Genomic DNA, 57,671 nt, shown 5'->3' with positions numbered 1-57,671 from the left:
ATTTCAGACAAAACCGATCTCTTCAAACCCAACCTTTGAATCTGGTCCTTTCGCAACAACAATTGGATGTGATGGAGATCAAGGAACATCAGAATCTCGTATTTTTAAAATCAGTGGGAGAAGGCATTTTTATCTTCGACAACCAAGGGAATTTTATCCAGCAGATTCCTACTAAGGTCGAACAAAAGATCGTACTTCATGGAGATCACCTTTTTTGGATAGCGGATGGCAGCATCGTAAAAACCAATTTCAAGACCAAGGCCACAGAATTTGCCCCATTACCGGATCCCAAATACAGAAACTTGGCCATCAATCAAAAACACCTCTTCTTGTACCATCCTCAAGGTGTGGATTTTTATCCCATTCCTGATTTTTCCAGCTCCAATTGAATGGTCATCAATAAGTCTTTTACTAAGACGGAAGATTGAAAATCAGGTGATGGAATATGGTTCTGGCCATTTATTGGTAAAACAAGGCTTCATTCATGCCATTAAGCAGCCTTCTTTAGATGATCTTTTTTTTAACTTAAAATAACTTTTTTTATGAAAGGAATAGTTTAAAATTTGCATCTTAATCGTGACTATGAAGAAATTTTTACTAAAATCTTTGATAAAATTAAAATCACCTGGCTTGGGGTTGTTTTTGTCGTGCTTGTTTTTGGCCAATGTTTGGGGACAAACGAGCATTCAAAAACCCGGGGAAAAGCCCTTTGTATTTCCCAAAACCGAAAATTCCCAACAGGTCGAATTTAGGTTGATGTCAAAAGGCGTTGGTAAGTTTGACATTGAGCTGAAGGAACCTAGAAAAATGCCTACTCGGATAAAAATCTACAATATTTTGGGTGATTTGATCATTGAAGATGTACTTACCAGTCACGATGGAATGTTGAAATCCTATGATTTTTCGGGTTCAAATTACAAATTGTTTGTCGTTGAAGTAGGCAATTCAAAATACAACAATACCAGGAGTATTTACCACAGTCCCCCAGGGCAGAAAAAAGTGAACAGATTATAAAAAAACCCGGGTGCTCCGGGTTTTTTTTGAACTTCCTTTAGTTTCTTCTAGCCTACATCCACCAATTTGATGTCAAAGACCAAGTCCTCACCGGCCAAAGGATGGTTGGCATCGAGGGTTATTTTTTCTTCATCAACGTGGACGACTTTGACAGGCATCGGCTGCCCATTTTGATTTTGAATCGATAGATCCATGCCTACCTGGGGTTTGATATCTGCTGGTACCTGAGTAATTGGCACATCAACCATCATATCCTCTCTTTTATCTCCATAAGCTTCTTTCGAAGGGATGGTGACACTTTTATCTTCTCCTACTGCCATACCTTGAACAGCGGCATCAAAACCTTTTATCATATTGCCATCTCCCACTGTAAACTGAAGCGGTTCTCTGTTTTCTGAGGAATCAAATACGGTCCCATCTTTTAATTTTCCAGTGTAATGGACCTTTACGGTACTTCCTTTACTTGCTACAGACATGAATTTGTTGTTTTTGTGAATAATCCCAAATTTAACACTTTTTGAAAGGGATTAAAAATTTAAAGGACATAGATATCCCTGAGAACCTGATCTGCTTTCTGACGCAATCCTACAAATCAAAAAATTATGTTTTGAAAAATATCCAATTCTTTTGAATCTATTTTAATTTTAGGTTAAATCCATTGAGAGGATTGGGAAATTAGCAGCAATTGAGGCAGAATCTGTTGCAGAAAAATCATTAATGAATTAATTGTCAATGATTTAGCAATTTGATTTGTAACTGTTTCAACAAATCGAGGACCGTTCCCTGTTTTAGTTTGGCTTCAAAAAACCCACTTTTGATCTGATCATTCCTCACGATCAGGGTCAGTAATTTACAAATCTTTATGGCATTGAGTCTTGGAAATGATCTGATTCCGGAAAGGATTTCATGCCCTTCCACCCAATGTTCCCATTCGAAGTCGACCAAAAGACCTGATTGGCAAAGTGCTTTAAAAAGCTCTTGTTTTGTATCTTCGAAATCCAGGAACTTCATGGCGGCTTCTTTAGTCAGCGGAGTTTTTAATATTTTGTTCACGCGAGCAAATTCTTTTTCCATCAGGGGAATAAAATCAAAAAGGGATGTAAAAGTTTCTTTTTCCTGCTGCTCTAAAAATTCTGGCAATTGGGTAATCGGGGTATACACTGGCTTCATAGGGCAAGTGATGGACTATGGCGGCTGAAAATTCTTAACATATCTCAATCTAAGGTAATTTATCCTAATTTTTGACACAATTTTCAAGTATCTTCTGGAGGAGGTCCACGGTGTCCGTGCATAAACTATTTTTGTTCATAAATGAACACATCTGTTTTCCAATTGTGCCTCAGATTGCCTAATTTAATGAAAAATTAAAATGGCATCATTTCGGCATCTGATGTAGAAACAGGAAAGTTATGGAAGATAAAACCTTAGGTAAAATATTGATTGTGGATGACAACGAGGATTTGCTTTTTGCTGCCAAAATGTTGTTGAAAAAGCATGCCAAAGAAGTGAGCATAGAAAAAGATCCAAGAAGGATTCCTTTTTTGGTCAACAACAACAGCTATGATGTCATCCTTTTGGATATGAATTTCACGGAAGATACTACTTCCGGAAAAGAGGGCTTTCATTGGCTAAAGCAAATCAAAGAAATAGATCCAAAGGCAGTGGTTATACTTATTACCGCCTTTGGAGATGTGGAGATGGCGGTGCAGGCCCTTAAGGAAGGGGCGACAGATTTTATATTGAAGCCCTGGCAAAATGAAAAGTTATTGGCGACCTTATCCGCGGCAGTGAAACTAAAGGAAAGCTACAATGAAGTAGACCGACTATCCAAAAAATCCAGACAGCTACAGTCAGACCTGAAAAAACCTTTTACCGATATCATCGGGCAAAGTGCCTCCATGAAAAATATTTTTTCCATCATCGATAAAGTGGCTCAGACAGATGCCAATATCCTGATCTTGGGAGAAAACGGAACTGGTAAAGAGCTGATTGCAAGAGCCATCCATGACCGGTCCCACCGCAAAGATGAAATTTTTGTAGGAGTAGACATGGGCGCCATCACAGAGAGTCTTTTTGAAAGCGAGCTTTTTGGACACAAAAAAGGGTCCTACACGGATGCAAAAGAAGACCGTGCAGGCCGCTTTGAAGTTGCCGACAAAGGCACCTTGTTTTTGGATGAGATCGGCAACCTAAGCATGCCGCTTCAATCCAAACTTTTGACCGTGCTGCAAAAAAGAGAAGTCACCAGGATCGGTACCAATAAATCCATACCGGTAGACATCCGACTGATTTGCGCTACCAACATGAGTGTCCATGACATGGTTATGGACAACACTTTCAGGCAGGATTTGCTTTATCGGATCAATACAGTTGAGATTTTTCTTCCACCCTTAAGGGAAAGGCAAGATGACATCACCTTACTGGCCAACCATTTCCTTAAAGTTTATTCCCAAAAATACCGTAAGGAAATAAAGGCATTTAAGCCTGCAGCCATTCAACTATTGCAGCATTATGCTTGGCCGGGCAATATCCGGGAACTGCAGCATGCCATCGAACGGGCCATCATTATGTCAGAGGGAAATGAACTGGACAGCAGAGACTTCTTCTTTTTGTCTGCCAAACCTGCCCAGGATAAGATCAGCAACAATGCCACCCTCAACCTGGATGAAGTGGAAAAAAATGTCATTCAAAAAGCCATTGATAAAAATGGAGGCAACATCTCAAAAGCAGCCAAGGAACTGGGTTTGACCAGGGCTTCGCTGTACAGAAGATTGGAAAAATATGGATTATAAAATTGGATTACTTGGGAGAGTGGCGCTTTTGGCCTGCTCTCTTTTTATCTTGGCTTATTTAATCTGGAAGGACACCACGGTGTTCGCCATTTCACTTTTTATCATTTTGGTGATTGCACAGATTGTATTTTTGGTGAGGTATGCCGAAAGTAGCTTCAAGAAAGTTCGCCAATTTCTCGACAACATCAAAAAAGACGATTATACCACGGTGTACCCAGTCAAGTTTGACGGTACCGAAACGGATGACTTGCACATAGAATTCAATGCAATTTTGGCCAAACTTAAGGAAGATCAAGCTGAAAAAGAGGCCAATTATCAGTACTTCAGAACCGTCTTTCAACACCTGAGTATAGGGCTGATTACTTTTGAGGAAGATGGCAAGATTCAAATCCTCAACACCGCTGCCAAACGCATGCTGAACATCCATCAGCTCCACAACATTTCGGAAATAGAAAAGGTCAACAAGGAGTTGCACCATGCCATCCACAACCTCCGGACCGGGGGAAGTGAATTGATTAAAATAGCCCATCCGGATGGGATCATGCAGCTGTCTGTCTATGTGATTGAGCTGGTTTTGAGGGATGTCAAGTTTAAGCTAGTTTCTCTTCAGAACATACAATCAGAGCTCGAAGAGAAAGAAATGGAGGCATGGCAAAACCTTGTCAGGGTCCTGACCCACGAAATCATGAATTCCATTGCCCCCATATCCTCTCTGGCCGGTACGATCAAAGATGATATCCAAGGACAAGTGGATACCCATCAGCCAGTTACACCGGAGTCCTTGGAAGATTATTTGATGGGAATCAATACCATAGAAAAGAGAAGTGAAGGTTTGATCAAATTCGTCAGTGATTTCCGAAGCCTTGCCCATATCCCTACTCCAAAATTTGTAGCCATCAAAATAGCCTCACTATTTGACCAAGTCGAAACTTTACTTAACCATCAGATAGACCGCGAAAAAATTGTTTGGAAAAATGAAATTGAACCCATTGATCTGTTGTTGTTTGCCGATTGTACACTCATCGAACAAGTATTGATCAACCTTTGCCAGAATGCCATTCAGGCGGTGGAAGATGCAGAAATCAAACAAATCATTCTGAAGGCTTACATAGATGAAAACGGCAAAATAATCATTGAGGTACAGGATACAGGAAGGGGAATAGAAGAAGAGGCCTTGGGAAAAATCTTTATTCCGTTTTTTACTACCAAAAAGAAGGGTTCTGGCATAGGGTTGAGCCTTTCCAAGCAGATCATGAGAAGGCACAAAGGCAACATTCAGGTAAGTTCTGTTCTGGGTGAAGGGACTACTTTTAAACTAATTTTCAACGCTTAAAAGTTTTTTCCAACGGAGAGTTTGAGGATGCGGTTCCTGAAATCCACCCCATCCATTTCCCAACGGCTCATGCCAAAATCATAGCTTCCCTGTACATTCAGACCAAACGGCAGGCTTACTCCCACCCCTACGACGCCCCCTTTTGCCCATTCATTTCTTTGAACAATGGGTTGGGGCAATTCAGGTGTCACCATTTTGGAGGACATGACATAAGAGAGCTGAGGGCCTGCGAAAACATTGACAAAGGGCAGTAATGAAAATCTGACCAAAACAGGAATATCCAATTGGTTGAAGCGGTTTTCCAATTCGTATGGGCCAAGGTCATCCTCGGCCATTTCAAACAGTGACTTTTTGGTGTATTGCAATCCTGGCTCGATGGCCAAGATACCCCCTAAGCTGAGCTTGTAATAAAACCCGGCATGAAATCCATTGCTGGCCCTCCAATCCCAATCTGACAATCCGGGGTAATTCATCCCCAACCGAATTCCTGCCTGACCGAAAGCGGAACCAATCATGATCAAGCCACAAAACGAAAGCATTATTAGACTTTTCAGCATCGGAGATAAATGATTAGATTTAAGAAAATGTTTTTTAGACAACGATTTATGAATCTGATAATTACATTATTTTAAACAAAATCATGCCAATTCTGGATTTAGTTGATCAAATTTATCCACTTCCCAAATCTGCAAAAGCTGCCTTTGCTGAAATCATCCATTACAGGGTATTGGAAAAAGGCGATTTTGTCTTGAAACAGGGACAGGTCTGTCATAATTTGGTGTTTGTGGAAAAGGGAACCTTGAGAAGTTTTTATTTCAAGGAAGCAAAGGACGTCACCGTCAGCTTCTCCATGATGGGGGAATTTTCCACATCCATGTACAGTTTTGTATCCCGTAAACCTTCCTATGAAAGCATAGAAGCCATAGAAAATTGCTACTTGGCTTACATTTCCCACCATGATCTTTTCAATAAAATCGAACAGCACCCATCTCTTGAACGATTGTACAGGATGATATTGGAGCAGTATTACATTTTATTGGAAGAACAAATGATATTTTCCAAATTCAAATCCGCAAAAGAGCGGTATGTGGAGCTTTTGGCTGGCAAACCTAAACTGATTCAAGTAGCTACAGTGGGTCAGATTGCTTCGTACTTGGATATGTCCATCGAAACCTTGAGCCGGGTGAGGCATGGTTTGCTGTGAGTTTTTTTGATTTTTATCAAATTTATTTTCCAGACAAAAAGGTAAATTTGATACAAACATTTCTTTTTCAATGATGAAGCAATCCTTTTCTATGATCCTTTTGGTCCTATTCCTATGCTGCTCCTGTGGGAATAGCAACCATGACCAAACCTTCGATTCTAATAACCTCTTACGGGCTTCTGAAGCCGCCGTGGAAAAACTCATCGAAGACTTTATATTAGTGGAGGATGGCGGTACCATATCCATACCTGAGGGATTCTATGCCCTTAAGACCCAGTTGATATTGGACAACAAAAAAACAATCACCATCCAAGGAGCCGGAATGGACAAAACTGTCCTTTCATTTAGGGATCTGAAGTCTGGAGGTGAGGGGGTCAAACTTTCAGGACAAAACATTAAAATTGAAAATCTGACCATAGAGGATGCACCTGGTGACGGGGTCAAAGCGCAGCATTGTGATGGCATCACCTTCAGAAAAATCAATGTGACCTGGACCAATGGAGACAAATCCAAAAACGGGACTTATGCCATCTACCCGGTTCAGTGCAGAAATGTGATGATCGATGAATGCATCGCCTCTCATTCCAAAGACGCCGGGATCTATGTAGGGCAATCAGAAAACATCATCGTCAAAAACTCACTGGCATTCGGAAATGTAGCAGGCATCGAAATAGAAAATTCAGACAATGCCGAGGTATTTGGCAATGTGGTCAAGGACAACTCCGGTGGAATTTTGGTTTTCAACCTACCTGGTTTGCCAAAGTCGGACGGAAAAGGCACCAAAATCTATGACAATGAAATCATAGAAAACAACCATACCAATTTTGCTACGGCACTCAATGAATCTCCAAATGGAAATACCGTCACCATGATTCCTCCAGGTTCCGGGGTAATACTTTTGGCTGCCAAGGAAGTTGAGGTATACAACAATAAAATCCATAAAAACAAAACGGTAGGTTTGGCCATTGCCAATTACCACATCACAGGTTTTCCTACCGACGCACCGGATTGGTCACCTTTTTCATCGGACATCTACATCCATGACAATCAATACGAAAGAACGCTGGCCTTACCGGACCTTAGCAAGGAAATGGGTCAGCTGATCAGCGTTTACAATGCCCATGGGAAAGGGAAAACCCAGGATATCATATATGATGGCTTTTGGGATACCAGGATAAGCGATGACATCAATACCAATCCCATGAAGATCTGCATTCAGGAGCCGCAGATGGAAAGTCTTCATTTCACCCGCTTTTACTTATTGGAAGGAGAAGACAATATCAAGAGTTTTAAAGCCTATTCCCCATTTGACTGCAGCCTGAAAGTCCAGACAAACGTCAGCGCCATCAGTAACCTTTGATCCAATGAGACACCTATTCGCTTCATGCCTCATCTTTTTGTTTATGGGATGCGCATTTTTGCACAGTTGTCAGCAACCTGCCAATGAAAAGTCATTGGCTCAATTGGATTTTAAACAGCTCCCTTTAAAAAAATTATCCGAATATGGTTTTTTTGCAGGTGAATTGTCCGATTTGCTTCCTAATAACCGGGTGCTTTTCTACGAGCCAGCTTCCTCCCTTTTTACCGATTATGCCTTTAAATCCCGGTTTATTTATTTGGCAGAGGGAAAATCTGTGAAAATCCTGGACAATGCAGAAGGTGAAATTGATTTTCCGGACGAGACCATCTTGATCAAAAACTTCTATTACCCCCTTGATTTTAGGGTACCGGAAGGAAAAAAACAGATCATAGAAACAAGGCTTATGATCAAAATGAACGGCAGCTGGGAAGCCTATCCTTACATTTGGGATGAAGACCAGAAAGATGCCACCTATAAAATCACAGGAGGGGAAAAGGAGGTCAAATGGATGGATTTGGAAGGTGAAGACCAGCTGATCGAGTACATCATTCCCAACAAGAACCAATGCAAAAGTTGTCACAACCAGAACAATGAAATGGTCCCTATCGGTGTCAAAGCCAAACACCTCAATCATGAAATATCCTATGGGGACCGAAGTAATCACCAATTGGTGGAATGGAATGAAAAAGGCTTTGTTTCTCAGCTTCAAGATTTGGAAAATCTTCCCAAAATGATCAATTATCAGGACAAAGACCAAGCTTTACATGATAGGGCCATGGCTTACCTGGATATCAATTGTGCGCATTGCCATAGGGAAGACGGCCCAGCAAGTACTTCAGGGTTGTTTTTGAATTATGAAGAGAAGGATTGGAGAAAACTGGGCGTATTCAAGACTCCTGTGGCAGCAGGATTTGGTGCAGGCTCTTTCAAATACGCCATATTTCCCGGAAAAGCTGATGAATCCATCATGACCCACAGGATGGCCTCGACCGAAATCGGTGCCGCCATGCCGGAAATAGGCAGGGTGATGGTGCATGATGAGGGTCTGGAATTGATCAAAAACTGGATAAGCAGCCTTTCTGAAAGTGAAATGAGAGCACATTTTTCATCAGACTTTGAACCATAAAAAAACCTCCCCTAAGGAAGGCTTTTATGGTAGTCAAATAAATTGGTTTAATGCAATGATTTAGAAAGTATAACCAAGGGAGACCTTGAAACCTCTGTTGTAAATTTCAGCTTCACTGTTTTTAAATACAGGGGTCATCCCGAAATCATAGCTACCTTGAAGGTTGAGCCCTGCGGGTAAGTTATAGCCCACCCCTACGACCAATCCGAAATCGGTTTCTCTTATGGCCTCTGTATCATAACTAAACGTAGAGCCGAAGAAATCTCCTTCAAATTGCGATGACATCAGAAATGAAGCTTGTGGACCCCCGAAAATATTAAAACCTTCGCCTAAATAAAGCCTTAGCAGCACCGGCACATCCACGTAATTCAATACCGCCCTGGAATTGGCAAAATCATCATTGGTGGTTCCTTTGACAGAATAAAATACACCAGGTTCCAAAGCAAGTCTCTCTCCCAAGAACAAAGTAGAATAAAGACCAGCATGAAAGCCGGCACGGTTCGTATACTCATTGGAAGAAGCATCAGCACCTCCGAAGTTGAAGAAATTTGCTCCCCCTCTTATGCCTATCCCTGGCCCTTGCTGGGCCATACTTTCTACTGAAAACATGGCCAAAGCCATGCATACAAAAACTAATTTTTTCATGTTGTTAAATAGTTGGTTCGGGAATAAATAGGCCAAGATGATGCCAAAAAAAAGGCCTGAATGTAAATTCAGGCCGAAATAAAACCTTAAGAACTGTGCCTCAGGAGCCTATCAGGTCCTATTTTTTTTTAAAACATACTTTCTGAAAGCTGCTGAGATCTTGGTTCAGATAATAGCTTTTCATTGAGCAGTCTAATGATTTCCTTTTCTTGCTCAAGGGATTTTTTGGAATTCTCGTGAATACTCAGCAGTTCCGGGTGGTCAGACAATAAATCAGCCATATTTGCTTTGTTTAAAAAAGTGATCATGCCATTTTGCATGTTGAGTACGATATGGATGGTTTTGGTGGAAGCCAAAGCACCAATTGCACCAAAGGCCACCGCCATAGTGGGATCTGATATCTGGTCTTTGAAAAGTAGATATGGGCCAATTAGGTCCGATTTTACAAAATAATTCCCTCCTGTGAGGTAATTACTGGCTTGTAGATAAAAAGATGCACCATCTGAAAATCCATAGATGAATTTGATTTTCTTCTTTCTTTCATCAAGTACTTGATACCGTGGGATTTTCCCGTTTTCATTGATAGGTTTTATTGAAAATCCATCCGTTTCATGGGGAGTTTGGTTTAGCCAGTTGTCAAAATGAAGGTAAAGCCCTTTGGCGGGAGGTGAGTTGAAATCAAAAACAAGTTGGGATTGTGGGTGATCTAGCAGCTTGGGATCTTCCAAATGTAATTTTTTGTCAGCTAACTGCCAATCGGATTGATTGAACTCCAAAAGACAAGTCTCCAATGCTTGCATGATCCTGTTTCCGTGCCTTTTGGTCACATCCACGGAACTTTCTTCAATCAGGCTTTTAAACTTCCCGAGGGAGTAAAGTTTCCCGTCGATTTCTTCGAAAAATTCCAAAGAAACATCGCATGTCCCTATTTCTTTGGTAGCCATGGTCCTCTCAGAGATATGGAGTCTGTCTACTTTGATGATAAGAGGCCTTTTCTCTGTTTTAGAAGGCAAAGCTGCTTCCAAAGTGTTAGTCAGGTAGCTTTCAAAATCTTCGGGAAAAACAGCCGCCACTTTTTTATTGGACATGCCCTTTTGGGCAATGCCCAAATTTTCCCTTTGGGTCCGGTTATCTATGACTTTAATGATGTTGAATTCCCGATCATTCAGGGGCATCAATTCGGGATTTAAAACGACAACATGATTTTGTTGTGCAAAGCCAATTTGACAAACAAAACCAACAAGCAACAATAATTTGAATTTCATAAGCTGGATAAAAATGGGTGAAACTAATAAAAACGGAGAAAAACTATCTTTTAATTTTCACATTTGCAAAAAAAATAATGGGATATTTTAGTTAAAAAAATTAATTAATTGACTATCAATATAATACTTTTAAAAAACCCGAGAATTAACCAATAAATTCCCCTTCATTTAACCCGTTTTTCAATGTAATCAGAATTGAGAACCGCCAAAGCGCCCATGTACTTAAGGTTGAACTTCATCAGGTCTCCCACTTTGTATTGGTTGGGGTTTTCGCCCAAGTTGAGGATCAGCATATCAGAACTGGCTCCCAGAATTTCAAAATCTTCATCTGCAGGGATCAAATATTTTGGGTCCACATCCAAAAGACCAATGTCAAGGATAGCTCTGAAAGAGGATTTTCCATAAAGTTTTTCATCAATTTTTACGATGTCTCCTTGGGGATTTGCCGCTAAGGAGCCAATGGGAAGCAATGGTTTCTCCTGCATTTCGATGATTTCAGCATTGAGTTCAAACACGTCCCCATGCATTCCTTCTATCACTTTTTCTTCAAAAAGATCCACCCCAAAAAACAAGGTCTCTCCCACCCTGAAATGATTGACCCCTTCTGGAAGCTGTTTGGTCAGCATCAGTGGAATCGTTACAGAAGTCCCGGCAGAAACCCAAGGTATGACTTTGTTGAACTTAAGCTCTATGATCTGCTTATAGAGACAAAGTTGGATGAGTTTGTCAGTGGAAGGCATTACTCCATTGAGACAATTTAGATTTGTCCCAAGACCTATCACATTGATGTTAGGTAATTCAAATACCCCGGCATAAAAATCCACAAGGTGGTCGCCCATTACTCCTTCACGGAGGTCACCTGTCTCCACCATGATGATGATTTTATGGGTTTTATTCTGACGAACCGCTTCCTTGCTGATCCATTGGATCGTAGTCAATTCAGAATTGAGGCTAACATCAGCATAGGTCACCATGTCCGGGATGTTTCTTTTGGAAACCGGTTTGATGTAGACGGTCTGCACCTCGGGATTGATCGATTTTATTTTAGCCAGGTTACTGATCCTGGAATCATGTACCTCATCTACGCCCAAATCAATAAGTTCTCTAAGATAAAGCTCATTGCCACAAAGTAATTTGGAGACCACACCCCAGGCAATCTCACTTTCATTGAACATCTTTTTAAGATGTTCAAAGTTTGATTTGAATTTTGAGCGGTCTAAATTGATAAATGCCATGTTTATTTTTTAAGTCTCATTTCCAGATACTTGTTGGTGAAGCCTAGCTTCTCATACAATATTTTCGCTGGATTGTCAGCTTCTACGTGCAGGGCAATGTCACCATTGGCCATTTCAATGGCTGTTTTCATCAATTTCTTTCCGACTCCTTTACCCCTCTGACTGGCATGAACGGCTATATAAACCAGGATATTTTCGGGTATGTACCCAGACATGCCTGTTTTATTCATGATCACGGCACCTACGATTTTATCATCTTCTCTGGCTAAGACAACAAACCCTCCCTTGTCTACTGCCTGATCCAAAGCATAGTCCAAACATTTCATGATGTGGTGATGAGGATCGCCATACTCATCCAGGTTTTCAAAGAGAAAATCTGCAATTTCCTTTTTCTGCAAGTAGGTGGCATGATCTATGGCGGTCAGGGTTTCTATTTTGAACATATCGAAGCTATTTATGATTTAATTTCGTTTGTTATATAAATACAACCAGTTAACTGTCAGAAACGTTGCTAAAGAGGCAAAAACTCCGAAAAAATTTGGATCCAAATCTAAGGGCAAAGGCAAATTCAGTAGCGTGAGCGTTGCGGTCACCCCACCACCGGCCACCATGGACAAAAGTGCTGCCTTAGGGTTTCTTTGGTTCCAGAAAAGGCCTGCAATTATGGGAACCAAAAGTCCGGAAACCATAAAGGCATAAGAATAAAGCATCAGTTCCAGCACATTGGTCATATGGAGGGCAATCAACAAAGCAACACTTCCTATCAGTAAAGTCAGCAGTTGACTCCAGCGCATGCCTATGGCGTCAGATTTACCTTTCAACCATTTTCCCATCAGGTCTGTGGTAAGGTTTCCTGATGCAGCCATCAGGCATGAATCTGCCGTGGACAATACAGCAGAAAAGTAGGCTGACATCATCAATCCCATGATTCCTGCGGGTAAAATATTGCTTAACAATATGGGCAGCCCCATTTCAGGATCCAGCACGCCCTGCGTTTCGGCAATCAGCCCCTGTTCGAAGGCGACTTTGGCCAGCAAGCCCAGGGAAACCCCCATAAATGCCATGATGGGCCATTCAAAAACCCCAGCGATGTACCAGGCCGTTTGGGCGGATTTCACATCTCTGGAGGCATAAATCCGCTGATAAAGTGTCATTCCTACAAACCAAATTGGTAGGATGGTAATTCCCCAATTGGCCAAGTCCTGCCATCTTAGGTTGGAGAGGGAAAAATATTCAGGGGGCAGCGTTTCTTTAATGGACTCCCAGCCTCCTACATGAAAATAAGCCATAGGTAGTCCTATGAAAATAAATCCCAGCATAAGGATGATCCACTGAACCGTATCAGTATAAATGACCGCTTTTAATCCGCCCAATACCGTGTAGATCACCGCAATGATGCCCATGATCAGAAGGGCTGTGTTCAAAGGCAAAGCCTCAAAGGTGCCAGAGGCCAATTTGGCACCGGCAAGCAATTGGGAAGAAGTAAAACCAAGGTAGCCCACAAAACAGATGATGGCTGCAGCTATGGCCACCTTAGGGCCGAAGAGGTATTTGAAGATTTGGGGAAGGGTGTAGAAACTTTCGAAAGCCGGTTGAGCTTTCACCTTGGGAATCAAAAATACCGCAGCCAACCATGCTCCCAGTAATCCGGTGAACAACATCCAGCTGCCTGAAAGTCCCATAACAAATCCGAGACCTCCGAGACCTACTGAAAATCCCCCTCCTACATCGGTGGCTACCACAGAAAGACCGATATGCCAGCTACCTATATTTCTGCCTCCGACATAGTAATCATCCTGCCCGGCATTTTTTTTCATGAAGTAGTATCCTACTCCCAACATGACCAACATGTACCCGACAAAAATGCCCAGGTCAATGTAATGCATTCCTTACCTTTCTTTTTGTAAAATTTATTTCATAAGCGCGTCAAAATTACCATGAAATAGACGCAAATGCCAAGCAAACCGAGATTACTTGGTTTATTCCTTGAATTCGTTATAAAAAACCTTTAACATCTTAAAGTTTTTTGGATGCCCTCAATTCTGATTGGCTTTTATACCGTAGAATGAAAAAAGCCGGAACAATCCGGCTTCCCATTCATTTGCATTATTTAGGCGTCCTTCTTAGACATTGTTGCTGCTGACCACAGCGGAGAAATATTCTCTATTCATCCTTGCAATATTGGTGAGACTGATTCCTTTGGGGCATTCTGCTGAACAGGCACCCGTATTGGTACAGGCTCCAAAACCTTCTGCATCCATCTGGGCTACCATTTTTTCTGCCCGGTCTTTTCTTTCTACCTGTCCCTGGGGCAACATGGCCAATTGAGAGATTTTAGCTGAGGTGAAGAGCATAGCAGAAGCATTCTTACATGCTGCCACGCAGGCACCACAACCTATGCAGGTGGCTGCATCGAAAGCTTCATCTGCCATTACCTTTGGAATAGGTATTTCATTGGCATCTGGAACACCGCCTGTATTCACAGAAACATATCCACCAGCCTGAATGATGCGGTCAAAAGCCGAACGATCCACCACCAAATCCTTTAAAATTGGAAAAGCAGAAGCCCTCCAAGGTTCGATAGAAATGGTATCTCCGTCTTTAAATGACCTCATGTGCAATTGACAGGTTGTTGTTTGCTGAGGTCCATGAGGTTTTCCGTTGATATGTAAGGAACACATGCCACAGATTCCTTCCCTGCAATCATGGTCAAAGTGCACAGGATCCTCTCCTTTTTCTGAAAGGTCCTCATTGAGAACATCCAGCATTTCCAAAAATGACATGTCCGCTGAAATGCCTCCGATTTTATATTCTTTAAAACCGCCCTTATCAGCGCGATTTTTCTGTCTCCAGATTTTTAATGTTAAATCCATTTTAATCTTTACTTAAAATTTTTAAAGTTTACTTGTAACTTCTCTGAGTCAATTTCACATTTTCAAACTCTAGCGGTTCTTTGTTCAATTCTTCCTCTTTTCCTTCCCCCAAATATTTCCATGCAGCTACATAAGCAAAATTCTCGTCATCCCTTAAAGCTTCTCCTTCTTCGGTTTGGTACTCTTCCCGGAAATGGCCTCCACAGGATTCCTCCCTGGCTAGGGCGTCATCGATCATCAACTCTCCAAGCTCAATAAAATCTGCTACACGATTCGCTTTTTCCAAAGACAAGTTCAATTCTTCGGCTGATCCCAGCACCCTTACATTAGTCCAGAATTCTTCTTTTAATTCCTTGATCATGGTTTTGGCTTTGCTCAGGCCATCTGAATTTCTGGCCATACCACAGTAATTCCACATGATCTTTCCCAATCTTTTATGAAAATGATCCACGGACTTCTCTCCTTTGATGCGGATAAGTTTTTCTACCCTTTCTTTGATCTCCGCCTCTGCTCTTTGAAATTCTGGATGGTCCTCCGAAATCCTTTCAATGGTATTCTGTGCCAGATAATCTCCAACTGTGTAAGGAATCACAAAATAACCATCTGCCAGTCCCTGCATCAAAGCAGATGCCCCAAGTCGATTCGCACCATGATCAGAGAAGTTGGCCTCTCCTAGAGCGTAAAGTCCAGGAACGGTGGTCATAAGGTTATAATCCACCCAAAGTCCTCCCATCGTATAGTGAACAGCAGGATAAATCATCATGGGTCCTTGGTAAGGATTATCTCCGGTGATTTGTTGGTACATATCAAAGAGGTTGCCGTATTTGGAACGTATGGTATCTTCTCCGTCTCTTTGAATAGCATCTCTAAAATCTAAAAACACTGCCTCTCCGGTTTCATTCACTCCTCTTCCCTCATCACATACGTATTTGGCATTCCTGGATGCCACATCCCTTGGAACAAGATTACCAAAAGAAGGATATTTTCTTTCCAGAAAATAGTCTCTGTCATCTTCCTTGATGTCATTGGCTTTGATTTCTCCCTTTCTTAGTTTCTCGGATAATTCCACTGTAGCTGGTACCCACACTCTTCCATCATTTCGGAGAGATTCTGACATCAGGGTCAATTTAGACTGATGATCCCCGGAAACAGGAATACAGGTGGGGTGAATTTGTGTAAAACAAGGATTGGCAAAATACGCTCCTTTTTTGTGAGCTCGCCAAGCAGCGGTCACATTGGACCCCATGGCATTGGTGGATAAGAAAAAGACATTGCCATATCCTCCAGTGCAAAGCAGCACTGCATGAGCGCTATGGGATTCTATTGCCCCTGTCACCAAATTCCTGGTGATGATACCTCTTGCCTTTCCATCAATCTTTACCACATCCATCATTTCTGTCCTTGGATACAGCTTAACTTTTCCGTTGGCCACTTGTCTGCTTAGGGCTGAATATGCTCCAAGTAAAAGTTGCTGTCCCGTTTGGCCTCTAGCATAAAACGTCCTTGAAACCTGGGCCCCACCAAAGGACCTGTTGGCCAACAGTCCCCCATATTCTCTGGCAAAAGGAACACCTTGGGCCACGCATTGATCAATGATATTCACTGAAACCTCAGCAAGCCGGTATACATTGGCTTCCCTAGCGCGGTAGTCTCCCCCTTTTACTGTATCGTAAAACAAGCGGTAGATTGAATCTCCGTCATTTTGGTAATTTTTTGCAGCATTGATTCCTCCTTGAGCGGCAATGGAGTGTGCCCTTCTCGGGCTGTCCTGAAAACAGAAAGCCTTGACATTGTAACCAAGTTCCGCTAAAGAAGCCGCTGCTGAAGCACCAGCCAGTCCGGTACCAACCACGATGATGTCATATTTTCGCTTATTGGCCGGATTGACCAACTTCATGTTAAATTTATGTTTGGTCCATTTCTCGGCCAATGGACCTGCGGGTATTTTGGAATCCAGTATCATATAAGAACCTGTTATTTCAAAGATGTAAAGTATAAGTAAACCGGCATACTAGCGAAGATAATAGGAACGCCAATGGCATAAATTTTCCCAATCATTTCAATGGCCGGTGAATATTTCCTGTGGTTGAGCCCCAATGTTTGAAAAGCACTGGCAAAACCATGCGACAGGTGAAAGGCAAGAAAACCCATGGCTATGACATACAATGCGACCAACCATTCTTGCCTGAAAGCAAAAACTACCACGCTGTAGAGATCTTTGTATTCCTGTCCGTCATAGGTAACATAAGGAATGTCTCCCCAATGCATCTTTGCCCAAAAACCTTGAAGGTGAACCACCAAAAAAACCAAAATGATGGTGCCGAGAATCCCCATGTTTCTGGAGGACCAAGAGCTGTTGGTTTCAGGTCTGTTCACTGCATAGTTTATCGGCCTTGCTTTTTTATTGTAAGAAGTTAGAAGGATGGAGTAAACCACGTGGCCTAAGATAGATATGTAAGTCAGATAGGACAAAATCAGGATTGCAGGATTGGTGGTCATGAACTTGGCATATTCATTGAATGCCCGACCCCCATCTCCTTTAAACAGCAGTAAATTACCTGACACATGCCCAGTCAAGAACAGGATGAGAAAAAGACCTGTCAGTGCCATCACAAGCTTACGACCTAAGGTACTGTTTAAGGTTTTGGTTACCCAACTCATAAATGTTTTATCTTTTTAGTGTGGATTGTTTATTTTGTTTCTTGAAAGCCAAATTTACATGTGGAAACAATAGCAAACAATCAATACCCAAGTGATTCACCTTATTTTAAATAGTTCTAAATAGTATTGAAATTTGCGGTTTTTAAGCCTTAATGGGATAATTTTTTAACCATCTGTTTAATTTTTTTGTTTGATTTTAATAATAAAATCTACTTAATTGACATTCTTTCGTATATAGTCTAATGGTAAAAAAGAACTATTTGAATGCTATTTGAACGTATTTGCAGAACACCAAAAGGAGAGTAAGGTTTTAAAATGCCAATAAATCTGACAATCCTTGCCTAAATCTTTCCCTTTCAACCAATAAATTTGAAAAAACGCTCACTTATTTACCCTACAAAAATCGTTATATTGGGACATCATTGGCAATTTGAACGACATTATTAAGGAAATATGAAATTGAAATACGGCCTTTTACTTTTCCTGTGCATATTTTTCACAGTCCTCTATCAAGCATCCGCCACCCACATTCGCGCAGGTGAGATCATCGCAGAACGTATATCTGTTCAGACACTTACCTATAGAATCACGGTTGTGGGTTACACTGATACCCGGTCAAATGTGATTTTTGGTCCCGGTACCATAAATTTTGGAGATGGCAGAGAGGAGAGGCTCAATACAGAAAGTGAGTTTTCTTTTGTGGAGTCTTTGGGAAATCAGATTGAGAAAAACACATTTGTCATCACCCACACGTATCAGGGACCTGGAAATTATACCATCCGCTTTCTGGAATTTAACCGGAACGATTTGACCCTGAACATGGACAATTCGGTTGAAACGCCTTTTTATGTAGAAACTCTGATAACCATCGATCCCTTTTTTGGCGTCAATAACTCAGCCATTTTGACCATCCCCCCAGTGGACAATGGTGCGGTCAACCAACGATATATTCACAATCCAGGAGCCTTTGATCCCGATGGAGATAGCTTGGCTTATGTATTGGACATTCCAAAGCAAGCTTTTCAAAGACCTGTAAACAACTACAGAAGCCCTGCTTCCGGAGAGTTTAGTTTCAGCACCCAAGATGGTACCGGTGCCCCGTTTTTGACTTTAGATCCGCTTACCGGTGATTTGATTTGGGATGCTCCTGGCATAGCCGGGCAGTACAATGTAGCTTTTAGGATTGAGGAATGGAGACGGGTAGGCGGGGAATTTATTCGGATTGGGTATGTGGTCCGGGATATGCAGATTATTATAGAAGACACGGATAATAGGCGACCGGAATTAATCCTACCTCCAGATCTATGTGTAATAGCAGGTACCAATATTGAAGAAATCATACAGGGCAGCGATCCAGATGGGGATCCCATTAGAATTGAAGTATTTGGTGAACCTATGGAAATCAATACCTCCCCTGCATCCTATAATCCGGTTTCTGTATTCCAACCCAGCCCCGGCATCATCAATTTTGACTGGCAGACAGTATGTGGACATGTTAGAGAAAGAGAGTATCAGGTAAGGGTTAGGATAACTGATCAACCACGGTCCGGTCCTGCATTGGTGGACATACAGACCTGGAACATCAAAGTAGTAGGACCACCCCCTATCATCGAAGACATTGAACAGGGTCCAAATAGATCAGCAGAAATCGACTGGGAGCCTTACACCTGCGGCAACACTGCCGAAACCATGCAGATCTGGCGAAGGCTCAACAGCGATCCCTACGAACCTGATTCCTGTGAAACTGGTATCAGGGCAGGTTATGAACTGGTAGGGACTACAGACATGAATACCTTCAATTTCATCGATAACAATGAAGGAATGGGATTGGCACCAGGCAATACTTATTGTTATCGGTTAGTTGCTGCCTATCCTCAGCCTAGATCAGGCTTAAGTATTGTTTCTGAAGAATTTTGTGTGATTATCGAAGTGGATGTGCCCATCATTACCAATGTGAGCATTGAGGAAACAGATGAGGAAAACGGGGAGATATTTGTGAAATGGACTCCCCCATATGACATAGACTTAGATCAATTTCCAGGGCCTTTCACCTACGAATTGTTGCGTGCTGAGGGCTTTACCGGGACTCAAAACCTGACCAGCGTAACAGTTACCGGTGATACCTTATTTACCGATACCGGCCTTAATACTGCTGGGCTTGTGCATAATTATCGTGTGATTCTCAAAGACAGGGGAACCAACATTGATACTTCCAGCATTGCATCAAGTGTAAGGTTAGAGCCAACCATCATCAATGAAGCCATAGAATTGAGGTGGACTTTCGATGTGCCATGGAACAATCAGATTTCTCAGTTCCCTCATGAGGTTTATAGAAATAAGACGGATCCTGACGCCCAAGATGAAGATACCTTTAACCTAATCGCGGAGGTGAATGTCACGCAACAAGGCTTTATTTACTTGGATGACGGAAGCCACAATGGTATACCGTTGAGTAAGGACATAGAATATTGTTATTTTGTTATCACCAAAGGTGCATATGACATCGACATCCTTACATATCCCTTGGAAAACAAGTCACAAATCATCTGTGCCAGACCGGATGATGACAGGCTGCCCTGTCCTCCCGTATTGACGTTTGAAGGGCCAGAATGTGAGGTATACCTTGAAGACAAACCCTGTAATTTCAGTAGTTACTTCCATGATCTAAGCTGGGAGCCTGATTTTTCAGGTGTCTGTGATGATGAACTGAGTGCATACCGACTTTATTATTCTCCAGAAGGTGAAGAAGGAAACTTCAGTCTAGTGGCCACGCTGAGTGCAGTACAAAGAAACACGCGCATCAGCGACTTAACCAACTACAAAGGATGCTATTACATCACAGCAGTGGATCGCTCCGGAAATGAAAGCGAGCGAAGTAACATCGTGTGTGTGGACAACTGTCCGAATTATGAACTACCCAATGCCTTTACCCCCAACTCAGATGGAGCAAATGATACCTTCCAAGCCTATGACAATCCATTCCCCCGTTGCCCTAGATTTGTGGAAGATGTTTCGATTCAAATTTATAACCGTTGGGGAGTTTTGGTTTTCTCTTACAATACCAGAGACACTTCCCTTGAACGAAATATCTTCATCAACTGGGATGGAAGGGATAAAAATGGCAATGAGCTTCCTGCTGGCACTTATTTCTATTCTGGCAGTGTATTGTTTGATGTGTTCGACCCAGCTAACCGTGAAAGGAAACTAAAAGGAACCATTCAGATCATTCGATGAGTCGATTGCAGGATGCGTATGGCTTGATCCTTTTCGATGGGGTATGCAACCTTTGTAACCATGCAGTGGATTTTATTCTGAAACGTGACAAAGCCAGGCTTTTTAAGTTTGGCTCACTTCAGGATCAAAAAGTACAGGAAATTTTAAAAAACTTCTCAATTAAAGGAGATTTCTTGGACTCGATTGTATTGATTCAAGGTGACAAGGTCTACTATAAAAGTCGTGCTGCGCTTGAAATCAGCAAAAAACTCAAGGGGCTTTGGCCCCTTTTTTATATTTTCATCCTTGTTCCGGTTTTTATCAGAGACCCTGTATATGATTGGGTTGCCCGTAATCGGTACCGATGGTTTGGCAAAAACGATACCTGTAGGATCCCAACACCTGAGGAAAAAGAACATTTCATCACTTGATTGTACTTGTTAAAATATCAAATAGATAACCTTAAATTTCTAAGGACGTTAGTTTAAATTAACCTTTAATTTCAATTATAAATTATTAAAAGAACCACCATGGACATCAAAAATGTATTTAAAAACAATGAAAAATGGATCGCTAAGAGACTTGAAAAAGATCCTGAATATTTTACCAATCTCGCAAAAGGCCAAAACCCAGATATACTTTACATTGGCTGTTCCGATAGCCGGGTGACAGCAGAAGATTTGATGGGTGTAAACCCAGGGGAGGTTTTCGTGCATAGGAATATCGCCAATATGGTGATCTCCATCGACCTAAATATGAATTCGGTATTAAATTATGCCGTTGATAACCTGAAAGTAGATCACGTGATTGTATGTGGACATTATTTTTGTGGTGGTGTGAAGGCTGCCATGCAAGCTGCTGATTTGGGTATTCTGAATCCGTGGCTGAGAAACATACGGGATGTATATAGAATCCACAAAAATGAATTGAACGCAATTTCTGATGAAACAGAAAAATACAAGCGATTGGTAGAATTGAATGTGCAGGAACAGTGCGTCAACCTGATCAAGACTGCTGTAGTACAGAAAGCCATCAAAGGAAGGAATATGCAAATTCACGGGTGGGTTTTTGATGTGCAGAGCGGCCGATTGATAGACCTTAAGATTGATTTCAAGAAAATCCTGGAAGAAATCATGGAGATTTACAATTTAGGAGAAATGTCTAATTATTAGAATTTTTTCCATCAATTTTCCGCGCTATTTGCGAGGAATAAGAAGCGGCTATCCTGATGGCTGCTTTTTTTAATATATTTGTCTGATATAACCTTAACCGATCACTAGCAAATAAACCATCCACTTATGAAAGCCTATATTTTTCCCGGACAGGGAGCTCAATTTTCAGGCATGGGGAAAGACCTCTATGCGGATCATGCTGAAGCCAAAAAGCTTTTTGACAGAGCCAATGACATACTTGGGTTCAATATCACCCAGATCATGTTTGAAGGCAGTGATGAGGAACTAAAACAAACGAAAGTCACTCAACCTGCCATATTTTTACATTCTGTGGTTTTGGCTTTAACAGCCCCTGATTTTAATCCCGATATGGTTGCAGGACATTCATTAGGGGAATTTTCGGCCTTGGTCTCCAATAAAACCCTATCTTTTGAAGATGGCCTCAGTCTAGTCTACCAGCGCGCATTGGCCATGCAGGAAGCCTGTGAGATCAACCCCTCTACTATGGCTGCTATTTTAGGCTTAGAAGATGCCATAGTAGAGGAGATCTGCGCTGGCATTGATGGAGAGATTGTAGTGCCTGCCAATTACAATTGTCCTGGTCAGTTGGTGATTTCAGGCTCTATCAAAGGAATCGAAATCGCTTGTGAAAGAATGAAAGAAGCCGGTGCCAAGAGAGCCCTCCCCTTACCAGTGGGAGGTGCATTCCATTCTCCGCTGATGGAGCCGGCAAGAGAAAAATTAAAAAAAGCCATTCTGGAGACCAAATTCACTGCTCCAATATGTCCTGTATACCAAAATGTAAGCACCATAGGCGAAACAGATGTGGAAAAAATCAAAGACAACTTAATATCACAGCTCACGGCACCTGTAAAATGGACCCAATCTGTCCAACAAATGGTTACGGATGGGGCCACACATTTCATAGAATGCGGGCCGGGTAAAGTTTTACAGGGATTGGTCAAAAAAATTCATAAAGAATCAGAAGTAAGCAGTATTTAATTAAATGGTTATCCGCTGCTTTGCCACTAACCCAATATTCTTCTTCAAGAGGGTCGGAAGTCCCCCGCCTCGTCGGGCAGGCCCATCTGTCGTCGGACAGGCCCGCCTACCGGCGGACAGGTATGTATGGGACATTTCAGTTTGGTGGCGAGAATTATATTGAATTACCTTTTTCTGGTATCAATGCGTACATACATGTTGAATTAAGGATAGGATAAACCAGATCAGTTGGTTTCTTCAAAAAATAGGATGGACTTGTGCATCATCCTTACATTCTTCTAGAAGCGCTGATACTTTTAGTCCCAAAATTGGATGGACAAAATCAGGAATGAGGTCACAGAGCGGTTCCAATACAAAGCGCCTTTCGGCCATGGATTTATGCGGTATGGTAAGGTGGGGGTCATTGATAATCTCTTGACCAAAAAAGATGATATCAATGTCCATGGTTCTGTTTCCCCATCTCAGCACTCTTTTTCGACCCATTTCCTTTTCTATTTTTTGGATGATTTCAAGAACCTGATCTGCTGAAAAAGTTGTCCTGACCAAGATGGCCTGGTTGAGGAATAAACCTTCCGACTGCCCGCCCCAAGGAGATGTTTCGAAAATTCTGGAGGAGTCTACCCATTCGAATTCCATAGCCAACCTATTTCGAGTTCTCTCCAAGTAATTGAGTCGATCTCCTAAATTTCCGCCAATCAAAAAAACTACTTCCTTCATGACAGGTTAATAATTTAATTAAATTTATACATTCAACAAAAAAGGACTAATTTCGCCTTCAAATTAATTAAAAATGAGATTCTTAAGCAACGTATTGGCTGTCATTGTCGGCTTACTGGTTTTTTCAGTTCTGGCATTTTTCATGTTTGCAGGGATATTGGCCCTTGCTTCCAGTGATGAAAAGGTTACCATCAAAGAAGGTACTGTTCTACACCTCAATCTGGAGAACAGGCAATTGGTGGAAAGGGGGAAAGATGATGATTTAAACCTTTCCGGTTTTCCTGGTTTTGGTTCAATCCCCGAAGTAGGCCTCAATCAACTTAAAACCGCCATTAGAACGGCGAAAGATAACGATAATATCAAAGGCATCTACCTCCAATCTGGAATCATTTTCAGCGGACCGGCTATCCTGGCTGAGCTAAGGGATGAGCTGGAGGATTTCAAAGAAAGTGGCAAATTCATTGTTGCTTATGCTGAAATCTACACCGAATGGGGTTATTTTCTCGCCTCTGTTGCAGATGAAATTTATTTGAACCCCTCTGGATTGATGGAGTTCAATGGGCTGTCCTCGGAAACCCTTTTCCTTAAGGGGCTTTTTGAAAAACTAGAAGTTGAGCCTTTGGTCTTTAGAGTAGGTGATTTCAAAAGTGCCGTAGAACCTTTTATTCTTGACAAGATGAGTGAAGAAAGCAGGCTACAAACCGAGGCATTTTTAAATGACATCAACAATTATTCTCTGGAGAAAATTGCGGTAAGCCGTAGCATTGATCTGGTGAAAATGACTGAAATCAATCAAAAAATGCTAGCCCGCAAAGCCAAAGATGCTGTAGAACTTGGGTTGATTGATGGGCTTTGGTATGAAGACCAGATCAGGGATCTTTTAAAAGAAAAACTGGACTTGAAAGAAGACGATAAAATTTCTTTCATCAACATCACCAGGATCAACAAAACCGCCAAAACCAAAAACAGAAGCTCTCAAAACCGTATAGCGGTCATTGTTGCAGAAGGGGACATCGTCAGTGGAAGTGCGGAAGGAAGCATTGGGTCCAAAACCTTTGCCGAAGAAGTACGCAAAGCGCATAAGAATGATGCTGTCAAAGCCATAGTGTTGAGGGTAAATTCTCCAGGTGGATCCGCTTTGGCCTCCGAAGTGATCTGGCGTGCGCTTAGCGAAGCGCAAAAAGAAAAACCACTGATCGCTTCCATGTCCGAACTGGCTGCTTCCGGTGGCTATTACATATCAGCTCCTGCCGACACCATCGTGGCCCAGCCCAATACCATCACCGGTTCCATTGGTATTTTCGGCCTGTTTTTTAATGCGCAAGGCTTGCTTAACAACAAACTTGGTATTACCACTGATGTTGCCAAAACGGGCGAATTATCTGACTTTCTCGACATATCCAGACCCATGCGGGAAGAAGAAAAAGAGATTTTCCAGAATCAGGTTGAAGAGGGTTATGATATTTTTCTGACCAGAGTAGCTGATGGAAGAGGCATGAGTAAGGAAGCTGTGATGGAAGTGGCATCCGGTAGGGTTTGGAGTGGTCTTCAGGCAAAGGAAAAAGGATTGGTAGACATACTTGGCGGGCTTGATAAAGCCATAGAGATCGCAGCACAAAAAGCCGGGGTGGCTGATGATTACAGAGTGGTGTATTACCCGGCCCAAAAATCAACCCTTGAGCGGATTTTGTCTCAGCTAACAGATGATGTACAGACCTTTTACGGAAGGATGAAATATGGTGAATTGTACGGGCTTGTGCAACAAATCGAAATGGCCAGAAAATTTGAGGGCATCATGATGAGAATGCCTCAGGAAATGACCATCAAATAAAAAAGCGGGTAACCCCGCTTTTTTATTTTTCCTGAAGTAACGCCATCCAGGCTTCCTGAATTGATCCCTCTTTCAGTTTCTCTTTGGCGTATTCATGTAGGTGAAAAAGATAACTTTCCGCATCATTTTGAAATCTGATCTTCATCTCTGAAATCTCGGGCTTTTGACCGAATTCAGTTATATCTGCCTCTGAGGGAAGGCTTTCTACGTTACCTAGCTTACCCAAATCATTTCCGGAGAGAACCACACTTTGTCTTATGGCTTCTGGAATCTGATCCACCCCTATTCCTTTGTTTCGGATGGGCTTTTCGATTTCAAACAGAGCTTCTCCCTGTGCTCTGCAATACCAGTCTCCCCCCATTCTGGCCACAGCATCCAATTTAAAGGGATCAATTTTCCCGTTGGCGTCAAGTATGCTTTCGTTGATATGGGCCAAAACTATTTCGCAAACCACCAAATTGGCAGCTCCACCCTCTTGTCCATATGGCAATACATCCAGCACAATGCATTCAAAAGCCACAGGTGCTTCCTTTACACGAGGAGGCTTGACCTTCGTCGAAGGAACAGGTGTCAAGCCTGCTTTAACAAATTCGTTGATTCCCTTCTCGTATTCGGTACTTGCCAGGGACATTTGCTCCACCATGGCAAAATTGACAATATTGATGACGGCTTCTTGTACCTCCAAAACATTTTCCAGGGAATGTTTGGTCGTATTGTCCCTGACCCGCCTGGAAGGGGAGAAAATCACCAGTGGAGGATTTGAACCGAAGGCGTTGAAAAAACTAAAAGGGCTCAGGTTGACATTTCCTTCCCGATCCACTGTACTGACGAAGGCGATAGGCCTTGGAGCTATGGCGCCAAGCATATAGCCATGAAACACTGGGGTACTTACATCTTTTGGATCTATGGTCTTGGTAGAGGTTTGGATGGGCGGTATAGGCATAGATTCTGTTCTATAATGATAAAATAATTAAATATAATACGGCAGGTTTGCTGGATAAAACACAAAACAAACTAGATACATTCACCTTTAAGCCAAAGCTATCAAAAAAACCCATCGCATAATCCTGCTCCAATGACCATTGTAACCAAAAGCACTATTTTTTCCTGAACCAAGTATCTGTATTAAATCCAAATCCGACAAACAAACCAGTATAGGAACCACTTCCTGTCAAATAGAGTTGTTGGCTTCCGGATTCGTAGCCCAGGTTTTCAAAGTTATTGAATCCTTGCTGATGTCTTATACCAAGAATCAAATAATTGTTTTTGATGGGGTATTGAATTCCGGCTTCAATACGCCCTATAGGGGAAAAATTTGTCTTTGTAGGTTCGGGGGGGAGGTTTCCCGAACTAAAGAAACTTCTTGGCTCTCTGTCCATAACAACACCCAGTGAGCCCTGTAAAAAAACATTGTATTTTTCTTTTTCCCAAACTCTCCTGAGTCCCAGGGAAAAATTCCCGAATTTATTTTGAAAAGAATTTCTGTTGTTATCAAAAGAAAAATCAGGTCCTATTTCCTGATACCTGACATATCTGATCAAATATTCCGCCTGAAGGGACACCTGATAACTTGGGGCAACTTTTTTCAGTAAATTGATGCCTAAATGTGGACTGATGTTACTGGATAAAGTAACGTTAGATTGGGGGGAAATAATCTCAGAATTAAAATAGGAATAGGATGGCCCACCGTAGACCTCTATGTTAAAATTATCTTGACCATAAGAAGACAAAGACAGCAAACCAAGTAAAACAATTAGAAAATTTAGCCTGTGATTAATCATAACGTAAAATTTAAATGGTATAACAAACCTAATTTTTTATGATTTATAAAAAAATTTAAAAATTATAAATTTTGTTAAAATAAATATAATTATACCTAAAAATTATAGTCTAAATTAGTAATCCGAACATTTTGTAACATCGAGTTTAATAACTAACCAGCACCTAATCAAGTACAACCTAAATTTTAAATATGATTATTTGGATTTTACTACTCAGCGTTACAGGGCTGATCATTTCATTTTTGTCATTGCGAAACCGTGACCGGGTTGAGGTTCGGGAAGATGATCCTACGGACTATCTCAAGGGCATGTACCTATTGAAAATACCCTATCAAAAGGTTGTTACCGGTTATTTTGGTATCATGCTTTTGGTATACGGGATTGCTGCCATTAGGGGTGGCAATCCAGACATTTTGGATCTGGCTTGGTTAATCCTTACCAGTACTGCCTTTTTGCTATTTCTATATAAATGGGGCATTAGTTTAACAGAACAAATATCTTTCAAAGCTTCTACCCTTATTTATGCTTTGATTAACGCTGTTTTGATTTATTTGATCATTCTTAAAATGGACAGCCCTTTTGATAAGTTACAGCTGATCCGCGACTATACTTTGGCCCTGCATCTTTTGGGCATGACGTTGGGTTTGGGTGGCACGCTTATCCTTGACATTTTGATTTTCCACTTTATGAGGGATTTCCATATCAGCAAGAAGGAAGCGGTCATCATGCATTTGATATCTCAATTGATCCTGATTGGGCTTATTTTGTTGATCGTCAGTGGGGTGGCACTATATTACACCCAACCTGATGTTTACTTGGCATCGGATCGTTGGCTGATGAAAATGACTGCGGTGGTTTTCCTTACCATTAACGGATTATTTTTGAATTTTTACATGATGCCTAAAATCGAACAGCTTTCCCTGAAGGAGGAAGATACAGGAGACAACAAAACCCTCAAAAGAACGGCTTTTGCTGTAGGGGGAATCTCTATGGTATCCTGGTTGGCGGCATTTGTCTTGGCCATGATCAAAGACCTTGAAAACTTTCCTTACCTGTATATGCTGATTCCTTACCTGGTTCTTATCGGCCTTGCCATTGGAGGGAGCCAATTTGCTAAATCCAAAATGGAAAAGGATGCGAAGGAGTAAACGCTACGTGTAAGCGTGCGAAAATTCAGAATTAATTTAGTTTAATTTACAAATACTTGGTAAATTTTTTATTTGGGGCATGCTGCCAACTATTATGTCTTCAAAGCTAATTTCTTCTGTTTGTTGAGGATATTCAAAGGTAGTTTCCAGCCAAAATCGAACCTAAACCCATTTAAAGTGGCCTCTTGCTCAAATTGTATATTTGTGGCTTCCACCTGATAGTCCGCTTCGAATCTGCTGATGACAGGAGACCCAAAATTCCTCGAAACATTCAAACTCATAAAACTTGAATTAAACACAAGAAACTCCAAGTGCATCCCTGCATTGAAAAACATATACTTCCGTACTTCAATAGGCAAAGGCCTGACCACACCTGTCAGGTCAATCCTAGTGCCATCTTCAAAAATAACTCCTCCACTTGTGGTCCGATGGATGTAATTGTTCTGTTGGGTGTTGTCTTTCAACAAAAAGTAAGAACTAATACTCGGCCCAAATCGAATAGTCTCGAATTCGGAAATCGGAATATCATACTTGAAAGTCAAAGGAACGAAAGGTGTATTGATGCCATAAACCACCCAATCGGTCCAAAAAGGCTGATAAGACCCATAATCCAATGAGATATTATTGCCCGCAGAAAATTGTCCATAACCGCTCTCAAAGGAATACCGGCCCATTTTATACCCTAAAACTGTACTGAACTGCCCACTGCTGTTAAAATAAATGTCCTGCCTTGGAGTTATCGGATCTTTAATCCTAAAACCTCCATAAGCCATCAGGTAAAAACCATCAGCATTGGCCAGTTCATTTTTAATCATCTTATTTTGATTATAGTACCGTTTGGGGATTTTCTTATTATGCTTGCTCCAATTTGACGTATTGATCCCATAACCCAAAAATGTGGATGCAAATGAACCATTGCTTTTTACCTGATGAACAGCCATTTGTTCGTCCCTATTAAAAATTGGGATATTGTAATGTTCCATTCGGTAAAGGCCTTGTTGGTACCTAAGACCGATGAGGAAATAATTGTCCCTCCGATTGAAAATTTTATAGCCTACCTCAGCATTCAGTCCAAGACCTAATCTGCTTCTGAGCAGTCCTGTATCAATCCCGTCAATAGCCTCTCCATTGCTTATCAGGTTAAAAGGTGCGGGAGGAAAAATTACACTGAGACCAGTTTGCCAATAAAACCCTTGGTGATTGGGATTGAGGTAGGACTTCCGTAACATCAAACCAGTCTGAAAGACATTTTCCCCTAAAAAGGTAAATGGACTTAAATTATTGTAAGTGCCAAAAGTCCTCCAATGATTCCTCTTGACCAAATCCAATTGAAGCCCTAGCTCAAGATCATTTCCTAATCCATAATAACCCGCTAAACTCCCATGCCATGCTAACTTGGTATAAGATCGATAATCGGGTTCAAATGCAGAATTCTCGAAATTCAAATAAGACTTTGAAGGACCTCCTTTCAACTCCAAACTAAATTTGCCTTGGGCTTTAGCTAAAGTCATAAAAACAATCACCATCAATCCTGTAAATCCAATCCTTAATTTCATAAACAGGAGGTTTATATTAAAACATGCTATTATAACTAAAGATTGGTTAGATTATTTTACTGGATCAGAAATTAAAAAAACATCACTTATTGAATCTAAATTTTTTGCTCCCCGCCACTCGGGGCAGGCTTTGGCTATTTTTCTAATCTCTCGCTTTTTTACACTCCCCTTCCCTCATTCTAAACGAGGTCAAAAAAAGACCTCAAAGGTTTAATCTTAAATCTAAAATAATACCCAACTTTCTTATGTATATAATTTTTTTATATATTTGTCTTACTGATGTATCATAGCAACCATGTCAAACAATAACCTGATCAAAGGAAGCCTGCAGACCATCATCCTCAAACTCTTGGAGGAAAATGATAAAATGTATGGCTATGAAATCACCCAAAGGGTAAAAGAACTTACCGAGGGGGAAATTAAAATTACAGAAGGTGCCCTCTACCCTGCCCTGCATAAATTGGAAGCAGAAGGTATGTTGACCACTGAAATCCAACAGGTGGATAACCGGGTAAGGAAATACTACAGCCTGACCAAAAACGGCCACAAGGAAGTCAGCGCCAAGATGTCAGAGCTGCAAAGCTTTGTTGGTAATTTGCAAAGGATATTGGATCCTGAATGGAAACCGGGGTTGGCTTAAGGTCAAACCTTTGAGGTTTTGGGAGTACAGAACAAACCAAATTCATATAAAAAACTATGAAAAATTTAATTACCAGAATCACGATCAATCCTGATGTCGCCCATGGAAAACCGACAATCAGGAATACACGATATGCTGTTAGCTTTATCCTAGAGTACCTCGCTGGAGGCGATACTGTTGAGGATTTATTGAAAGAATTCATAGACCTTGAAAAAGAAGACATCTTGGCCTGTTTAGCTTATGCTGCTCAAATGGTAAATACGAAAGATTTTAGAATTAGTGCATAATGAAGTTCTTATTGGATGCAAACATCCCTCCGTCTCTTGCGGATGATCTGATCGGTCACTGGGTAGAACATGTTACTTCTTTCCCTCTAGGAACATCCACAACTGACGGTGAAATTAATGAATACTGCTACAAGAATAATTGCATTCTTATCACAAAAGATTCAGACTTTTATGACACATTTGTATTATTTAAAAAGCCCCCTAAGCTAATTCTTGTTAAACTAGGAAACCTAAGAATCCGAGAATTGAGGGCTTTTTTCAGAAAAAACTGGGATTTAATTGAATCACTAATCAGCAAGCATTCCTTAATAATCCTCACCCCCGAAAGTATAAAGGCATTACCGTGACACGCCAACTAACCAACATAAAATCCCAAGAGATCCGAAAGACCCTTATATGGAAAGAGATTTCTTATGCAGAAATCCTAATGGAAGTCTGGAAAATCAATTCTAAATCATCATTGGTATGAAACTCAATAGGCCCCAGATCGAAGAGATGAACAAATCAATCAAATTGAGCATCAATTATAAGGAAATCCGTTCAGAATTGGTCGATCATTTGGCTTCCTCTATCGAAAATGAAAAAAAACAAGATTTCATTTCAAGTGGCTGTAGAAAAGCAGCCTTCAATGCTCAATCTTGGAAAGTTCCATAAACAGGTTTTGCTCAACATCCACCTTCGTGCCCCTGTTTATGGCCATTTTTATTGGACAATTGATCATCGGGGTAAAAATGGTCGGCAAAACTTATGATAAAATGAAACTCGCAAACTCATGAATCTTTCCTTCGACCAAATCAAAAAATTGCATTACCATATCAATGGAAAGCATATCCCCTACATTGAGGTGAGGGATGAGGTATTGGATCATTATCAGACAGCCTTGGAGAAAGAGAAAGAAAGGTCTTTTGAGGAGGTATTGGCAGAGCTGGATGAAACATTTACGGATAAATATTGCAGACACATTGCCGGAAGATACCTTCAAAATCTAAGAGCAGAATACCCCTCAAAATTCAAAGAAGAATTTTTTTCTCTATTTTCTATAAGAAAAATTTGGATCCCTTTATTGGTGCTCGGGCTTGTCTTAATGCTGTCTATTTATGTTCCAAAGACTGGTGTACTAATTCATTTATTGAACAGCATCATAATTTTATCTTTCACAATTGAAAACTGGCTAATCGCAAAATACTACCCCAACAATGAAAAAATGCACCACTATCGTCTTATCGATAAGAAACCTATTTTTGCCCACACCAAAGCAGCTACCCCTAAAGGCTTTGCCATATTGCATTTAGTCTGTTTCATAATGGTCTTTATTCCTCTACTTTTTATTTACCTAATGGAAGGAGGTCATGAAAATGACTCAAGTACAGTATTCCAACCTCCATATCTCTATGCTACCGTTATCGGTGTGTGGATTTTTCTACTAATGATGATTGTAAGATCCCAAGCTAAAATCAACCTTTCAAATTCTCAACTTAGCTAACAACAATTGTCATGAGAACGCTATCTGAAAACGAAATTCAAAGCATCAAAACCCGGCTAAATCTGCGCTTGATTGCTTATCAAGAAATCTATGATGAGCTATTGGACCATTACGTCACTGCATTGGAACAGGTTGCTCCTGAAGAATTTGCCAGTAAAGTAGAAGCATTGGATAATGAATTTGCCTGGTCAGTGGTGAGGGGAATGGAGAAAGAGCTCCTCAGTTCTGTCAGCCATCAAATACAAAACTCTCAACTTGCAGCACTTAAAATTTGGAAATTGGATTGGTGGAAGGTACTGGGGATTTTTACTTACACTTTTTTTCTTGTGATGGTTTATCAATTCATCAGTTTAGATGTCATGTTGGTTTTCTCTATTCTACCGGTAGTGGGCATCTTGGTGGCTTTACTTTACCATTCAGGCAATTCAATTTCTTTTTCCCGTGATCCAAAAAACCATAGGCCAAAAAATGTAATCCTTCAAGCTGCATTGGGAAGGTATGTGTTGATCTTCAATTTCCTCAACGCGTTTTTCATGGTTACTGCCACCTTTCTGAACATCCACGGTTTTGAAAGCTGGGCAATGGTATTGATGATCTGCTATACTACTATTTTGAATATTTATGCACTATCTCTTTATGGTTGCATCAACCTCCGTACTTTTAAGCTTATCAAATCATGAAACTCTCCAAAGACCAAATCGAGCAACTCAAAAATTTCATTTCCTACAAAGGCTATCGCGAAATTGATGTGCAGTATGAGATCCTGGACCATGTGGCCTGTAAGGTGGAAGATTTAATAGAAGAAAATCCAAAGCTGAGTTTGCCTGAAGCTTTTCAAAAAGTGCACGCTTCTTTTGGGATTTTTGGGTTTTCAGAATTGGAGGAGTCATATAAAAAAATGATCCAAAAGAGGCTGTGGGGATATTATTGGCAAGAGCTAAAGCAGCTGTTTACTAGCTACAAAATCATCTTTCCCATCGGTCTTTTGTATCTTTTTTTTCAATCCTCGATTTTGCTTCGGGATTCAAGGGCATGGCTGCTCATGGTTATGGTATGCTTACTCATTTCATTTGCCTGGGTGGTAATGCGGTATTGGGGCAAACACAAAAAATACAGAAAATATGCTTCCTACATGTCCTCCAACAGTGTCTTTCAAATCACCAATTTCGGGATAATAGTCTGTATGCAGGGTTATTCATTTTTTTACAGACAGGAAGGTTCGCAGGACAGTCTTTTTACCCAGATCTTGATTGGTGGATTACTCGTTTCGATTGCTTTACTCTTTGTCAGTATTTTTATTCTGCCCAGCGTATTGGATAGAAGTATTGCGGATACTGAGGATTTGATCAAAGTTTATGGGGAGTCTTAGATGTTCTGAGTTTTTAATCGGCTATACCCACAGTACCTCACCCAACAGATTATTTGTAAAATGCCAAAATGATTTGTTAATTCATATGGATCGAGTCATCTTTCCATCAAAAAGTGTCAGCGGCATGACCGTTTTATTACCGTCATTTAAGCTACGGGTCCTTGGAACCAACCATCTCCAAAGTCCCTTGTTAGACGAAAAAAATATGCAATCCAAATGGACACCTTAAAAACAAATTATTCAGCAACCCTTTTTTCTAAAAAAAACCAATTATTAATCTCTTAATTTCAGTAAATTCGGCACCAAATAATGTAAAACTAAACTACCTTGTTTATGAGATACATTTGGGCACTATTATCCATTTTTATTGGGTTTTCGATTACTGCCTTTGCGCAAAGTCCCTGCAATCCCCACCCACTCTTTAACATCCTTCCCCAACACAGCGTCTCCGCTTGTGAAGAGAAAGAATACGAGGTACTTAAAGTCGATTTCATGGACAAAAATGGTGATTGGATTCAATACGAACAGGCAGGTTATTTTCTGAAAACTTTTTATAATTTTGACGGTGATTGGGAAAAAAGACCCTCCAATGCCATGATTTTTCAGAATTACATTCAGTCAGTCACTGCTAAAGGTGGCAGGATGGTAAATGAATCCAAATCAAATGCATTTCTACATCTCAAAACTGCTGGGGAAGAATGGTGGATTTTGGTAAATAGCGACCAAAGTGGCACCTTTTCTGTAACCTGTGTAAGGGAAGAAAGCATGAACCAATACATTGTGCTTAATGCAGAGGACATAGACCGTGAAATTAAGGCCTACGGAAAGGCCGCTTTTTATGGTATTTACTTCGATACAGACAAAGCAGACATCAAGCCAGAATCCAAAGAAACGCTGGAGCAAATGGCCAAATACCTGATTGCCAACCCAAAGGGAAAGGTTCATATCGTAGGGCATACAGATAACACCGGTTCCTTTGAGCATAACCAAAGACTCTCTGAAGAAAGGGCAAAAGCTGTAATGAATGCATTAACAACTATCTATAAAGTACCTTCTCAAAACATGGACGCCAAAGGAATTGGTCCACTTTCACCTGTTTCTACTAATGCTACCGAAGAGGGCAAAAGCAAGAACAGAAGGGTGGAGATGGTCTTAAGGTAATTTTTTTTGAATTATATGATAATGGAAAAATTCTAGGCCATTTTAGTTGAAGTGCGAGGAACTGAAGTAACTTAACACGAATAGTGGTAATGGAATAAACAGCATGAGGAAAAACCGATTTGCCATATACTATAGGCCAATGAATAAAATATAATCCATACAGTTTTTTAATATAAAGAAACCATTAAATGTATGAGACTTTTCAAGTGCATCAACTTGATACCAAATTTTCTTACTACCTTTGCACCTTAATTCAATTTTACAATGCAAAGTATTCGGAATATCGCGATCATCGCACACGTTGACCATGGTAAAACCACCCTGGTGGACAAAATCATTCATGTCTCCAAAATCTTTCGGGAAAACCAACAGTTTGACGATTTGATCCTGGATAACAACGACTTGGAAAGAGAAAGAGGAATCACCATCCTTTCCAAAAATGTGTCCGTAAGATATAAAGATACCAAAATCAACATCATAGACACCCCGGGTCACGCCGACTTCGGTGGTGAAGTGGAAAGGGTATTGAAAATGGCCGATGGGGTGATCCTTTTGGTCGATGCCTTCGAAGGTCCTATGCCTCAGACAAGATTTGTTCTGGGCAAAGCTTTGGCCCTTGGCCTTACCCCTATCGTGGTGGTCAACAAGGTAGACAAACCCAACTGTCGCCCGGATGAAGTCCATGAGGCGGTATTTGACCTGATGTTCAATTTGGATGCCACAGAAGAACAACTGGACTTTCAGACCTTGTATGGCTCGGCGAAAAACAACTGGATGGGCCCGGACTGGCAAAACCCTACCGACTCCATCCTTCCCCTGTTGGATGCCATCATCGCCCATATTCCTGAACCGAAAATCGATACAGGAACCTTGCAGATGCAGATCACTTCTTTGGATTACTCCAATTTTGTTGGACGTATTGCCATAGGACGTGTAAAAAGAGGGGTCATCAAGGAAAATGCCCAAGTTTCTCTTTGCAAAGCTGATGGCAGCATCAAGAAAGTAAAAATCAAAGAACTCCATGTCTTCGAAGGCTTGGGAAAAAATAAAGTCACTGAAGTAACTGCCGGAGACATCTGTGCGGTTACCGGCATTGAGGATTTTGAGATTGGCGATACTTTGGCAGATCTTGAAAATCCTGAACCACTGCCAAGAATCTCCATCGATGAGCCTACAATGAACATGCTGTTCACGATCAACAATTCACCGTTTTTTGGCAAAGAGGGGAAATTTGTGACCTCTCGTCACCTGAGAGACAGGTTGTTCAAGGAAATGGAAAAAAACCTGGCACTTAGGGTTGAATCCACTGACAATGAAGACAAATTTCTGGTCTATGGCCGTGGGATTCTTCACTTGTCTGTATTGATAGAGACCATGAGAAGGGAAGGTTATGAATTGCAGGTAGGCCAACCTCAGGTGATTTTCAAGGAAATAGACGGTGTGAAACACGAACCCATAGAGACCCTGTTCGTGGATGTACCTGAAAGTACCGCCGGTAAAGTCATCGAGCTGGCTACCCAGAAAAAAGGTGAACTGTTGGTGATGGAGCCCAAAGGCGACCTGCAACACCTCGAATTCAAGATCCCTTCAAGAGGTCTGATCGGTTTGAGAAACAATGTGTTGACTGCTACCCAGGGTGAAGCCATCATGAACCATAGGTTTTCAGCTTATGAGCCATTCAAAGGAAATATACCAGGAAGAAACAACGGATCCCTGATCTCTATGGAAGGTGGCCAATGTACCGCTTACGCCATCGACAAACTTCAGGATAGAGGTACCTTCTTTATCGAACCGGGAGATGAGCTATACGGCGGACAGGTGATCGGTGAAAATTCCCGTGACAGTGATATCGTGGTGAATGTGCAGAAAGGCAAGAAACTGACCAACATGCGGGCTTCCGGCTCCGATGACAACACGAGAATTGCTCCTGCCAAAAAATTCTCCCTGGAAGAAGCCATGGAATACATCCAAAAGGATGAGTACCTGGAAATCACGCCAAAATCCATCCGGATGAGGAAAATCTTCCTGGATGAAAATGAGCGGACCAGAATGGCAAAGAAGGAAGCATAGGATACGAATTTTGATTTGGGATTTACGAATTACGAGTTAGGATTCAATATTTTAGAATTGGACCTCGAAGGATTTTTAAACCTTTGAGGTCTTTTTTTGTCCGCAGTTTTTGACCTTTGAGGTTTTAAAAATCTCAAAGGTCTTTTTTACCGATTAGCAAACAACAAAAGTGTAGTTTGTTAAATCATACTTTGGTCTTTTATCCGAGGAAAGTGATTTTACATATATTTTTTGAATATAGTTTATTGAACTATACTTCCGGACCCACCACTCTATTTAGCTAATAAATAATTATTTATTTTTTACCATTCTTCGTTGTTGATCAAAGATGCCAATTGTTCAGACCCACAAAAAGATGAATCCTAAACAATTAACGGCTTCACCGCTGATCTGAGATCGCATCAAGAAATTTGATAGACCTTTCTAAAGCCAACTTCCCGACATCATCAAGGGTAAACTGATATTCGTGCCCTAATGCAGGCTCATGATCTATAGGGAAAAACAAGGTGTCCAAAGGCACCTGTAAAGCTGAAAGTTTTTCGGCCAAAAGTTTAGATTGGGGCAACAAGGGATCTTCATTGCCTGCTGATATGAAAGTGGGAGGAAATGATTTTGTAAGGAAGTTGGTCACAGAAGCACTTTTGGCATAGTTATCTTTTGAAATATCTTTAGAATCAAAATAGGCCCACATCACGGTTTTTAGAAAGGAGCCGAAAGCTCCTTCCATTTTTAAGTTGTCTATTTCATATATCCCGCAGTACAAGAGTAAGCCTTTCAATTGGTCGGGGTTTAGGCCCGGTTGCACCTTGGTGATCTTTGCGTATTCGGGACTGGTGATGATATTGGCCGTAGTTGCAGCGATCATAGAGCCACCAGAATCCCCTGCCAGCACGAAAAAGGAAGTGTCAGCATTAAATTTATCCGGATTTGTTGCTATAAATGCCAATGCTTTGTTCAGTTGTTCCATAGGTGTGGGGTATTTTGCTTCAGGAGCTATGGTATAATCGATGGACACCACCACATAGCCGTGGGATGCAAGGATTTTGCAATAATTGCTCAACTGATTTTTATTTCCTGAAATCAACCCTCCCCCATGTGTCCATACGATGACCGGTAACCTGTTTCCCGATTTTACAGCATCGGCGGGGAAAAAGGCATCCATATAAGCGTTTGCATCATTTTCGTCATAGTGTACATTGCTGATTGTTTCTATATTATCCGGTAAAAACTTTTCCAATTCTTGGTTGACCCTGTCCGCCTCTTTGTTAAAGGCGTACCTGATTATCCATACAGAAGGATAGGGAGAGATTTTGAAAGCAAGAAAAACAATGCCCACTAAAGCCAATAAAACCAGAAAGGCCCATTTTACTTTTTTATTCATATTCCTTACGTTTTATTGGTCGATTGCATTGGGGAAGAAATCCGTTCAAATCAGGGTGTTGCTTTTGGCGATGTTTTTAAAGTAAGCTGCACTTTGCTTCGGCGTCCGCTCCAGCGTTTCGTAATCCATATAAAACAGCCCAAACCGAATCCCATAACCAAATATCCACTCAAAATTGTCCATCAAACTCCAATGGAAGTATCCCTTGACCGGAATGCCTTCGCTGGTAGCCCGATGAAGCTGTGTCAAGTAGTTTTTCATGAACATCACCCGGTCTGTGTCTATAATTTTACCGTCGTTTGTCATTTCGTCTGTGGCTCCACACCCGTTTTCGGTAATATAAATCTCTTTGGCATTCCACAGTTCCTTAACGAGACGAGGGGCCCAATACAAACTTTCTGGACTGATTAAGTGCCAAGGAGAAGCCATGGTTGGATGGTGTTTTGCATGGGGGAGCAACTCATAGCCATCTTCATTATCTGCCGCTAGTACATATTTGTTGGCTAAGTATACATTGATTCCCACAAAATCCAATGGGCTTCCGATGAGTTTCAGTTCTTCATCGGTGAATTCAGGCGCATCCGAACCCAGGCTATTTAGATACTTGTCGGTATACTTTCCTTCCAACATCACTGTCAGCAATCCGGCATTCAATTCCCGGGTTGCATTTTTAGCAGCCTCGATGTTTTCCCGGGTATCCATAACCGGAACAGCCGTCACAATATTTTCTGCCACTCCGATTTCAAGGGGTGATTTGGCCGATTGCCTCATGGCTTCCACTGCCATGCCATGTGCCAATACGGCATTGTGCCTCACCTGAACTATTCCCTTTTGTGGCAACTTCAGACCTGGTGCCAATTGACCCTGACCATAACTTAAGTCCGTAAATGAGTAAAATTCGTTGAGCGTGAAATAATGCTTCACACGGTCACTGATTTTTTCAGTCACATAGGCTGCATATGCAGCAAATGCTTTTGACGTTTCTTTGGACTGCCAACCTCCATATTTGTCCTGAAGTGTCTGTGGCAAATCCCAATGGTAAAGTGTGGCGTAAGGAGTGATCCCATTGGCCAATAACTCATCGATCAATCTGTCGTAAAAGTCCAGTCCTTTGGGATTGGGTGTACCCATGCCCTCGGGGAAAACCCGAGGCCACGAAATGGAGAATCGATAGGCGCCTGCATGGATGGACTTCATCAATTGAACATCCTCTTTGTACCGATGGTACATATCGCAGGCCACCTCTCCAGTATCATTGTTTTTAATTTTTCCCGGAATCTCGGAATAGGTGTCCCAAATGGACATGCCTCTTCCGTCCTCCTTCACCGCACCTTCCACCTGATAAGCTGCAGTGGCCGTTCCCCAAACGAAATCATCAGGAAATCTTCTGTTACCCTTTTGATTGGACGCACTTTTTGCTACGTTTTCAGTTTCGCCCTCCTTACAACCTGTCAGATGAAGAGTAGAAAGTCCAAGTGTTGCTGTACCACCTAACTTAATAAAATCCCTGCGGCTGGTTTCATTTTTTGATTTCATAATCCGTTCAATAAAATATTTGTTAGAATCCAAATTGTGCCTGAAACCTAAGAGATGACTGAGCCCCGTAAGGGCTGGGAACGAATCCCAATTGTCCGTCTGGAGATACGGTGGTCGCATCAATGGGATTGGCCAAATAATTGTATTCCAGCGTGAATCTGATCTTGTTGTTAAAGAAAAATGGGTAATAGCTGACTCCTGCACCCGGCGCTGCATAGTTTTTTAGGGTATTTGTTGGGTCTGGGGTATTCCCCTTCCCTACAAAATCAAACCTGGCATAAGAGAACCATTGATTGTCAATCCAGTATCCAAGTGTAGTATAAAAACCGTCTCTATAAAAATCCTGCCCTACACCTGACTCATACCTTGTCCAAGTCCGGTTGAATGCTGCAAAAAAATGCATATCCTGGCCTTGAAGACTATAATCCAGGTTGACTTGGGTGCCGCCATTAGGCTGGGTTTGTATGACTTCTTTGTCAAAACGGAATTGGTTTCCGATACTAAACCCCAACATCATGCCCAAAGGAAATTTATCCTTTCTGCCCACCATATCATCCCATCTTCCCCAGGTACCGCCCATGATGTTCCATTCCCCTCTTCCTATCAAAGCGAGGTCCGAATCTGCCGGTGCAGGAAAGGTCCTTCTGCCTCCATAAGAACCATTGCCTATGGAGACATAGGAGCGGAACTTATCACTGGCTATGTGGCGCCATTGCAGCCCGAAAGAACTCCATAAGGCAAACTCAAAGTCCATGGCTGAAAACTCAATCGCTGCAAGGTCAAGCGGATACATCCAGTCCTCCAAACTCAAGGCCATAAACTGCCTGCCAAATCTCAGCCAGTTTTTATTGTCAATGTTGTACTGAATGTAAGCCGCAATCAGTTCGAAATTTCCCGCAGGATTTACATTGGTTCTTATGTGGTAATAAAATTTATCCGTCAAATTACCCTCTAAAAACATCCTGAACCGACCCAACAAATACCCAGTCTCAACAGACTGCACCTCTTCGGGAGTATTACTTAGAAAAGTCGCATTGTAACGGAGTTGGGCATAGGCAGAAATATGAAGGGAATACTGTCCATCCCGGCTTTTGATAAAAAAAGGATGATAAAGTGAAGGATCAAACCCAGCGGTAATCGTGCTGTCTTGGAAAGCACCAGGCTCCACATACCTGTATCTGAAGCGTTGTGGATAACGGTCCGCCTCATCTTGGGCATGGGCAGAAATTCCGATAAGGAAAAAAACCAATAGCAATGCGAGGTAACAAAACATGGTTTTCATAATTGATTGACTTTAAGGAGAGTATAAGATGTAAGATTTTGAGTATATCTTGAAATAAAGTGCAAACCAGACCAAAACAAATGTTTCTATGAATAATAAAATTTAATGAAATAATGATAAATATAAAAAAAATATTTGTTATCTTCTGTAGTTTAATTTATCTAAATTGCAATTGATAATTATTTTATATATACATAAATAGATTGAATATGATGGAAAATTTAATTTTTTAGAATATTATATAAAATTTATATTTCGCAAATACAAGTAGTTAAAAATAAAATTAATGATATAAATACATTATTTTATTTAAATTTAGCAAGACCCTTAGCCGCGTTCATTCTATATCTCTAACACTGACTCTTTAAAACAAAATTGTTATCTATATAAAAGACTCTAAACCTTAAATTCAATTGTTATGAAAACAGAAGTTCGATCATTTGGTATCCTAAAATTGATCTTGTTGTCAATTTTTGTTTTTTCAATTTGTTTGGATGGTTTTGCCCAGAGGAAATCCTGGACAGATGATGAATACAAAAAAGCCCTGAAAAATGCATTTGTTAAGTTCAAAGATTACAAAGAAGGCGCCAATGCCAATTACATTCCGGAATTGGACAAGGTGGATCCAGAACTTTTCGGACTGGCTATTGTAACGGTCGATGGAAAAATTTTTACTGAAGGAAACCTGGATACTGAGATTTCCATACAATCGATTTCCAAAGTTTTTACCATGGCCAGGGTAGTGGAAGACGCGGGGCCTCAAGAAGTTTTGGAAAAAGTAGGGGTGGATGCCACTGGGATGGTTTTCAATTCCATCATTGCCGTAGAGATGAACAAAGGTAAAGAGATCAATCCCTTAGTAAATCCTGGTGCTATAGCCACTACAAGTATGGTCAAAGGGGATACTTACGAGGAAAAATGGAATCTGATCAAAACTACCTTTGATGATTTTGCCGGTAGAAAACTGAACATTGATCAGCCTGTTTATGAAAGTGAAGCGGCTACCAATCAGCGAAACCAAGCCATAGCCATGTTGCTGAACGCCTATGAAAGAATGTATTATGACCCATTTGAGGCCACTGATATCTATACCAAGCAATGTGCCATTGCTGTAAATGCCAAAGACCTGGCTGTCATGGCCGCCACTTTGGCCAATGGCGGTACCAATCCCCTGACCAAAAAGAAAGTGGTCTCCTATCAGACTGTCGCCCATGTCATTCCGGTAATGGCCACTGCAGGTTTGTATGATGATACCGGACAATGGATTTACAATGTAGGTTTGCCTGGAAAAAGCGGTGTGGGCGGAGGAATCATTGCTTTCTATCCGGGACAGTTTGGAATAGCAGTGATTTCTCCCCGATTGGATGCTGCCGGAAATAGTGTCAGGGCCCAAGAATCCATCAAACACATCGTAGCTGAATTGGGATCAAATCCTTTCTATGTACAGCCTAAAAATTAGTCTTTTTCCATAAAGCTGAATACGGAGCTTTGATTAGAAAAGAAACCCACTTAATTGGAAATTCATGCCAAATTAGTTCGTAGGAAAATATTCAACTCCTATGGCAACTTATCGAAATTACCATAGCATATAAACAATTTTCATATGAAAGTAGTGTATGTTTTATTGATATTAGGATTGCTAAACCATCATAACTTTCAGGCAATAGCTCAAAAGGAACCCTATCTCTTCAATGATTCCCATTTCCACTTGACCAATTACATCCAAGAAGGACCCAGTATCAAAAAATTTCTGGAATTGATGGGTGACGATGTGGGAAGGGTGGCCTTGTTTGGTATTCCTTTGCAGCAGACTTGGGCCTATGGCAACTCAGGAGATTTCGCCCCTACCTATTATCTGGAATCAGATGCTCCTCTGTATTATTACTCTTTTACAGATACCCACATAGCGTTGGAATACCTGTCTCTTTCTGAAAGGGACAAAAAGAGGTTTGATCCCATGATTACAGGGTTTAATCCTGCGGACATGTATGCTGCTGACCATATCAAAAGGGTCTTGGTGGCATTTCCAGGTGTGTTTACAGGAATCGGAGAGTTCACCATTCACAAGGAGTTTGTTTCACCAAAAGTTGCAGGGGAAACGGCTAGCTTGACCAATCCTGCTTTGGACAGGATCATGGAAACCTGTGCAGAGACCGGGTTGTTGGTCATCATCCACAACGACATAGACATCCCATTTCAGAAGGACGGTAAAGAAGCGGTGTACTATCGTCAAATGGTGGATATGGTCAAGAGACATCCCAATACCAACATCATCTGGGCACATACAGGGTTAGGAAGAGTAGTGCACCCCCTCAGAGATACCAGAGGCGTGATGCGGCCGGAAAGAAATCCCAATCACTTGGAATTGATTGAAGAGACACTTTCCAATCCAGATTACAGTAACCTATATTTTGACATTTCTTGGGATGAGGTGGCTAAATACGTGGTTTCAAATCCCGAAAACATTGAAGCCACAGCCAAATTGATCGAGAAGTTTCCGGATAGGATTCTATTTGGCACCGACGTAGTGGCGCCAAGGGATAAGGCAATGTATATGGGTGTCTATAAATCTTATCAGCCCTTATGGGAAAAATTAAACCCAGAGGTTAGAGAAAAGGTGCTGAAAGGAAATTTTGAACGTTTGTTTGACCAGGCCGCAGAAAAAGTCCGAAAATGGGAGAAAGAAAATGTAAAATAAGTCCTAAGCTTAATTTTGAATATCCATTTATTTTCCAAACCGGCAAGAAAATAAGTGCAATTGGCATGAATCCTAGCCAACTTTGCTGTTTCAAATTTTGCTGGTTGGGCTTTTTCCTGTTCCATTCCTTGGTGACAATGGCCCAGATTCCCACCAACCCTCCACAGGTAGAAAGAGATCCTGATTTTCATATCCCTGGCTTGGGATTTCAGGTCTATGACGGGGAAAAGGGCTCCCTATCCATCAGTTTTTATTCAGTGGTGAGGTATCTTAACCAAGGTGGGCTTGATTCTACCTATGTTGATTCATTCGACAGGGACTTCAGTGTCAAAAGAAGGAATGACATTCAGTTCCAGAAGGTGATGATTTATTTTAAGGGCTGGGTCTATAAGCCAAAGTTCAGGTACTTGTTTTACACTTGGACAGCCAATGTGAATCTTGGCCTTCCCGCACAGGTGGTAGTGGGAGGAAATTTTCAATACGAATTCCATAAAATGCTGGATATGGGAGTTGGCATCGGCGGCTTGCCTTCTACAAGGGGAATGTTAGGACAGTGGCCGTTTTGGCTGAGAAATGATGCCCGACCTATGGCCGAAGAGTTTTTCCGTGGATCATTTACCACGGGGATTTGGGCACAGGGGGAATTGGTCCGGAACAGGTTGTATTACAAGGCAATGATAGGCAACAACCTCAGTCAATTGGGTGTCAACGCCAATCAATTGGACAATGGTTTTGATACATTCTCGGCAGCTGTGTGGGGGACTACGGGCAATTATGGCAGACTGGGACCCTTCGGGGATTTTGAATATACACCTGAATTGTCGACAGTATGGGGAGCGGCGTACACGCACAGTACTGAAACCAAACAATCCCAACCCGGATCTGACAAGCCTGAAAACACCCAACTCAGACTTTCTGATGGCACCATTATTTTCAATCAGAATGCCTTTGGTGAAGATCTGGGTGTAGCAGAAGCAAAATATGAAATGCTTGCACTCAATACGGGGGCCAAACTCAAAGGGTTTTCCCTTGATCTGGAATATTACCTGAGGTGGATTTCCAATTTAAAATCGGAAAATCCCTTGCCTGTAGAACGTCTCTTTGACCACGGTTTTACTGCAAGGGCCTCAGGAATGATCAAACCAAAGCTTTTGCAAACCTACGTGCATGGCTCCAAGATTTACGGACAATTTGGTGATCCTTGGGAGATTGGTTTTGGCCTCAATTATTTCCCTTCGCAAACCCGCGTCCTCAGGGTAAATCCCGAATTGATCAGGGTTGAAAGATCACCTGTGGGTTACTTGGCCTATCCTACGAATGTAGGTGCCAGTGGTTGGGTGGTTATGGCGAATTTGGAGTTTTTCTTCTAAAAACAACAATGGGTGTATCACTTATGAAAGCATGGATTGAATAGTTGATTAAAAATTAAAAAGAAGGTCGAAAGATTTTGACAGGCTATGGAAAAATTGGGAAAAGCAGACTATTATAACTATCAATTAATTCACTCTTCTTTTCAACTCAACATTTAAAATTTTTTAAAGAAATTTTTTTCCAGTCGATTGATCTTTTTCTCAAATTGGTCATCTCTTTTTTTACCATCTATTTCGTCATACATCCAAAAAATAAAATAATTTGACAAAGCCTAATAACACTTGTAAAATCTAATTTCATAATCAAAAAATTGATACACTGAACAAAGGTTCTTGGCTGGAACTTCCTAACATCAATTTAGGTGGAATATTGGACAAATTCTCAATTCTAAATATGTATAAATTGCAACTTTATATTTTTTTTATGAAATTTCATACTAAATAAATTTATTAAATTTGATAAATAATTATTATAATTAAATTTTTTTATCTTTCAATTGAAAATTTTAAACCAATATTAGAGAAAAGTCATTACCATGAAAAAACTTAAAAAATATAGCTTTATCACCGGGATAGGAATTGCATTACTCCTTTTGACAATTTCCCCACAAGGATACGCACAAAGCGATAATCCTGGACCAAGGATTGGGATCAAAGGTGGTCTAAACTTTTCCCAGTTCTTTGTCGATCAACCAACTGTTGATGATGAAAATATGAAGGTAGGAGTTCATTTTGGTATTTTTACCAAAATACCAATCTCTGACTTCCTCGCTTTCCAACCCGAATTGCTCTATACCAATGTAGGCTCAAAAGTATCCTACGGTGGAAGTGATGTGGAAAGCCTATTGGGAATAAGAGAAGGAGAAGTAAGGTTCAATCTGAATTACATTCAATTGCCATTGGCGTTGGGATTCAACCTCGGACCTGTGAATATCCATGCTGGACCATATGTGGCCTATTTGCTTTCGGCAAATGTCAAAAACCTGGAGTATTCAGATCTATCCACGAGCGAACCTGTAGATCTTGGCACTGACGATTTCAATACCATAGATTATGGATTGTTTGCCGGATTAGGCTTTGATTTGGGAAATGTGACTATTGGTGCACGGTACAATCATGGATTGCGTGAAATTGGTAGCGGCGGATTAAGCCAGACCCTGACCAACAATTCAAGGAACGGTGTGGCTCAATTGTACATTGGTTTCGGATTTTAATACCAAACAGCTACGAAAAGTGTTGATTAAAATTGTATAATGAAGAGTATCTGAAAGTTGTTTTCGGATTTGGCGAATGGTAATTACCCAATTTTCTAAGGGAATGTCCTTGGAGAATTGGGTTTTTTTAGTGCTGTAACCCGCCCTTCTTTATGAGGCATCCTTCATTTTTCTTTAGGTTGGCATATCATCCCCACTTTCATTCTCATTTGTATTCAAAATCGCTCTAATACGATCTATATGAACCTGAGACGTCTTCGCCCTTTCAAGGGCTGTTTGAGAACCAACTCCCTTTTTGCTTCGTGCCATTTCAGTGAGCAGGTTTTTATGCTCCTCAAACATCCGCAGAGCAGTCCACATGGTTTCTTCAATCTTATTGGTCTGCTCTGCCAAAAGGAACGCTGCAGTATAGGCATGCCCGGTATGGCAACGATAACGTAAGTCACTATCCTTTCCTACTTTCCACAACACACCCCCGCAGCCCGGACAGTTAAAAGGAACCTGGTCACCCAGTGCATTTACAGAAGACAAATCACTCAATACACGTTCGGCAATTTTAGCCTCAACCAAAACCTCTTCAGGCACAGCATTTCGCTTGGGTAATTTTCGGGAACTCAGCTCAGTAAGCAAGGCACCCATTTCTGTTAGAGGCAAACAATAATCTACCTCGATGTTGTTTAGTGCATTTCTTGGCATATCCGGATATTCGGCCTCTTCTGGATCTTGGACTATGCAAATTCCACCACATTTTTGAATGGCTTTCATTCCTGAAGTGCCGTCATCGAGATAACCGGTCAGCAATATACCGATCACACCGGGCCCAAAGGCCACGGCAGCTGAACGAAACAAAGGATCAATAGCAGGACGGGACCTGTTTTCGTGGGCGCCTTTGGTCACTTGCATTTTCAGGTTTGAGCCGATCAATAAATGATGATCAGATGGCGCGAGGTATAAATTTCCAGGTCTCAAATTGGTTCCACTTGCTGCATGATGACATTGGATGGTATTCAACTTATTCAGCCCGTCCAGGACTACATTACCCGTAGCATCCGGAGAAATGTGTCGGACTACCAATATCGGCAGGGGAAAATCTTCTGGGATTTGACCGATAAGCACCTTTAACGCACTCAGCCCTCCAGCAGATGTTCCGATTACAACTACCTGGGAAATTTTTTCGGGCTTCTCGATTTTATCGCTTGACTTCATTTGTAACCCACTAAAATCCTTAATTCGCTAAATCCAGAACATTCCACACCCTATTTCGAAAAATTAAAAGGAAGGTAGTTTGTCCAAAACCCTCTGGACATTTTGTCCATATACTAAAGATAAGCTTAATTACTTAGATTTGGTGAATATTAAGTAGGACATTTGGAGGAATTTCAGATAATCAATAGGCCAATACTTGGGATCCCCATCACTAAAACCAAATCCGTAGCCTACCGATAAAAATACCTGAATTCAGTGTATTGTACATTTGCAGGTATCCTCACTATCGACAACAAACCTCTGGCATCATACACTCTTTCTGTCACAGTTGTCCCTTCAATGCTGAAAAACACTTCGTCATTGAGATCTCTGTCTATTGTGCTTCGAAAAAATTGTTCAGACATGTTCTTGTAGTAGATGTTTAAATAGGGCTCATGACCCTGCTTATATTCGTTCAAAATGGCTGCATTGCTAAAGTCTGTTTTGTTGGGGTAGGCTTTGGCATAACTGTATACCTTGCGCCTTTCTGAACTGCCGCCTGAAACATGGGTATTGTCACCTTCTTTGGCAACGACTTTGTAAACTACCAATTCATCCGAGGTGCTGAGGTTACCGGATTCCACCCCGAAGTTGGTAGTATAGGTTACCTGTCTCACCCTAGTGGCAGAAGGATTCATCAGACTGGTAGAGTCATAGCGGCTTCCAGTTGTTTTAGTCAATAACCCCATACCATCATATTCAAAAACCAAGGTATCATAGATAAATACTTCTCTAGGTCGAAATGTATCAGAATTTACTCTGTTGGCGTATTCAATTCTTTTCTGTGTAAGCCCACGCCCATCAAGTTTCAATACCACCCGTATGGTTTCGATGTAGATGTTGTCATAAACCAGTTGGCTAAACAGAATGACATCATTGCCCTCATAGGTAATGGTTACCTTGACCTCAGGTGCCTCACCATCCTGGTATTCCGTAATGCTTGTGATACGCCCCACCCCGTCATATCCGTATTCGGTGTGAAAGACCGGACCGTTGTCTCTTTGGAATTCTGTTCGGACCAATCTTATGTCCTTAGGGTGACCATACTCTTCGCAGGCGAAAACTGCGATTAGAAAAAGAAAAAGGGCTATTTTTCTCATGGTTGGGTTTTAATGGCATACAATATAGTATATTTTGAAATAATGTATGCAACTTCAACTTCTGTTCTATCTAAATGGGCAAAATCAGAATATTCTTTGTCTGCAAATAGTAAATTTTAGTAGTATCAGCCACCTCTTTGTCTGAACATCCCAACCATTCCCCATTCATTTTAGCTTTTACATGATGTCTGGTCCAAATTCGCTCTCTTTTCCTTGGCCTTACTAACCGAGTAGGAGAACCAATTCATTTTTATTTTCCCCATAAAAAAACCGGACATCCCTGCCCGGCTTATCACTTATGCTGTCTATTTCGAAGCTAGTATCTTATCTCATTACTCTCCCTGCGCAAGGCTATATGCCCTGATCCCATCAAAGGAATACAGGTTTTCGGTTTTGATAAAATCAAAACCCAGTCCTGCTATCTGCTTAAGCAGCTCCAGAATCTGGGAATGGCTGATCTCGTCCATACCGGAGGTCTGAAACCGGCACCTCCAATGGTCTGTACAGAAGGTTTCCCGCATGCCACCAGGAAACACCTTGACACCTCTGTTGGTGATCAGCTGCAGTTTCAGTCCATCGGCATCGGCAGCCCTTAGCTTTTCTCCCAGCACATTGGGATCTCTGTCGTCCTGATCCCAATCCAGAAACACGTCCACCCCAATCAGCACTTTTTTCACCTTTTTGGGAGGGTTCATTTTGATCTCCATAGGTTTGGCAGCGGAGGAATCAAATTTGGCTGCGACCATATTGGTGGGTTTTTGACCCAGCCGTTCGATTACTGCTTGGGCAAATTCCTGAGTCCCTACCCGCTTTGCCGAAAGGGCTTCTTGGTAAATGTCTCCTGTATGCAATCCGTCTTCCAAAGTCTTCATCCAGGCATTGGATACTTTTTCGGCCACCTCAGGCTGTCCGATATGGACCAGCATCATGATGGCGCCATTGAGCAGGCCGGAAGGATTGGCCATATCCATGCCTGCGATATCTGGAGCAGAACCATGGATGGCTTCAAACATGGCCACTTCTTCACCCACATTGGCAGAACCCCCCAGTCCCACCGAACCGGTCACCTGCGCCGCTATGTCGGAAATAATGTCCCCATACAGGTTCAGCGTCACAATCACATCAAAGATCTCCGGTCTTTCTGCAATCAGTGCCGAACCAATATCGATGATCTTATGGTCATTTTGGATCTCAGGATACTCCTTGGCGATTTCATCAAAAGTCTTATGAAATAGGCCGTCTGCCAACTTCATGATATTGTCCTTGGTCATGCAGGTGACTTTCTTACGTCCATATCTTTTGGCATACTCAAAAGCATACCGGATAATTTTTTCCGAGCCTGGTCTGGAAATCAGCTTCAGGCTTTGCACCACTTCCTGGGTCTGTCTGTGCTCTATTCCTGCGTAAAGGTCTTCCTCATTTTCCCTGACAATGACCAGGTCTGTTTTGGGGTAGTGTGTTTTGATGTAGGGAGAGAAAGCCTTGCAGGGCCTGACGTTGGCAAACAATCCAAAAGAAGTCCTCGTGGTAACATTCAGGCTTTTGAAGCCGCCACCTTGCGGGGTGGTGATGGGGGATTTTAAAAAAACCTTGGTTCTCTTGAGGGATTCAAAAGCGCTTGGCTCCATCCCGGAACTGATCCCTTTCAGGTACACCTGTTCCCCTATCTCGATGACCTCGGGTTCTATCTGTGCACCAGCAGCTTCAAGAATGGCAAGGGTGGCTTTCATGATTTCGGGGCCTATCCCATCCCCATAGGCTACAGTGATTTTTCTTTTGGAAGACATATATGCTGTAATTTATTTGGTTTTTTCAGATGGCAAAAATACAAAAAATAAGCAGAAGCAGGGGGAAAACCTGCATTAATTCCCTGAACAGTGAAAGATCAAGACATTGATAAAAAAAGACCAAGGATTATACAAAATTTGGATTCCATAGAATTTTGAAGGGAATGCTTTGCGTTTGTTTGGGGTACTTGTATATTTGGAGCTCAACATTGATTTATTCGCATGTCTGAATCAAAAATCCTTCTTTCCGAAAATAAAAACGGAATCCTCTACCTCACCATCAACCGGGAATCCAAGCTTAACGCACTCAATTTTGAAACATTAGAAGAGCTAAAAAATATTTTTGACGAAGTCAATGACAACAAAACCATCAAGTCGGTCATCCTCACGGGTGCCGGAGAAAAGGCTTTTGTGGCAGGGGCGGATATCAACGAAATAGCGGAACTCAATGAGCTCAACGCCAGGAAATTTGCTGAAAACGGCCAGGAAATATTCAACCTGATCGAATCCTGCCACAAACCGGTCATCGCGGTGGTGAATGGCTTTGCCTTAGGCGGAGGGTGTGAACTGGCTATGGCCTGCCATATGAGGATCGCGTCCGCCAATGCCAAATTTGGACAGCCTGAGGTCAACCTGGGCATCATCCCTGGCTATGGGGGCACGCAGCGCCTTACCTACCTGATCGGCAGGGGAAAAGCCAATGAATTCCTGATGACTGGAGAAATGATCGGTGCTGAGGAAGCAAAAACCCTGGGCCTTGTCAACCATGTGGCGCCTGACAAACAAGGAGCCATTGCCAAGGCGGAACAGATCCTTCATACCATCATGAGCAAGGCGCCACTTGCAATTGGGATGATCATTGACTGTGTCAATGCAGTATTTATACCGAGTGAAAACGGCTACCAAATTGAGGCCAACGGCTTTGCCAGATGTGTCAAATCAGATGACTACCAAGAAGGAACCACAGCATTCCTGGAAAAAAGAAAACCTAATTTTAAAGGGGAGTAAGTCCCCTTTTTGCTTTTTAAAGCCATGGGTCAACTGAAGCAACTCGCCGGCCAAACGGCCATCTATGGAATCAGTAGCATCCTTGGCCGAACCATCAATTTTTTTCTGCTTCCCATTTACACCGCTTACCTGCTCAAAGAGGACCTTGGCTCTTTTACCAGCATTTATGCCCTAATTGCATTCTTCAATGTGATCTTTACCTTTGGCATGGAAACGGCCTATTTCCGTTTTTCTACCGGAAAAAACCTGGACCCAAAAAGGGTGTTTTCTAATGCCCAAAGTCTCATTTTGATCAGCTCCCTGACCTTGGGTGCCCTTCTGTACCTCAATGCCAACGCATTCAGCATTTGGCTGGATTATCCTGGCAAGGCCTACCTGTTTAAGTGGACAGCACTGATCCTGACCATTGATGCCGTCTTGGCGATTCCCTATGCCAAGCTGCGGGCAGAAAACAAAGCCCTGCAGTTTGCCATGACCAAACTGCTCAACATCCTGCTAAATGTAGGTTTCAATATTTTCTTTATTGTCTTTTGTTTCCATGTGGTCAACGGAGACCTGTTGGTCGCGTGGAAGCCTTTCATTTCCTCCTTCTACCGGCCTGAATGGGGGGTAGACTACATCCTTTTGGCCAACCTGCTCGCTAATGCAAGCATAGTTCCGATCTTGTTTTTCCTAACAGGGAAATTCAAAATCACCCTGGAAAAAGACATTTTAAAACCGATGTGGCGCTATGCCATCCCCTTGCTTTTTATGGGATTGGCAGGGGTGACCAACGATGTGTTTTCCCGAATGCTGTTTGAGTACATCCTACCGGAAGGTTTCTATCCCGGTCTCAATTCTAGGGAAGCAGCAGGGGTTTTTGGTGCCAATTTCAGGTTGGCCATCATCATGAGTCTGATCATTCAGGCTTTCAAGTATGCTGCAGAACCATTTTTCTTCAACCAAAGCACCGAAAAAAACAGCCCTGAGTTGTTTGCAAAGGTGATGCATTGGTTCATCATCTTCTGTACCACATTGATGATCCTTGTTTCGGTCAACCTTGACATCATCGGCCCGCTCTTTTTAAGAAATGAGGGTTATATGGACGGACTGCATATCGTGCCCATGCTGTTGATGGGTTACCTGTTGCTCGGAGTTTATTTCAATCTGAGCATTTGGTTTAAACTGACCGATCAGACCAAGTATAGTTTTTACATCACCTTAGCCGGGGCCGTGGTTACCATTTTGGTAATTTTACTTCTTGTGCCCAGATTGGGATACATTGGGGGTTCGCTAAGTACCTTGGCCACTTACTTGACCATGTGTGTAATTTGCTATTATTATGGACAAAAGTATTTCCCCATTCCCTATCAAACCACGCGGAACATCTTCTACCTTGTGCTAGGATTTGCCTTGAGCTACACCGGCTTCTACCTTGACCTGGGCAACCCATACCTTAATTTTGCCATCCACAACTTATTGGTGTTGGCTTTCCTGATGACCGTTACCTTTTTGGAAAAAAAGGAATTATCTTTGATCATCCAAAAAATCAAACATTCCTCATGATTGTAAAAGTAATCAATGCTTCCAAGCATACGCTTCCCGAGTATCAGACCTCCCTTTCCGCTGGATTGGACCTTAGGGCTGACTTAGAGGCTCCCGTCCATCTGAAACCGCTGGAAAGGAAACTCGTCGGTACCGGACTTTTTATGGAATTGCCCGCAGGTTTTGAGGCACAGATCAGACCAAGAAGTGGGCTGGCATACAAGCATGGCCTTACCGTCCTTAATTCTCCTGGGACAATTGATGCAGATTACCGGGGAGAAATCAAGGTTTTGCTCGTGAATTTATCCAATGAAACTTTCGTTGTAAATGACGGGGAGCGGATCGCCCAGATGGTGGTGGCCAAGCACGAGCAGATCCAGTGGGAAGAAAGCGCTACCCTTTCATCTACTGAAAGAGGTGCCGGGGGATATGGAAGTACCGGAAAAAGCTGATCTAATTCGAAATTCGTTGCTATATACCACGCCTTTTCCAAAAAGGCATTAAGTTTGTGACCAATCTTCTGATTGGCGATTTGAAAGTAAACCTACCTACCCCATTTCCGTTCGATACCGAGGGATTAGTCCTTGGAATTAAGCATTTAATGAAAATACCAGAAGCTTTAATGCATCGTTTGACATTGGAGCAGACCCATGGTCTAACTGTACCTAGTCCACCTATGACAATAAAATTTGTAAAAATATTTTCCATTCTTTTCTTGACTGTCGGATTTATGGCTGGTATGCATCCTATGGCCCTTGCCCAGAATAAACCAAAAAGAAAAGAGCTAAAGGCACAGCACACCCAAGCCCAGACCAGTCGGCTATTTGTGGAAGGGCAAAAATACCTGATGTTGGAGGAGTTTGAGAAAGCTTATTTCTATTTCCAGAAAGCCCGCGAACTGAGTCCGGAAGAGGGTGCCATCAATTTTAAAATAGCCGAAATCCTGGTCAGGGCCAACAAGAACCAGGAGGCTTTGGATTATGGCCAACGTGCCTTAGAAGCAGATCCGGAAAACAAATATTACCACCTATTGATGGCTGAGGTTTATTCAAATCAGAATCAGCCTGCCAAATCCGCTGAGATTCTGCGGTCCCTGATGGATAACTCTGAGGACAATCAGCAGTATATTTTGGATTTGGCCTCCCTTTACCTTACTGCACAGGATTTTGACAATGCCCTCATTGCTTTGAATGAAGCGGAGGATTTTTTTGGTGTAGCGGAACAGCTGACTTTTCAAAAACAAAGAATTCATTTAAGAAACAATGATTTGGAGAGTGCGATCAAAGAAGGAGAAACGCTGATAGAGTCCAACCCGGGCAATTCCCGGTACTTACTGGCCTTGGTCGAGATCCTTTTCAACAACAACCGCATCGATGAGGCCATTGGCTTGGTGAAAAAAAATCTGGAAACCTATCCCAATCAACCTGATGTAAAGCTTGCAGCTTATACTCTTTTGAAACAAAAAGACCAAATGGAGGAAGCAAATGTCTACTTGTTGGAGGCTTTTGCTCATCCCGATTTGGAAGGTGAAGTGAAGGCCAAGGTCTTTGAGGAAATCATGGCTGAATTTAAATCTTCTGCAAGAGAAGAAATGCTGGATGAACTGACCAAACTGATGCTCCTACATAACCCCAATGATCCTGATGTAACGGGGATATTGGGAAATAGGGCATTTCAAAATGGTAAAATAGAAGAAGGTCTCACCTATTACAAAGAGTCCCTCTCTCTTAATCCAGCCAATGAAAACATCCTGCAAAATGTGATTACGGTCATGTTTGAAAGAGGGGAGGATTTTGGAGAAATAGAAAAATATACCGTCATGGCGGTGGAAGAATTTCCTGAAAAACCAGAGTTTTGGTTTTTTGACGGAACGGCCAAATTGGCCCAAAAGAATCACCAAGAGGCTGCTGTTTCCCTTGAAAAAAGTGAAGAAATCAATGCCGGCAAAAACCAACAACTGGATCTTTTGGTTTGGGGACAGCTGGGAGACACATATCATCAATTGGATAAAAAGGATAAGGCTTTTGACTATTATGAAAAGGTATTGGCCAAAAACCCCAATCAAGAACATGTCTTAAACAACTATGCGTATTTTCTTTCCCTGGAGAAAAAAGATCTTGACAAAGCAAAGTCGATGTCTGAAAAACTGGTCAAGAGATTCCCGACCAATGCCACCTATTTGGATACCCATGCATGGGTGCTTTTTCAATTGGAAGAATATCAGGAAGCCGAAAAATACATGAAACTGGCCTTAGAGAATGAAGCAGAGCCCAGTGGTGTCATGTTGGAGCATTACGGCGATATCCTCTATCGATTGGGAGATCCCAAGGGCGCATTATCTTACTGGCAAAAGGCAAAAGGAGGGGATGACACCACAGAATTTTTGGATCAAAAAATCAAAGACAAGAGGTATTATGAATAAATATCGGCTAGTTTCCGTTTTCCTCATCATGGTAATCGGATTGTCCGCTTGTGCCAAAAAACCAATACTTTACACGTCCGATGAGGTGATGGAGGAATTCCAGCCCAATTACTTTAAGTTTCAATACCTAAATGCCAGGGCGAGAATTGTCCTAGAAGAGCCAAACGGCAAAACCACCCGTGGCAGCCTGAACATGAGGGCCAAAAAAGACAGCATCATTTGGTTCAGTATCACACCTGGACTTGGTATAGAAGCTGCCCGAGGAATCATCACCCAAGATCACATCAAAATCAAAGATCGACTCAACGGAGAAAGCCTTGACATGACCTTTCAGGAATTCAGCGATCAATATGGCGTAAACCTCTCTTTGGACTTGTTTCAAAACATCCTTTTTGCTAATATTCCCAATGAATTCAGTTTTCGTGACAGGCTGGTCCGGATTGGGAAAACTTTTGAATTAAGTCAAGTGAGAGACAATGTGAATTATGAAACTGTGATCAGTACCACACATGGGAAGTCCACTTCACTCGAAAGTGCTTCCAGTAAATTAAAAGGGCGATTAACCGCGCAATATCCTCAGTTTGGTGAAGTGGATGAGCAGCCTTTTCCCAACAAGTTGCTGATCCGGGTGCTCTTGGAGATGCCTGAAGGTCCCAAATCTACCACACTGAATGTGGAAATGAACCGGGTCGAATCTTTAACCGAACCGCTGACTTTTCCCTATAATTATTAGCACATGAGGCAGCATACTTCTTTTCTCTTTTTTACCCTCCTCATTACCGGATTACTATTGTTGGGAAGTGTGGACGCTTTTTCCCAGACCAAAAAATCCAGGGCACAGTTGGAAAAAGAAAAAGCGGAAATACAGAAGCGCCTTGTGGAATTTGATAAAATACTCAAACAAACCGCGAGTAAGAAAAAAAATACACTTGGTGAACTTAACGCAGTCAACAAAAAGCTGGAGACGAGGGTGAGTTTCATCAATACCCTTAACAGAGAGGTCAGGTTGATCAACCAGGAAATCAGTGAAACTGAAAAAATGGTCAAATCTCTGGAAAATGACCTCAAAAATCTAAAAGAAGAATATTCTAAAATGATCTATACCTCTGCCAAATTAAACAGTGGAGTGAATATCATGACTTTTGTATTCAGTTCTGCCAATTTCAAGCAGTTTTATATGCGCCTGAAATACCTGCGCCAATACAGTGAGGCCAGAAAAAAACAGGTCGATCAAATTGAAAAAGTAAACGAAGACCTTGCCCTGCAAAGAATTCGGCTGGAAGACAAAAAAGTAGAAAAACAACTGGCTCTCAATCAGGAACAGGCGCAGAAGAAAGAGTTGGATGTACTGAAAAAGCAACAACAGGATATCGTCAAAACGCTTAGTCAGAAAGAAGAAGACCTCAAAAAGCAAATAGCAGCAGCCAAAAAACAACAAGAGCAGCTGAACAAAATGATCACCATGGTCATAGAAGAGGAAATCCGACTAGCAGAAGCTTCTGCCAAAAAAGAGGGAAGTAAAGCGACCAAGACTACAGGAAGCTCCATGCCCATGACACCGGAAGCTGCAGCCCTGTCCAATTCTTTTGCCGGTAACAAAGGCAGAATCCCTTGGCCAGTGACCAATGGATTTATTTCCAAGCGATATGGAAGCCACCCCCACCCCACTTTGAAAGGCATCACAGTGGATAATGACGGTGTGGACATACAGACCAATCCCAACTCGGAAGTGAGGGCGGTTTTTGACGGAGTGGTGACCAAAATAACTTCCATGCCAGGATACGGAGGTACCATCATCATCAAGCATGGGGAATATTATACCATGTATAGCAAGCTGAAAACCATTTCTGTGAAAAACGGTCAATCCATCAAGGCAACCGACAAAATCGGCACAGTCTACACTGACAAAGAAGGTCTGGCAGAAGTGCATTTCCAGACTTGGAAAGGGCTTCAAGTAATGGATCCTTCCATCTGGCTTGCTACCAAATAATCGATTAAAATATGTATCTTTATAAAAAAGAAGTAGAACTGTAAATTATTCTTTTGTGTTAGAATAGCACAGTTATATCTTTGTAACAAAATCAAAACCAAAATCAAGGCATCATGACTACATTAGGATTCATCGGAAATATAGGAGGCCCATCAGTGATATTGATCATATTGGTG

54 protein-coding genes (2 of these 54 only partly in view) are annotated in these 57,671 nt (G+C 41.7%); 33 read left to right on the top strand and 21 right to left on the bottom strand.

The genetic code is table 11. From position 1 onward, the window contains the following. Both H1A14_RS01500 and H1A14_RS01495 read left to right on the top strand, forming a co-directional pair. Positions 1 to 389, top strand: the 3' portion of a protein-coding gene (locus tag H1A14_RS01500; protein ID WP_194774431.1) for a hypothetical protein. Its footprint begins 442 nt before the window's first position; only the last 389 of its 831 coding nucleotides appear in the window; its start codon lies beyond the left edge, outside the window; it ends in the stop codon at positions 387 to 389. A 193-nt stretch (positions 390 to 582) separates the two neighbouring features. Further along, a complete protein-coding gene (locus tag H1A14_RS01495) occupies positions 583 to 1,014 on the top strand; it encodes a hypothetical protein (RefSeq protein ID WP_194774430.1) in 432 nt (143 codons plus the stop codon). Positions 1,015 to 1,061: 47 nt separating this feature from the next. On the opposite strand, the gene H1A14_RS01490 is transcribed toward H1A14_RS01495, so the two are convergent. Both H1A14_RS01490 and H1A14_RS01485 read right to left on the bottom strand, forming a co-directional pair. Further along, positions 1,062 to 1,490, bottom strand: coding sequence for an FKBP-type peptidyl-prolyl cis-trans isomerase (locus H1A14_RS01490; RefSeq protein ID WP_194774429.1), 429 nt, complete (start codon positions 1,488 to 1,490; stop codon positions 1,062 to 1,064). 253 nt (positions 1,491 to 1,743) lie between these two features. Beyond that, the gene (locus H1A14_RS01485) at positions 1,744 to 2,184 is read right to left on the bottom strand and encodes a DUF6508 domain-containing protein (RefSeq protein ID WP_194774428.1); all 441 of its coding nucleotides are present in this window, start codon (positions 2,182 to 2,184) and stop codon (positions 1,744 to 1,746) included. 239 nt (positions 2,185 to 2,423) lie between these two features. Here H1A14_RS01485 and H1A14_RS01480 point away from each other — a divergent pair, with 239 nt between their 5' ends. After that, positions 2,424 to 3,806 carry a sigma-54-dependent transcriptional regulator gene (locus H1A14_RS01480; protein ID WP_194774427.1) on the top strand — a complete coding sequence of 461 codons (1,383 nt, stop codon included), beginning with the start codon at positions 2,424 to 2,426 and terminating at the stop codon, positions 3,804 to 3,806. Further along, positions 3,796 to 5,139: a sensor histidine kinase gene (locus tag H1A14_RS01475; RefSeq protein ID WP_194774426.1), complete on the top strand. Its 1,344-nt coding sequence runs from the start codon at positions 3,796 to 3,798 to the stop codon at positions 5,137 to 5,139. Before H1A14_RS01480 ends, H1A14_RS01475 begins: the two co-directional genes overlap by 11 nt. Here the strand turns inward: H1A14_RS01475 and H1A14_RS01470 are convergent. Further along, complete coding sequence (locus H1A14_RS01470; protein WP_194774425.1) at positions 5,136 to 5,696, bottom strand: outer membrane beta-barrel protein; 561 nt, start codon at positions 5,694 to 5,696, stop codon at positions 5,136 to 5,138. The two genes, H1A14_RS01475 and H1A14_RS01470, sit on opposite strands and share 4 nt — an antisense overlap. Before the next feature lie 83 nt (positions 5,697 to 5,779). Here H1A14_RS01470 and H1A14_RS01465 point away from each other — a divergent pair, with 83 nt between their 5' ends. The 3 genes from H1A14_RS01465 (at position 5,780) to H1A14_RS01455 (ending at position 8,829) form a co-directional block, all read left to right on the top strand. Further along, entirely contained in the window at positions 5,780 to 6,343 is a 564-nt protein-coding gene (locus H1A14_RS01465) for a Crp/Fnr family transcriptional regulator (protein ID WP_194774424.1), read from the top strand. A 70-nt stretch (positions 6,344 to 6,413) separates the two neighbouring features. Beyond that, positions 6,414 to 7,703: a parallel beta-helix domain-containing protein gene (locus H1A14_RS01460; protein ID WP_194774423.1), complete on the top strand. Its 1,290-nt coding sequence runs from the start codon at positions 6,414 to 6,416 to the stop codon at positions 7,701 to 7,703. A gap of 4 nt (positions 7,704 to 7,707) precedes the next feature. Then, positions 7,708 to 8,829, top strand: a complete 1,122-nt coding sequence (locus H1A14_RS01455; RefSeq protein WP_194774422.1) for an SO2930 family diheme c-type cytochrome — start codon at positions 7,708 to 7,710, stop codon at positions 8,827 to 8,829. A 60-nt stretch (positions 8,830 to 8,889) separates the two neighbouring features. Here the strand turns inward: H1A14_RS01455 and H1A14_RS01450 are convergent, their stop codons facing one another. The 8 genes from H1A14_RS01450 to H1A14_RS01415 form a co-directional block, all read right to left on the bottom strand. Further along, positions 8,890 to 9,474 carry a porin family protein gene (locus H1A14_RS01450; RefSeq protein WP_194774421.1) on the bottom strand — a complete coding sequence of 195 codons (585 nt, stop codon included), beginning with the start codon at positions 9,472 to 9,474 and terminating at the stop codon, positions 8,890 to 8,892. Positions 9,475 to 9,602: 128 nt separating this feature from the next. Continuing rightward, positions 9,603 to 10,649 (bottom strand): hypothetical protein, encoded by a 1,047-nt coding sequence (locus H1A14_RS01445; protein ID WP_194774420.1) that lies wholly within the window; start codon positions 10,647 to 10,649, stop codon positions 9,603 to 9,605. Positions 10,650 to 10,903: 254 nt separating this feature from the next. Further along, the gene (locus H1A14_RS01440) at positions 10,904 to 11,974 is read right to left on the bottom strand and encodes an alanine racemase (RefSeq protein ID WP_194774419.1); all 1,071 of its coding nucleotides are present in this window, start codon (positions 11,972 to 11,974) and stop codon (positions 10,904 to 10,906) included. 2 nt (positions 11,975 to 11,976) lie between these two features. Further along, positions 11,977 to 12,417, bottom strand: a complete 441-nt coding sequence (locus tag H1A14_RS01435) for a GNAT family N-acetyltransferase (RefSeq protein ID WP_194774418.1) — start codon at positions 12,415 to 12,417, stop codon at positions 11,977 to 11,979. Positions 12,418 to 12,435: 18 nt separating this feature from the next. After that, positions 12,436 to 13,860 (bottom strand): sodium:solute symporter family protein, encoded by a 1,425-nt coding sequence (locus H1A14_RS01430; RefSeq protein WP_194774417.1) that lies wholly within the window; start codon positions 13,858 to 13,860, stop codon positions 12,436 to 12,438. Between the two features lie 237 nt (positions 13,861 to 14,097). Then, positions 14,098 to 14,847, bottom strand: a complete 750-nt coding sequence (locus H1A14_RS01425) for a succinate dehydrogenase/fumarate reductase iron-sulfur subunit (protein WP_194774416.1) — start codon at positions 14,845 to 14,847, stop codon at positions 14,098 to 14,100. A gap of 28 nt (positions 14,848 to 14,875) precedes the next feature. Next, entirely contained in the window at positions 14,876 to 16,810 is a 1,935-nt protein-coding gene (locus tag H1A14_RS01420) for a fumarate reductase/succinate dehydrogenase flavoprotein subunit (RefSeq protein ID WP_194774415.1), read from the bottom strand. An 11-nt stretch (positions 16,811 to 16,821) separates the two neighbouring features. Continuing rightward, positions 16,822 to 17,508, bottom strand: coding sequence for a succinate dehydrogenase cytochrome b subunit (locus H1A14_RS01415; protein WP_194774414.1), 687 nt, complete (start codon positions 17,506 to 17,508; stop codon positions 16,822 to 16,824). 453 nt (positions 17,509 to 17,961) lie between these two features. Here H1A14_RS01415 and H1A14_RS01410 point away from each other — a divergent pair, with 453 nt between their 5' ends. The 4 genes from H1A14_RS01410 to fabD all read left to right on the top strand — a co-directional run bounded on the left by H1A14_RS01410 (position 17,962) and on the right by fabD (position 22,895). Further along, a complete protein-coding gene (locus H1A14_RS01410) occupies positions 17,962 to 20,742 on the top strand; it encodes a T9SS type B sorting domain-containing protein (RefSeq protein ID WP_194774413.1) in 2,781 nt (926 codons plus the stop codon). Next, positions 20,739 to 21,152 carry a thiol-disulfide oxidoreductase DCC family protein gene (locus H1A14_RS01405; protein ID WP_194774412.1) on the top strand — a complete coding sequence of 138 codons (414 nt, stop codon included), beginning with the start codon at positions 20,739 to 20,741 and terminating at the stop codon, positions 21,150 to 21,152. The genes H1A14_RS01410 and H1A14_RS01405 overlap by 4 nt, the downstream gene beginning before the upstream one ends. A gap of 99 nt (positions 21,153 to 21,251) precedes the next feature. Beyond that, positions 21,252 to 21,893, top strand: a complete 642-nt coding sequence (locus tag H1A14_RS01400) for a carbonic anhydrase (RefSeq protein ID WP_194774411.1) — start codon at positions 21,252 to 21,254, stop codon at positions 21,891 to 21,893. A gap of 126 nt (positions 21,894 to 22,019) precedes the next feature. After that, complete coding sequence (fabD, locus tag H1A14_RS01395) at positions 22,020 to 22,895, top strand: ACP S-malonyltransferase (RefSeq protein WP_194774410.1); 876 nt, start codon at positions 22,020 to 22,022, stop codon at positions 22,893 to 22,895. A gap of 237 nt (positions 22,896 to 23,132) precedes the next feature. Here the strand turns inward: fabD and folK are convergent, their stop codons facing one another. Continuing rightward, complete coding sequence (gene folK, locus H1A14_RS01390; RefSeq protein ID WP_194774409.1) at positions 23,133 to 23,612, bottom strand: 2-amino-4-hydroxy-6-hydroxymethyldihydropteridine diphosphokinase; 480 nt, start codon at positions 23,610 to 23,612, stop codon at positions 23,133 to 23,135. A gap of 73 nt (positions 23,613 to 23,685) precedes the next feature. Between folK and sppA the strand changes: the two genes are divergently transcribed. Then, a complete protein-coding gene (gene sppA / locus H1A14_RS01385) occupies positions 23,686 to 25,443 on the top strand; it encodes a signal peptide peptidase SppA (RefSeq protein ID WP_194774408.1) in 1,758 nt (585 codons plus the stop codon). Positions 25,444 to 25,465: 22 nt separating this feature from the next. Here the strand turns inward: sppA and H1A14_RS01380 are convergent, their stop codons facing one another. Together H1A14_RS01380 and H1A14_RS01375 are read right to left on the bottom strand one after the other, a co-directional pair. Then, complete coding sequence (locus tag H1A14_RS01380) at positions 25,466 to 26,386, bottom strand: flavin reductase family protein (protein WP_194774407.1); 921 nt, start codon at positions 26,384 to 26,386, stop codon at positions 25,466 to 25,468. A 154-nt stretch (positions 26,387 to 26,540) separates the two neighbouring features. Then, the gene (locus tag H1A14_RS01375) at positions 26,541 to 27,224 is read right to left on the bottom strand and encodes a hypothetical protein (protein WP_194774406.1); all 684 of its coding nucleotides are present in this window, start codon (positions 27,222 to 27,224) and stop codon (positions 26,541 to 26,543) included. Between the two features lie 191 nt (positions 27,225 to 27,415). Between H1A14_RS01375 and H1A14_RS01370 the strand changes: the two genes are divergently transcribed. Beyond that, positions 27,416 to 28,372, top strand: coding sequence for a hypothetical protein (locus H1A14_RS01370; protein WP_194774405.1), 957 nt, complete (start codon positions 27,416 to 27,418; stop codon positions 28,370 to 28,372). A 92-nt stretch (positions 28,373 to 28,464) separates the two neighbouring features. On the opposite strand, the gene H1A14_RS01365 is transcribed toward H1A14_RS01370, so the two are convergent. Beyond that, the gene (locus H1A14_RS01365; protein WP_194774404.1) at positions 28,465 to 29,928 is read right to left on the bottom strand and encodes a hypothetical protein; all 1,464 of its coding nucleotides are present in this window, start codon (positions 29,926 to 29,928) and stop codon (positions 28,465 to 28,467) included. A gap of 295 nt (positions 29,929 to 30,223) precedes the next feature. Here H1A14_RS01365 and H1A14_RS01360 point away from each other — a divergent pair, with 295 nt between their 5' ends. The 9 genes from H1A14_RS01360 to typA all read left to right on the top strand — a co-directional run bounded on the left by H1A14_RS01360 (position 30,224) and on the right by typA (position 36,938). Then, a complete protein-coding gene (locus H1A14_RS01360) occupies positions 30,224 to 30,568 on the top strand; it encodes a PadR family transcriptional regulator (RefSeq protein ID WP_084120660.1) in 345 nt (114 codons plus the stop codon). A gap of 56 nt (positions 30,569 to 30,624) precedes the next feature. Next, positions 30,625 to 30,855 carry a DUF433 domain-containing protein gene (locus H1A14_RS01355; protein ID WP_194774403.1) on the top strand — a complete coding sequence of 77 codons (231 nt, stop codon included), beginning with the start codon at positions 30,625 to 30,627 and terminating at the stop codon, positions 30,853 to 30,855. Further along, positions 30,855 to 31,202, top strand: coding sequence for a DUF5615 family PIN-like protein (locus H1A14_RS01350; RefSeq protein ID WP_194774402.1), 348 nt, complete (start codon positions 30,855 to 30,857; stop codon positions 31,200 to 31,202). Before H1A14_RS01355 ends, H1A14_RS01350 begins: the two co-directional genes overlap by 1 nt. Before the next feature lie 118 nt (positions 31,203 to 31,320). Beyond that, positions 31,321 to 31,509, top strand: a complete 189-nt coding sequence (locus H1A14_RS01345; protein WP_194774401.1) for a hypothetical protein — start codon at positions 31,321 to 31,323, stop codon at positions 31,507 to 31,509. Between the two features lie 118 nt (positions 31,510 to 31,627). Beyond that, the gene (locus H1A14_RS01340; RefSeq protein WP_194774400.1) at positions 31,628 to 32,338 is read left to right on the top strand and encodes a hypothetical protein; all 711 of its coding nucleotides are present in this window, start codon (positions 31,628 to 31,630) and stop codon (positions 32,336 to 32,338) included. A gap of 11 nt (positions 32,339 to 32,349) precedes the next feature. Next, a complete protein-coding gene (locus H1A14_RS01335; protein WP_194774399.1) occupies positions 32,350 to 33,018 on the top strand; it encodes a hypothetical protein in 669 nt (222 codons plus the stop codon). Then, entirely contained in the window at positions 33,015 to 33,707 is a 693-nt protein-coding gene (locus H1A14_RS01330) for a hypothetical protein (protein WP_194774398.1), read from the top strand. Before H1A14_RS01335 ends, H1A14_RS01330 begins: the two co-directional genes overlap by 4 nt. Positions 33,708 to 34,040: 333 nt before the next feature. After that, a complete protein-coding gene (locus tag H1A14_RS01325; protein ID WP_194774397.1) occupies positions 34,041 to 34,868 on the top strand; it encodes an OmpA family protein in 828 nt (275 codons plus the stop codon). A 264-nt stretch (positions 34,869 to 35,132) separates the two neighbouring features. Further along, complete coding sequence (typA, locus tag H1A14_RS01320; protein WP_194774396.1) at positions 35,133 to 36,938, top strand: translational GTPase TypA; 1,806 nt, start codon at positions 35,133 to 35,135, stop codon at positions 36,936 to 36,938. A gap of 379 nt (positions 36,939 to 37,317) precedes the next feature. On the opposite strand, the gene H1A14_RS01315 is transcribed toward typA, so the two are convergent. From H1A14_RS01315 to H1A14_RS01305, 3 genes are read right to left on the bottom strand one after another with little or no spacing between them, the layout of a single operon-like run. After that, positions 37,318 to 38,319, bottom strand: coding sequence for an alpha/beta hydrolase (locus H1A14_RS01315; protein WP_194774395.1), 1,002 nt, complete (start codon positions 38,317 to 38,319; stop codon positions 37,318 to 37,320). A 45-nt stretch (positions 38,320 to 38,364) separates the two neighbouring features. Then, positions 38,365 to 39,855, bottom strand: coding sequence for a GH1 family beta-glucosidase (locus tag H1A14_RS01310; protein WP_194774394.1), 1,491 nt, complete (start codon positions 39,853 to 39,855; stop codon positions 38,365 to 38,367). Positions 39,856 to 39,877: 22 nt separating this feature from the next. Beyond that, positions 39,878 to 41,128: a porin family protein gene (locus tag H1A14_RS01305; protein ID WP_194774393.1), complete on the bottom strand. Its 1,251-nt coding sequence runs from the start codon at positions 41,126 to 41,128 to the stop codon at positions 39,878 to 39,880. A gap of 427 nt (positions 41,129 to 41,555) precedes the next feature. On the opposite strand from H1A14_RS01305, the gene glsA reads away from it, so the two are divergent. The 4 genes from glsA (at position 41,556) to H1A14_RS01285 (ending at position 46,419) form a co-directional block, all read left to right on the top strand. Further along, the gene (gene glsA, locus H1A14_RS01300) at positions 41,556 to 42,596 is read left to right on the top strand and encodes a glutaminase A (RefSeq protein WP_194774392.1); all 1,041 of its coding nucleotides are present in this window, start codon (positions 41,556 to 41,558) and stop codon (positions 42,594 to 42,596) included. A 144-nt stretch (positions 42,597 to 42,740) separates the two neighbouring features. Continuing rightward, complete coding sequence (locus H1A14_RS01295; protein ID WP_194774391.1) at positions 42,741 to 43,835, top strand: amidohydrolase family protein; 1,095 nt, start codon at positions 42,741 to 42,743, stop codon at positions 43,833 to 43,835. Positions 43,836 to 43,972: 137 nt separating this feature from the next. Then, the gene (locus H1A14_RS01290; RefSeq protein WP_194774390.1) at positions 43,973 to 45,205 is read left to right on the top strand and encodes a hypothetical protein; all 1,233 of its coding nucleotides are present in this window, start codon (positions 43,973 to 43,975) and stop codon (positions 45,203 to 45,205) included. A gap of 536 nt (positions 45,206 to 45,741) precedes the next feature. Next, positions 45,742 to 46,419: a porin family protein gene (locus H1A14_RS01285; protein WP_194774389.1), complete on the top strand. Its 678-nt coding sequence runs from the start codon at positions 45,742 to 45,744 to the stop codon at positions 46,417 to 46,419. A 174-nt stretch (positions 46,420 to 46,593) separates the two neighbouring features. Here H1A14_RS01285 and H1A14_RS01280 read toward each other — a convergent pair whose 3' ends face one another. The 3 genes from H1A14_RS01280 to H1A14_RS01270 form a co-directional block, all read right to left on the bottom strand. Then, a complete protein-coding gene (locus H1A14_RS01280; protein ID WP_194774388.1) occupies positions 46,594 to 47,625 on the bottom strand; it encodes a chemotaxis protein CheB in 1,032 nt (343 codons plus the stop codon). A 230-nt stretch (positions 47,626 to 47,855) separates the two neighbouring features. Continuing rightward, a complete protein-coding gene (locus H1A14_RS01275) occupies positions 47,856 to 48,764 on the bottom strand; it encodes a hypothetical protein (RefSeq protein ID WP_194774387.1) in 909 nt (302 codons plus the stop codon). Between the two features lie 332 nt (positions 48,765 to 49,096). Further along, on the bottom strand, positions 49,097 to 50,551 hold the full coding sequence (locus tag H1A14_RS01270; protein WP_194774386.1) for an NADP-dependent isocitrate dehydrogenase: 1,455 nt from the start codon (positions 50,549 to 50,551) through the stop codon (positions 49,097 to 49,099). A 222-nt stretch (positions 50,552 to 50,773) separates the two neighbouring features. Here H1A14_RS01270 and H1A14_RS01265 point away from each other — a divergent pair, with 222 nt between their 5' ends. The 7 genes from H1A14_RS01265 to tatA all read left to right on the top strand — a co-directional run. Continuing rightward, a complete protein-coding gene (locus tag H1A14_RS01265; RefSeq protein ID WP_194774385.1) occupies positions 50,774 to 51,559 on the top strand; it encodes an enoyl-CoA hydratase/isomerase family protein in 786 nt (261 codons plus the stop codon). A 24-nt stretch (positions 51,560 to 51,583) separates the two neighbouring features. Beyond that, positions 51,584 to 53,104 (top strand): polysaccharide biosynthesis C-terminal domain-containing protein, encoded by a 1,521-nt coding sequence (locus tag H1A14_RS01260; RefSeq protein WP_194774384.1) that lies wholly within the window; start codon positions 51,584 to 51,586, stop codon positions 53,102 to 53,104. Further along, positions 53,101 to 53,535, top strand: a complete 435-nt coding sequence (gene dut / locus H1A14_RS01255) for a dUTP diphosphatase (protein WP_194774383.1) — start codon at positions 53,101 to 53,103, stop codon at positions 53,533 to 53,535. The genes H1A14_RS01260 and dut overlap by 4 nt, the downstream gene beginning before the upstream one ends. A 149-nt stretch (positions 53,536 to 53,684) precedes the next feature. After that, positions 53,685 to 55,505 carry a tetratricopeptide repeat protein gene (locus tag H1A14_RS01250; RefSeq protein ID WP_228527487.1) on the top strand — a complete coding sequence of 607 codons (1,821 nt, stop codon included), beginning with the start codon at positions 53,685 to 53,687 and terminating at the stop codon, positions 55,503 to 55,505. Beyond that, a complete protein-coding gene (locus H1A14_RS01245; protein WP_194774382.1) occupies positions 55,498 to 56,238 on the top strand; it encodes a DUF4292 domain-containing protein in 741 nt (246 codons plus the stop codon). Before H1A14_RS01250 ends, H1A14_RS01245 begins: the two co-directional genes overlap by 8 nt. Positions 56,239 to 56,241: 3 nt before the next feature. Then, on the top strand, positions 56,242 to 57,495 hold the full coding sequence (locus H1A14_RS01240; RefSeq protein WP_194774381.1) for a murein hydrolase activator EnvC family protein: 1,254 nt from the start codon (positions 56,242 to 56,244) through the stop codon (positions 57,493 to 57,495). Between the two features lie 113 nt (positions 57,496 to 57,608). Then, positions 57,609 to 57,671 carry the 5' end (the start) of a twin-arginine translocase TatA/TatE family subunit gene (gene tatA, locus H1A14_RS01235; protein WP_194774380.1) on the top strand. Its footprint extends 141 nt past the window's final position, so the window shows 63 of its 204 coding nt (coding positions 1–63); the start codon lies at positions 57,609 to 57,611; its stop codon lies off the right edge, out of view.

The sequence above is a fragment of the Pararhodonellum marinum genome, assembly GCF_015354735.1.
GTDB classification, from domain to species: Bacteria; Bacteroidota; Bacteroidia; order Cytophagales; family Cyclobacteriaceae; genus Pararhodonellum; species Pararhodonellum marinum.
This window is presented reverse-complemented; position numbering and strand designations above follow the sequence as displayed.

Coding starts and splice junctions, on each gene's coding strand:
- H1A14_RS01450 (WP_194774421.1), bottom strand. CDS start 9,474: ATGAAAAAATTAGTTTTTGTATGCATGGCTTTGGCCATGTTTTCAGTA.
- H1A14_RS01455 (WP_194774422.1), top strand. CDS start 7,708: ATGAGACACCTATTCGCTTCATGCCTCATCTTTTTGTTTATGGGATGC.
- H1A14_RS01425 (WP_194774416.1), bottom strand. CDS start 14,847: ATGGATTTAACATTAAAAATCTGGAGACAGAAAAATCGCGCTGATAAG.
- dut (WP_194774383.1), top strand. CDS start 53,101: ATGATTGTAAAAGTAATCAATGCTTCCAAGCATACGCTTCCCGAGTAT.
- H1A14_RS01305 (WP_194774393.1), bottom strand. CDS start 41,128: ATGTTTTGTTACCTCGCATTGCTATTGGTTTTTTTCCTTATCGGAATT.
- glsA (WP_194774392.1), top strand. CDS start 41,556: ATGAAAACAGAAGTTCGATCATTTGGTATCCTAAAATTGATCTTGTTG.
- H1A14_RS01430 (WP_194774417.1), bottom strand. CDS start 13,860: ATGCATTACATTGACCTGGGCATTTTTGTCGGGTACATGTTGGTCATG.
- H1A14_RS01285 (WP_194774389.1), top strand. CDS start 45,742: ATGAAAAAACTTAAAAAATATAGCTTTATCACCGGGATAGGAATTGCA.
- H1A14_RS01470 (WP_194774425.1), bottom strand. CDS start 5,696: ATGCTGAAAAGTCTAATAATGCTTTCGTTTTGTGGCTTGATCATGATT.
- folK (WP_194774409.1), bottom strand. CDS start 23,612: ATGAAGGAAGTAGTTTTTTTGATTGGCGGAAATTTAGGAGATCGACTC.
- H1A14_RS01485 (WP_194774428.1), bottom strand. CDS start 2,184: ATGAAGCCAGTGTATACCCCGATTACCCAATTGCCAGAATTTTTAGAG.
- H1A14_RS01400 (WP_194774411.1), top strand. CDS start 21,252: ATGGACATCAAAAATGTATTTAAAAACAATGAAAAATGGATCGCTAAG.
- H1A14_RS01480 (WP_194774427.1), top strand. CDS start 2,424: ATGGAAGATAAAACCTTAGGTAAAATATTGATTGTGGATGACAACGAG.
- H1A14_RS01310 (WP_194774394.1), bottom strand. CDS start 39,855: ATGAAATCAAAAAATGAAACCAGCCGCAGGGATTTTATTAAGTTAGGT.
- H1A14_RS01405 (WP_194774412.1), top strand. CDS start 20,739: ATGAGTCGATTGCAGGATGCGTATGGCTTGATCCTTTTCGATGGGGTA.
- H1A14_RS01490 (WP_194774429.1), bottom strand. CDS start 1,490: ATGTCTGTAGCAAGTAAAGGAAGTACCGTAAAGGTCCATTACACTGGA.
- H1A14_RS01370 (WP_194774405.1), top strand. CDS start 27,416: ATGATTATTTGGATTTTACTACTCAGCGTTACAGGGCTGATCATTTCA.
- fabD (WP_194774410.1), top strand. CDS start 22,020: ATGAAAGCCTATATTTTTCCCGGACAGGGAGCTCAATTTTCAGGCATG.
- H1A14_RS01260 (WP_194774384.1), top strand. CDS start 51,584: ATGGGTCAACTGAAGCAACTCGCCGGCCAAACGGCCATCTATGGAATC.
- H1A14_RS01495 (WP_194774430.1), top strand. CDS start 583: ATGAAGAAATTTTTACTAAAATCTTTGATAAAATTAAAATCACCTGGC.
- H1A14_RS01415 (WP_194774414.1), bottom strand. CDS start 17,508: ATGAGTTGGGTAACCAAAACCTTAAACAGTACCTTAGGTCGTAAGCTT.
- H1A14_RS01330 (WP_194774398.1), top strand. CDS start 33,015: ATGAAACTCTCCAAAGACCAAATCGAGCAACTCAAAAATTTCATTTCC.
- H1A14_RS01245 (WP_194774382.1), top strand. CDS start 55,498: ATGAATAAATATCGGCTAGTTTCCGTTTTCCTCATCATGGTAATCGGA.
- H1A14_RS01335 (WP_194774399.1), top strand. CDS start 32,350: ATGAGAACGCTATCTGAAAACGAAATTCAAAGCATCAAAACCCGGCTA.
- H1A14_RS01410 (WP_194774413.1), top strand. CDS start 17,962: ATGAAATTGAAATACGGCCTTTTACTTTTCCTGTGCATATTTTTCACA.
- H1A14_RS01345 (WP_194774401.1), top strand. CDS start 31,321: ATGAAACTCAATAGGCCCCAGATCGAAGAGATGAACAAATCAATCAAA.
- H1A14_RS01275 (WP_194774387.1), bottom strand. CDS start 48,764: ATGAGAAAAATAGCCCTTTTTCTTTTTCTAATCGCAGTTTTCGCCTGC.
- H1A14_RS01350 (WP_194774402.1), top strand. CDS start 30,855: ATGAAGTTCTTATTGGATGCAAACATCCCTCCGTCTCTTGCGGATGAT.
- H1A14_RS01360 (WP_084120660.1), top strand. CDS start 30,224: ATGTCAAACAATAACCTGATCAAAGGAAGCCTGCAGACCATCATCCTC.
- H1A14_RS01315 (WP_194774395.1), bottom strand. CDS start 38,319: ATGAATAAAAAAGTAAAATGGGCCTTTCTGGTTTTATTGGCTTTAGTG.
- H1A14_RS01465 (WP_194774424.1), top strand. CDS start 5,780: ATGCCAATTCTGGATTTAGTTGATCAAATTTATCCACTTCCCAAATCT.
- H1A14_RS01420 (WP_194774415.1), bottom strand. CDS start 16,810: ATGATACTGGATTCCAAAATACCCGCAGGTCCATTGGCCGAGAAATGG.
- H1A14_RS01250 (WP_228527487.1), top strand. CDS start 53,685: ATGAAAATACCAGAAGCTTTAATGCATCGTTTGACATTGGAGCAGACC.
- H1A14_RS01375 (WP_194774406.1), bottom strand. CDS start 27,224: ATGATTAATCACAGGCTAAATTTTCTAATTGTTTTACTTGGTTTGCTG.
- H1A14_RS01445 (WP_194774420.1), bottom strand. CDS start 10,649: ATGCCCCTGAATGATCGGGAATTCAACATCATTAAAGTCATAGATAAC.
- H1A14_RS01290 (WP_194774390.1), top strand. CDS start 43,973: ATGGCCCAGATTCCCACCAACCCTCCACAGGTAGAAAGAGATCCTGAT.
- H1A14_RS01380 (WP_194774407.1), bottom strand. CDS start 26,386: ATGCCTATACCGCCCATCCAAACCTCTACCAAGACCATAGATCCAAAA.
- H1A14_RS01365 (WP_194774404.1), bottom strand. CDS start 29,928: ATGAAATTAAGGATTGGATTTACAGGATTGATGGTGATTGTTTTTATG.
- H1A14_RS01475 (WP_194774426.1), top strand. CDS start 3,796: ATGGATTATAAAATTGGATTACTTGGGAGAGTGGCGCTTTTGGCCTGC.
- H1A14_RS01340 (WP_194774400.1), top strand. CDS start 31,628: ATGAATCTTTCCTTCGACCAAATCAAAAAATTGCATTACCATATCAAT.
- typA (WP_194774396.1), top strand. CDS start 35,133: ATGCAAAGTATTCGGAATATCGCGATCATCGCACACGTTGACCATGGT.
- H1A14_RS01295 (WP_194774391.1), top strand. CDS start 42,741: ATGAAAGTAGTGTATGTTTTATTGATATTAGGATTGCTAAACCATCAT.
- H1A14_RS01355 (WP_194774403.1), top strand. CDS start 30,625: ATGAAAAATTTAATTACCAGAATCACGATCAATCCTGATGTCGCCCAT.
- H1A14_RS01440 (WP_194774419.1), bottom strand. CDS start 11,974: ATGGCATTTATCAATTTAGACCGCTCAAAATTCAAATCAAACTTTGAA.
- H1A14_RS01270 (WP_194774386.1), bottom strand. CDS start 50,551: ATGTCTTCCAAAAGAAAAATCACTGTAGCCTATGGGGATGGGATAGGC.
- sppA (WP_194774408.1), top strand. CDS start 23,686: ATGAGATTCTTAAGCAACGTATTGGCTGTCATTGTCGGCTTACTGGTT.
- H1A14_RS01435 (WP_194774418.1), bottom strand. CDS start 12,417: ATGTTCAAAATAGAAACCCTGACCGCCATAGATCATGCCACCTACTTG.
- H1A14_RS01325 (WP_194774397.1), top strand. CDS start 34,041: ATGAGATACATTTGGGCACTATTATCCATTTTTATTGGGTTTTCGATT.
- H1A14_RS01240 (WP_194774381.1), top strand. CDS start 56,242: ATGAGGCAGCATACTTCTTTTCTCTTTTTTACCCTCCTCATTACCGGA.
- H1A14_RS01280 (WP_194774388.1), bottom strand. CDS start 47,625: ATGAAGTCAAGCGATAAAATCGAGAAGCCCGAAAAAATTTCCCAGGTA.
- H1A14_RS01265 (WP_194774385.1), top strand. CDS start 50,774: ATGTCTGAATCAAAAATCCTTCTTTCCGAAAATAAAAACGGAATCCTC.
- H1A14_RS01460 (WP_194774423.1), top strand. CDS start 6,414: ATGATGAAGCAATCCTTTTCTATGATCCTTTTGGTCCTATTCCTATGC.